This window comes from Kitasatospora sp. NBC_01300 (genome assembly GCF_041435235.1).
Taxonomy (GTDB): domain Bacteria; phylum Actinomycetota; class Actinomycetes; order Streptomycetales; family Streptomycetaceae; genus Kitasatospora.
Genome location: NZ_CP108408.1, coordinates 6,003,529 through 6,060,191, shown reverse-complemented (window position 1 = coordinate 6,060,191; position 56,663 = coordinate 6,003,529). Strand labels below are relative to the sequence as shown.

At 73.9% G+C, this 56,663-nt stretch carries 52 protein-coding genes and 1 pseudogene (2 of these 53 only partly in view); 29 read left to right on the top strand and 24 right to left on the bottom strand.

Annotated features, from left to right (window positions below):
* From OG556_RS26570 to OG556_RS26560, 3 genes are all read left to right on the top strand, one after another.
* Positions 1-892 carry the 3' portion of a M48 family metalloprotease gene (locus tag OG556_RS26570; RefSeq protein ID WP_371520175.1) on the top strand. Its footprint begins 341 nt before the window's first position, so the window shows 892 of its 1,233 coding nt (coding positions 342-1,233); its start codon lies off the left edge, out of view; its stop codon occupies positions 890-892.
* A 31-nt stretch (positions 893-923) separates the two neighbouring features.
* Positions 924-1,346 (top strand): MarR family winged helix-turn-helix transcriptional regulator, encoded by a 423-nt coding sequence (locus tag OG556_RS26565; RefSeq protein WP_371520172.1) that lies wholly within the window; start codon positions 924-926, stop codon positions 1,344-1,346.
* 95 nt (positions 1,347-1,441) lie between these two features.
* On the top strand, positions 1,442-2,626 hold the full coding sequence (locus tag OG556_RS26560; protein WP_371520169.1) for a PP2C family protein-serine/threonine phosphatase: 1,185 nt from the start codon (positions 1,442-1,444) through the stop codon (positions 2,624-2,626).
* A gap of 52 nt (positions 2,627-2,678) precedes the next feature.
* Here OG556_RS26560 and OG556_RS26555 read toward each other — a convergent pair whose 3' ends face one another.
* Both OG556_RS26555 and OG556_RS26550 read right to left on the bottom strand, forming a co-directional pair.
* Positions 2,679-3,467 (bottom strand): SDR family NAD(P)-dependent oxidoreductase, encoded by a 789-nt coding sequence (locus OG556_RS26555; RefSeq protein WP_371520166.1) that lies wholly within the window; start codon positions 3,465-3,467, stop codon positions 2,679-2,681.
* Between the two features lie 107 nt (positions 3,468-3,574).
* Complete coding sequence (locus OG556_RS26550) at positions 3,575-4,504, bottom strand: NADP-dependent oxidoreductase (protein ID WP_371520163.1); 930 nt, start codon at positions 4,502-4,504, stop codon at positions 3,575-3,577.
* 147 nt (positions 4,505-4,651) lie between these two features.
* On the opposite strand from OG556_RS26550, the gene OG556_RS26545 reads away from it, so the two are divergent.
* The 5 genes from OG556_RS26545 (at position 4,652) to OG556_RS26525 (ending at position 10,177) form a co-directional block, all read left to right on the top strand.
* On the top strand, positions 4,652-6,082 hold the full coding sequence (locus OG556_RS26545) for a LuxR C-terminal-related transcriptional regulator (RefSeq protein ID WP_371520161.1): 1,431 nt from the start codon (positions 4,652-4,654) through the stop codon (positions 6,080-6,082).
* Between the two features lie 13 nt (positions 6,083-6,095).
* Positions 6,096-6,578 carry a protein-tyrosine phosphatase family protein gene (locus OG556_RS26540; protein ID WP_371520159.1) on the top strand — a complete coding sequence of 161 codons (483 nt, stop codon included), beginning with the start codon at positions 6,096-6,098 and terminating at the stop codon, positions 6,576-6,578.
* A gap of 255 nt (positions 6,579-6,833) precedes the next feature.
* Complete coding sequence (locus tag OG556_RS26535) at positions 6,834-7,586, top strand: (5-formylfuran-3-yl)methyl phosphate synthase (protein WP_371522903.1); 753 nt, start codon at positions 6,834-6,836, stop codon at positions 7,584-7,586.
* A gap of 8 nt (positions 7,587-7,594) precedes the next feature.
* Positions 7,595-8,998 (top strand): aldehyde dehydrogenase family protein, encoded by a 1,404-nt coding sequence (locus OG556_RS26530; RefSeq protein ID WP_371520156.1) that lies wholly within the window; start codon positions 7,595-7,597, stop codon positions 8,996-8,998.
* Positions 8,999-9,019: 21 nt separating this feature from the next.
* A complete protein-coding gene (locus OG556_RS26525) occupies positions 9,020-10,177 on the top strand; it encodes an NAD(P)-dependent alcohol dehydrogenase (RefSeq protein WP_371520153.1) in 1,158 nt (385 codons plus the stop codon).
* 45 nt (positions 10,178-10,222) lie between these two features.
* On the opposite strand, the gene OG556_RS26520 is transcribed toward OG556_RS26525, so the two are convergent.
* The 10 genes from OG556_RS26520 to OG556_RS26475 all read right to left on the bottom strand — a co-directional run bounded on the left by OG556_RS26520 (position 10,223) and on the right by OG556_RS26475 (position 18,953).
* Positions 10,223-11,128 (bottom strand): class I SAM-dependent methyltransferase, encoded by a 906-nt coding sequence (locus OG556_RS26520; RefSeq protein ID WP_371520151.1) that lies wholly within the window; start codon positions 11,126-11,128, stop codon positions 10,223-10,225.
* Positions 11,129-11,290: 162 nt separating this feature from the next.
* Entirely contained in the window at positions 11,291-11,827 is a 537-nt protein-coding gene (locus OG556_RS26515) for a hypothetical protein (RefSeq protein ID WP_371520149.1), read from the bottom strand.
* Positions 11,828-12,133: 306 nt separating this feature from the next.
* Positions 12,134-13,108: an urease accessory protein UreD gene (locus tag OG556_RS26510; protein WP_363616436.1), complete on the bottom strand. Its 975-nt coding sequence runs from the start codon at positions 13,106-13,108 to the stop codon at positions 12,134-12,136.
* Positions 13,105-13,725 (bottom strand): urease accessory protein UreG, encoded by a 621-nt coding sequence (ureG, locus tag OG556_RS26505; protein ID WP_371520146.1) that lies wholly within the window; start codon positions 13,723-13,725, stop codon positions 13,105-13,107. The genes OG556_RS26510 and ureG overlap by 4 nt, the downstream gene beginning before the upstream one ends.
* Before the next feature lie 98 nt (positions 13,726-13,823).
* Positions 13,824-14,546: an urease accessory protein UreF gene (locus OG556_RS26500; protein ID WP_371520143.1), complete on the bottom strand. Its 723-nt coding sequence runs from the start codon at positions 14,544-14,546 to the stop codon at positions 13,824-13,826.
* The gene (ureC, locus tag OG556_RS26495; RefSeq protein ID WP_063349826.1) at positions 14,543-16,267 is read right to left on the bottom strand and encodes an urease subunit alpha; all 1,725 of its coding nucleotides are present in this window, start codon (positions 16,265-16,267) and stop codon (positions 14,543-14,545) included. Before ureC ends, OG556_RS26500 begins: the two co-directional genes overlap by 4 nt.
* A complete protein-coding gene (locus tag OG556_RS26490; RefSeq protein WP_350887002.1) occupies positions 16,267-16,665 on the bottom strand; it encodes an urease subunit beta in 399 nt (132 codons plus the stop codon). The genes ureC and OG556_RS26490 overlap by 1 nt, the downstream gene beginning before the upstream one ends.
* Before the next feature lie 38 nt (positions 16,666-16,703).
* Positions 16,704-17,582 (bottom strand): sirohydrochlorin chelatase, encoded by an 879-nt coding sequence (locus tag OG556_RS26485; RefSeq protein ID WP_371520140.1) that lies wholly within the window; start codon positions 17,580-17,582, stop codon positions 16,704-16,706.
* A gap of 3 nt (positions 17,583-17,585) precedes the next feature.
* Positions 17,586-17,891, bottom strand: a complete 306-nt coding sequence (locus OG556_RS26480) for an urease subunit gamma (protein ID WP_063349823.1) — start codon at positions 17,889-17,891, stop codon at positions 17,586-17,588.
* A 90-nt stretch (positions 17,892-17,981) separates the two neighbouring features.
* Entirely contained in the window at positions 17,982-18,953 is a 972-nt protein-coding gene (locus OG556_RS26475) for an urea transporter (RefSeq protein ID WP_371520137.1), read from the bottom strand.
* Between the two features lie 694 nt (positions 18,954-19,647).
* Between OG556_RS26475 and OG556_RS26470 the strand changes: the two genes are divergently transcribed.
* Both OG556_RS26470 and OG556_RS26465 read left to right on the top strand, forming a co-directional pair.
* Positions 19,648-21,396: an MFS transporter gene (locus OG556_RS26470; protein WP_371520134.1), complete on the top strand. Its 1,749-nt coding sequence runs from the start codon at positions 19,648-19,650 to the stop codon at positions 21,394-21,396.
* Positions 21,393-22,034, top strand: a complete 642-nt coding sequence (locus OG556_RS26465; RefSeq protein WP_371520131.1) for a MarR family winged helix-turn-helix transcriptional regulator — start codon at positions 21,393-21,395, stop codon at positions 22,032-22,034. The genes OG556_RS26470 and OG556_RS26465 overlap by 4 nt, the downstream gene beginning before the upstream one ends.
* A gap of 39 nt (positions 22,035-22,073) precedes the next feature.
* Here OG556_RS26465 and OG556_RS26460 read toward each other — a convergent pair whose 3' ends face one another.
* Entirely contained in the window at positions 22,074-22,835 is a 762-nt protein-coding gene (locus OG556_RS26460) for an alpha/beta fold hydrolase (RefSeq protein ID WP_371520128.1), read from the bottom strand.
* Positions 22,836-22,940: 105 nt separating this feature from the next.
* On the opposite strand from OG556_RS26460, the gene OG556_RS26455 reads away from it, so the two are divergent.
* The 3 genes and pseudogenes from OG556_RS26455 to OG556_RS26445 all read left to right on the top strand — a co-directional run.
* Positions 22,941-23,474 carry a SigE family RNA polymerase sigma factor gene (locus OG556_RS26455; RefSeq protein WP_363579599.1) on the top strand — a complete coding sequence of 178 codons (534 nt, stop codon included), beginning with the start codon at positions 22,941-22,943 and terminating at the stop codon, positions 23,472-23,474.
* A complete protein-coding gene (locus OG556_RS26450; protein WP_371520125.1) occupies positions 23,471-24,415 on the top strand; it encodes a hypothetical protein in 945 nt (314 codons plus the stop codon). The genes OG556_RS26455 and OG556_RS26450 overlap by 4 nt, the downstream gene beginning before the upstream one ends.
* A gap of 176 nt (positions 24,416-24,591) precedes the next feature.
* Positions 24,592-24,948 (top strand): annotated as a pseudogene (locus OG556_RS26445) (serine hydrolase domain-containing protein); the annotation flags it as partial.
* Positions 24,949-25,173: 225 nt separating this feature from the next.
* On the opposite strand, the gene OG556_RS26440 reads toward OG556_RS26445, so the two are convergent.
* The 3 genes from OG556_RS26440 to OG556_RS26430 all read right to left on the bottom strand — a co-directional run bounded on the left by OG556_RS26440 (position 25,174) and on the right by OG556_RS26430 (position 27,073).
* The gene (locus OG556_RS26440; protein WP_363579601.1) at positions 25,174-25,911 is read right to left on the bottom strand and encodes an SDR family oxidoreductase; all 738 of its coding nucleotides are present in this window, start codon (positions 25,909-25,911) and stop codon (positions 25,174-25,176) included.
* An 84-nt stretch (positions 25,912-25,995) separates the two neighbouring features.
* Positions 25,996-26,427, bottom strand: coding sequence for an Rrf2 family transcriptional regulator (locus OG556_RS26435; RefSeq protein ID WP_371520122.1), 432 nt, complete (start codon positions 26,425-26,427; stop codon positions 25,996-25,998).
* Between the two features lie 127 nt (positions 26,428-26,554).
* Positions 26,555-27,073 carry a DUF3592 domain-containing protein gene (locus OG556_RS26430; protein WP_371520119.1) on the bottom strand — a complete coding sequence of 173 codons (519 nt, stop codon included), beginning with the start codon at positions 27,071-27,073 and terminating at the stop codon, positions 26,555-26,557.
* Positions 27,074-27,310: 237 nt separating this feature from the next.
* Here OG556_RS26430 and OG556_RS26425 point away from each other — a divergent pair, with 237 nt between their 5' ends.
* On the top strand, positions 27,311-28,060 hold the full coding sequence (locus OG556_RS26425) for a glycine-rich domain-containing protein (protein ID WP_371520116.1): 750 nt from the start codon (positions 27,311-27,313) through the stop codon (positions 28,058-28,060).
* A gap of 344 nt (positions 28,061-28,404) precedes the next feature.
* On the opposite strand, the gene OG556_RS26420 is transcribed toward OG556_RS26425, so the two are convergent.
* Entirely contained in the window at positions 28,405-29,634 is a 1,230-nt protein-coding gene (locus OG556_RS26420; protein ID WP_371520114.1) for a hypothetical protein, read from the bottom strand.
* A 202-nt stretch (positions 29,635-29,836) separates the two neighbouring features.
* On the opposite strand from OG556_RS26420, the gene OG556_RS26415 reads away from it, so the two are divergent.
* The 8 genes from OG556_RS26415 (at position 29,837) to OG556_RS26380 (ending at position 35,705) form a co-directional block, all read left to right on the top strand.
* Positions 29,837-30,223, top strand: a complete 387-nt coding sequence (locus OG556_RS26415) for a nuclear transport factor 2 family protein (protein ID WP_371520111.1) — start codon at positions 29,837-29,839, stop codon at positions 30,221-30,223.
* 82 nt (positions 30,224-30,305) lie between these two features.
* Positions 30,306-30,743, top strand: coding sequence for a GNAT family N-acetyltransferase (locus OG556_RS26410; RefSeq protein ID WP_371520109.1), 438 nt, complete (start codon positions 30,306-30,308; stop codon positions 30,741-30,743).
* A 107-nt stretch (positions 30,744-30,850) separates the two neighbouring features.
* Complete coding sequence (locus OG556_RS26405; protein WP_371520108.1) at positions 30,851-31,438, top strand: TetR/AcrR family transcriptional regulator; 588 nt, start codon at positions 30,851-30,853, stop codon at positions 31,436-31,438.
* 29 nt (positions 31,439-31,467) lie between these two features.
* Positions 31,468-32,616: an epoxide hydrolase family protein gene (locus OG556_RS26400; RefSeq protein WP_371520106.1), complete on the top strand. Its 1,149-nt coding sequence runs from the start codon at positions 31,468-31,470 to the stop codon at positions 32,614-32,616.
* 462 nt (positions 32,617-33,078) lie between these two features.
* Positions 33,079-33,927, top strand: a complete 849-nt coding sequence (locus OG556_RS26395; protein WP_371520104.1) for a helix-turn-helix domain-containing protein — start codon at positions 33,079-33,081, stop codon at positions 33,925-33,927.
* A 130-nt stretch (positions 33,928-34,057) separates the two neighbouring features.
* On the top strand, positions 34,058-34,297 hold the full coding sequence (locus OG556_RS26390; protein ID WP_063349800.1) for a hypothetical protein: 240 nt from the start codon (positions 34,058-34,060) through the stop codon (positions 34,295-34,297).
* A 79-nt stretch (positions 34,298-34,376) separates the two neighbouring features.
* Positions 34,377-34,817, top strand: a complete 441-nt coding sequence (locus OG556_RS26385; RefSeq protein WP_371520101.1) for a hypothetical protein — start codon at positions 34,377-34,379, stop codon at positions 34,815-34,817.
* Between the two features lie 108 nt (positions 34,818-34,925).
* Positions 34,926-35,705 (top strand): VOC family protein, encoded by a 780-nt coding sequence (locus OG556_RS26380; RefSeq protein WP_371520098.1) that lies wholly within the window; start codon positions 34,926-34,928, stop codon positions 35,703-35,705.
* Between the two features lie 65 nt (positions 35,706-35,770).
* Here the strand turns inward: OG556_RS26380 and OG556_RS26375 are convergent, their stop codons facing one another.
* The gene (locus tag OG556_RS26375; protein ID WP_371520095.1) at positions 35,771-37,510 is read right to left on the bottom strand and encodes a 2-isopropylmalate synthase; all 1,740 of its coding nucleotides are present in this window, start codon (positions 37,508-37,510) and stop codon (positions 35,771-35,773) included.
* A gap of 181 nt (positions 37,511-37,691) precedes the next feature.
* Between OG556_RS26375 and OG556_RS26370 the strand changes: the two genes are divergently transcribed.
* The 6 genes from OG556_RS26370 (at position 37,692) to OG556_RS26345 (ending at position 44,479) form a co-directional block, all read left to right on the top strand.
* Positions 37,692-38,384 (top strand): FadR/GntR family transcriptional regulator, encoded by a 693-nt coding sequence (locus tag OG556_RS26370; RefSeq protein ID WP_371520092.1) that lies wholly within the window; start codon positions 37,692-37,694, stop codon positions 38,382-38,384.
* 316 nt (positions 38,385-38,700) lie between these two features.
* Complete coding sequence (locus OG556_RS26365) at positions 38,701-41,748, top strand: nitrate- and nitrite sensing domain-containing protein (protein WP_371520089.1); 3,048 nt, start codon at positions 38,701-38,703, stop codon at positions 41,746-41,748.
* A complete protein-coding gene (locus tag OG556_RS26360; protein ID WP_063349794.1) occupies positions 41,745-42,200 on the top strand; it encodes a roadblock/LC7 domain-containing protein in 456 nt (151 codons plus the stop codon). The genes OG556_RS26365 and OG556_RS26360 overlap by 4 nt, the downstream gene beginning before the upstream one ends.
* Positions 42,201-42,205: 5 nt before the next feature.
* Complete coding sequence (locus OG556_RS26355) at positions 42,206-42,670, top strand: DUF742 domain-containing protein (RefSeq protein WP_371520086.1); 465 nt, start codon at positions 42,206-42,208, stop codon at positions 42,668-42,670.
* Between the two features lie 3 nt (positions 42,671-42,673).
* The gene (locus OG556_RS26350; protein ID WP_363579619.1) at positions 42,674-43,276 is read left to right on the top strand and encodes an ATP/GTP-binding protein; all 603 of its coding nucleotides are present in this window, start codon (positions 42,674-42,676) and stop codon (positions 43,274-43,276) included.
* A 69-nt stretch (positions 43,277-43,345) separates the two neighbouring features.
* Positions 43,346-44,479 (top strand): FAD-dependent monooxygenase, encoded by a 1,134-nt coding sequence (locus OG556_RS26345; protein WP_371520083.1) that lies wholly within the window; start codon positions 43,346-43,348, stop codon positions 44,477-44,479.
* A 125-nt stretch (positions 44,480-44,604) separates the two neighbouring features.
* Here the strand turns inward: OG556_RS26345 and OG556_RS26340 are convergent, their stop codons facing one another.
* The 5 genes from OG556_RS26340 to OG556_RS26320 all read right to left on the bottom strand — a co-directional run bounded on the left by OG556_RS26340 (position 44,605) and on the right by OG556_RS26320 (position 53,010).
* Positions 44,605-45,366, bottom strand: a complete 762-nt coding sequence (locus OG556_RS26340) for a serine hydrolase (RefSeq protein ID WP_371520080.1) — start codon at positions 45,364-45,366, stop codon at positions 44,605-44,607.
* A gap of 83 nt (positions 45,367-45,449) precedes the next feature.
* Positions 45,450-47,021: an alpha/beta hydrolase gene (locus OG556_RS26335; protein WP_371520077.1), complete on the bottom strand. Its 1,572-nt coding sequence runs from the start codon at positions 47,019-47,021 to the stop codon at positions 45,450-45,452.
* A gap of 196 nt (positions 47,022-47,217) precedes the next feature.
* Positions 47,218-48,786 carry a hypothetical protein gene (locus OG556_RS26330; RefSeq protein WP_371520075.1) on the bottom strand — a complete coding sequence of 523 codons (1,569 nt, stop codon included), beginning with the start codon at positions 48,784-48,786 and terminating at the stop codon, positions 47,218-47,220.
* Positions 48,787-48,853: 67 nt separating this feature from the next.
* Positions 48,854-49,609 carry a leucyl/phenylalanyl-tRNA--protein transferase gene (locus tag OG556_RS26325; protein WP_371520072.1) on the bottom strand — a complete coding sequence of 252 codons (756 nt, stop codon included), beginning with the start codon at positions 49,607-49,609 and terminating at the stop codon, positions 48,854-48,856.
* Positions 49,606-53,010, bottom strand: coding sequence for an amino acid adenylation domain-containing protein (locus OG556_RS26320; protein WP_371522901.1), 3,405 nt, complete (start codon positions 53,008-53,010; stop codon positions 49,606-49,608). The genes OG556_RS26325 and OG556_RS26320 overlap by 4 nt, the downstream gene beginning before the upstream one ends.
* Positions 53,011-53,275: 265 nt before the next feature.
* Here OG556_RS26320 and OG556_RS26315 point away from each other — a divergent pair, with 265 nt between their 5' ends.
* Positions 53,276-56,545, top strand: a complete 3,270-nt coding sequence (locus OG556_RS26315) for an EAL domain-containing protein (protein ID WP_371520069.1) — start codon at positions 53,276-53,278, stop codon at positions 56,543-56,545.
* A gap of 76 nt (positions 56,546-56,621) precedes the next feature.
* Here the strand turns inward: OG556_RS26315 and OG556_RS26310 are convergent, their stop codons facing one another.
* On the bottom strand, positions 56,622-56,663 hold the 3' end of the coding sequence (locus tag OG556_RS26310; protein WP_363624420.1) for a helix-turn-helix transcriptional regulator. 918 nt of this gene lie beyond the right edge of the window; only the last 42 of its 960 coding nucleotides appear in the window; the start codon falls outside the window, past its right edge; it ends in the stop codon at positions 56,622-56,624.

Genomic DNA, 56,663 nt, shown 5'->3' with positions numbered 1-56,663 from the left:
GGGCTGGGCCGGCTGGGCGGTGGACGCGCTGCGCGGCCTGGGCCTGGCCCTCGTACTGGTCCTTCCGCTCGCGCTCGGGCTGTTCGCGCTGACCGCCTGGTCGCCGCGGCACTGGTGGCTGCCGGCGGCGGGCGCGGCGGCGGTGCTGACGGCGGCGCTGTCCTTCCTGCACCCGCTGCTGATCGAGCCGGTGTTCAACCGCTTCGCTCCGATGCCGCCGGGCCCGCTGCGCAGCGCCCTGCTGGCGCTGGCCGAGCGGGACGGCGTACGGGTGCGGGACGTCCTGGTGGCGGACGCCTCGCGGCGGACCACCGCGCTCAACGCGTACGTGTCGGGGCTGGGCGCGACCCGCCGGATCGTCGCGTACGACACGCTGCTGTCGACGGCCACCCCGCGCGAGGTGGAACTGGTGGTGGCGCACGAGCTGGGCCACGTGAAGCACCGGGACGTGCCGTTCGGCACCCTGCTGGGCGCGGTGGGCGCGGCCGTGGCGGTGGCCGTGCTGGGGGTGCTGGGCTCCTGGCAGCCGCTGCTGTCGGCGGCGGGGGCGACGGATGCGGCCGATCCGCGGGCGCTGCCGCTGCTGGCGGCGTGCGCGGCGCTGCTGGGGGCGCTGTCGGGGCCGGCCCAGTGCGCGGTGAGCCGCCGGATCGAGGCCAGGGCGGACCGGCACGCGCTCGAACTGACGTCGGACGCCGAGCAGTTCGTCGCGATGCAACGCAGACTGGCCTTGGCGAACGTCTCCGATGTCGACCCGCCGAGGGCGCTTGAGCTACTGTTCGCCACTCACCCGAGTGCGACCCGCCGGATTGCCGCCGCCCGCGCCTGGCAGGCCACTCAGGGACAGGGAGGCCCGGAGCGGCGCGCGGACCCGGGGGAATCCGTTGTATAGTGCAACAAATATCGAGGAGGTAGGAACGCCCGTGCCCGGCCGCCAGTCGTCCATCGACGCCATCCAGCGCGAGCTGACCGCCTTCGCCCGGCGCGCCCGGCACAAGGCCTCCCAGCTACACCCCGACCTCTCCCTGGTCACCTACAGCATCCTCGACCTGATCACCGAGCGCGGCGGCTGCCGGGCCGCCGACGTGGCCGCCCACTTCATGCTCGACAAGTCGACCGTCAGCCGCCAGGTCACCGCCCTGGAGAAGCTCGGCCTGCTACGGCGCGAGGCCGACCCGGACGACCAGCGCGGCCAGATCCTGCGCGCCACCGAGGCCGGGCTCGCCCTGCTGCAGGACGCCAACGAGCAGCGCCGACTGGCCTTCACCGCCCGCTTCACCGACTGGTCCGACGAGGACGTCGCCCGCTTCGCCGCCTACCTGGCCCGCTACGGCGAAGAGGTCTGAGACCCCCCTGTACGGGATGCGCCCGGGGGCCTCCGGGATGCACCCGAGGAGCGCCCGGGGTGCGCCCCACCGCCCCGACGGTGTACAGAGGAAAGGTGCCACTCCGGCAGCGTCCCCGTGACCCGCAACCCCGCGACCGCCCGCGCGACCGCCGCCGCCCCCGGCGGCCCGACCGCCGCGCGCTGACGGCGCTGTCGCTCGCGCTGATCGTCGTGATCACCGTCGTCGACATCCTCTCCCCCGCGCAGATCCACCTCGGCCCGCTGCTGATCGTCGCCCCCGCGCTCACCGCCTCCTACGCCGGCGCCCGGGCCACCGCCGGCGTCGCCCTGCTGGCCCTCGCCGCGCTCACCGTCATCGGCATCACCCGGGACGGCCTCACCAGCGCCAACATCGAGACCCAGCTGGGCGCGCAGGTCGTCGTCTCCGCCCTGATCATCGGACTGCGGGCGCTGCGCGAACGGTACGAGCGCGAGCTGGCCCAGGTCCGCTCGGTGTCCGAGGCCGCCCAGCGGGTCCTGCTGCGCCCGCTGCCGGACCGGATCGGGCCGCTGCACCTGGCCTCCGTCTACCTCGCCGCCGAGGCCGAGGCACAGGTCGGCGGCGACCTGTACGCGGCCGCCCGCACCGCCACCGGCACCCGGCTGCTGGTCGGCGACGTCCGCGGCAAGGGCCTGTCCTCGCTCGGCGACGCGGCCCTGCTGCTCGGCGCCTTCCGCGCCGCCGCCCACCTGCACGCCGACCTGCCCGGGCTCGCCGCCTACCTGGACGGCAGCGTCTGCTGGGACCTCGCCCAGCTCGGCGAACAGGCCCGCCGGCGCCGCCTGAGCGGCGAGGTCCCGGACGAGGCGGCCCCGCCGGAGGACAGCGGCGAGTCCTTCATCACCGCCGTCCTGCTCGACATCCCCGACGACGGCACGGCCGTCCGGCTGATCGACTGCGGCCACCCGCCCCCGCTGCTGCTGCGCCCCGACGGCATCACCACGCTCGCCGCCCGCCGCCCGGCGCCGCCGCTGGGCCTGGGCGAGCTCGCCCCGGTCCGGTACGAGGTGGAGACCTTCCCGTTCCACCCGGGCGACCGGCTGCTGATCTACACCGACGGCGTGATCGAGGCCCGCGACGCCGACCGGCGCTTCTACCCGCTCACCGACCGCGTCACCGCCTGGCAGGACGAACGCCCGACCGCCCTGCTCCACCACCTGCGCCGTGACCTGCTCGCCCACGTCGGCGGCCGGCTGGACGACGACGCGGCGATGGTCATCGTCGAGCGGCTTCCCTAGCTTCCCTAGCCCCCCTCCCGACTCCCCGGTCGGGAACGCCGAGGGCCGACGGCTACTGCGCGAGGTAGCCGCCGTCGACGGGCAGCACCGCGCCGGTGATGAAGGAGGCGTCGTCGGAGGCGAGGAACAGGACGGCCGCCGCGACCTCCGCCGGGGCCCCGAGGCGGCCCATGGGGTGGCGCTTCTCGATCGCGGCGAGGTACTCCGTCCCGCCGGGTTCGTCGTACAGGCGGGCGACGCGGTCGGTGGCGATGGTGCCGGGGGCGACGGCGTTGATCCGGATGCCGCGGTCGGCCCATTCGACGGCGAGGTGCCGGGTGAGGCCGGAGGCGACGAACTTGGCGGGCCCGTAGACCGCCTGGCCGCGCTGACCGGCCTCGCCGGAGATGGAGGAGACGCAGACGATCGCCCCACCGGGCCGCTCCTGGGCGGCCATCGCCTGGATGCCGTACTTGCAGGTGAGGAACATGCCGCGGCCGTCGACGGCCATGACCTGGTCCCACTCCTCGGCGGTGGCCTCGGTGACCTCCATGAGCGGGATCACCCCGGCGTTGGCCACCAGGACGTCGAGGCGGCCGTGCCGTTCGACGGCGGCGTCGACCATCCGGCGGGCGTCCTCGTCGCTGGCCACGTCGCCGACCACCGTGCTGACGGCGTGCGGGAACCGGTCGGCCAGCCGGCGCAGGCCCTCCGCGTCGATGTCGGTGCCGACCACCGACGCGCCCTCGCGCACGAAGCGTTCGGCGACGGCCCGGCCGATGCCGTTGGCCGCGCCCGTCACCACGCAGGACCGCCCGGCCAGGCGGCCCGCCGACTTCCCTGCTGCGTTCTCAGTCACCATGCCACCGGACTCTACCGATTCCGCGTCAGGAAGCCCGGTGCATCGACCAGTTGATCAACGCACCGGGCCGACCGCCCGGTCGCCGACGACCCCCGGCGCCGGCGGCCTCAGACCGTGAGCACGATCTTGCCGCGCAGGTGCCCGTGCTCGCTGACCCGGTGCGCCTCGGCCGCCTCCGCCAGCGGCAGCACCTGGTGCAACGGCAGCCGCAGGGCGCCCGCCTCGTGCAGCGCCAGCACGGCGGCGTAGGCGCGCTGGTGGTAGGGCTCGACGCCCTCCGCCCCACCGCTGAAGCGGACGCCGTACTCGGCCGAGCCGGCGAAGTCGACGATCGTCACCACCCGGTCCGCGGAGCCGGTCAGCTCGATGGAGAGCGGCAGCACCCCGCCCTTGCCCGCCGCGTCCAGCGCCCGGTCCACCCCGCCCGGGGCGGCGGCCCGCACCCGGTCCGCCAGGCCGTCGCCGTAGGCCACCGGGATCGCGCCCAGCTCGCGCAGGTAGTCGTGGTTGGCCTCGCCGGCGGTGCCGACCACGGTGATCCCGCGTGCCCGGGCCAGTTGCAGCAGCAGGGTGCCGACCCCGCCGGCCGCGCCGTGCACCAGCAGCGTCTCGCCGGCCCGCACGCCCAGGACGCCGAGCACCCGCTCGGCGGTCTCGGCCGCCACCGGGATCGCCGCGGCCTCCTCCCAGCTCAGCGAGACGGGCTTGCGGGCCAGCAGGTCGGCGTCCACGAGCGCCTGCTCGGCGTACGCGCCGCCCATGACGGCGCCGAACACCTCGTCGCCGGGCACCCACACGGTCACGTCCGGGCCGACGGCCTCCACCACGCCGGCCAGCTCGTAGCCGCCGACGTGCGGGAAGGAGACCGGGAAGGCCGCCACCATCGAGCCGCTGCGCACCTTGTGGTCCAGCGGGTTGACGCCCACCGTGCGGACCGCGACCCGCACCTGGCCGGGGCCCGGGGCGGGCAGCTCGACGTCGGTCGGGCGCAGCACGTCCGTGCCGCCGTACTCGGAGAAGGCGATCGCCTTGGTCATGGAATGTCCTTGCGGGTTCGGTGAGTTGTTTCTTCCGACGGCTCCATCCTGGATCGTCCGGGGTGAGCGCCAGGCCCGCCTTTCGGACGGTTCCACCTGTCCGAACGGCCAGGCCGCCACCGCGGCCCCCGGGCTAGGCTGGCCGGCATGGGCGACGGCACCGGCGCTGACAAGGGCGTGCGCGACGAGACGGGCGAGGACGTGGACGTGGACGGCGGGGACCTGGACTCCGGGAACGGGGACGGCGCGGACGAGCGGTGGCGGCAGCACTGGGGCCGCCCCGAGGAGGCGCTGGCGCGGGCCGTCGAGGTGCTGCGCACCCCCCGGCCGCACCTGATGGACCGGCTCTCCGAGGTGGTCGCCACCCTCGTCCCGCACGTCGCGATCGCCCAGCTCAGCGGCATCTGCACCTACTCCCCCACGCTCGCCTTCGGCCCGCCCGAGCTGACCGCCGCCGTCAGCGGCCTGGAGCTCGCCAAGCTGGCCGAGACGACCACCCCGGCGACGGCCGACGGCCGGGCCTGGCAGGGCGAGGCGCAGCTGGCCGGGCGGGCGAGGTCCGTCGTGGTGGTCACGGCGTCGGCGTCGGACGCCACCACCGCGGTGCTGGTGCTGGTCCGGGACGGCGGCGCCGACCCGGTGGCGGCCGGGGCGCTCGCCGTCCTCCAGCAGCTGTGGGACTTGGTCACCACCCACTCGCACCACCGCGCCACCGACGCCGGCCCCACCCACGCGGTGGCCTCCCGGGCCTCCGCCAACGCCCGGGCCCGGGCGATCGCCGAGTTCACCGGCTCCCACGGCGCGGCGCTCACCGCGATCCTCGCGCCGCTGCGCTCCGCCGCACTGGACGACGCCACCGCCCGCCGCGCCGCCACCGAACTGGCCGTGACGGCGCTGCTCGACCTGCGCCGGGGCGCCGACCTGGACCGGGCGCTCAGCGAGGAGCCCGCCGACGCCGCGTTCGCCCGGCTCGACCAGCAGTTGCGCCCGCTGCTGCGGCACACCCGGGTGCGGCTGGACGTGGCACCGCCGGCGGAGGCCGACCGGTCCGTGCCGGCGGACACCGCGCACGCCGCCCGGGACGCCGTCCGGGCGGCCGTCCTCGTGATGCTGGAGCAGGACGCCGTGACCAGGCTGCACGTGAGCTGGCGGTTCACCGGTGACACGCTGCGGGCGGTGGTCCGGGACGACGGCCCCGGCCTGCTGGCCGCCGACGCGCTGGCCGTCCACCGCACCGCCGACCGGATCGCCGCCCTCGGCGGGCGCTGCGCCATCGAGGCCGTCCCCGGCTGGGGCACCACGGTGAGCGTCGACCTGCCGCTCGGCCTGCCCGAACAACCGCTCGCCACCGACCCGTTGGACGGCCTCCAGCCGCGCGAGCTGGAAGTGCTCGACCAGCTGGCCCAGGGCCGGCGCAACCGGGACATCGCCGCGGCGCTGCACATCAGCGAGTCGACGGTGAAGTTCCACGTCGCCAACATCCTGGCCAAGCTCGGTGTCTCCTCGCGCGGCGAGGCGGCGGCCCTGGCCCACCGGGCCGGGATGCCGGGCACCCCTGCCCTGCACGTGGCGTCCTGAGGAGAACCGCGAGATGACCGAGACCCCCGAGACCACCGTGACCCCCGGGCCGACCGGGCCGACCGGGCCGACCGGGCCCTGGGACCCGGCCGCCCCCGGCGTGCTGCGCCTGCCCTCCGGCCGGCTGCTGCGCGGGCGCGGCCTCAGCCGCCCGCTGCTTCCCGGCCCGCACCCCTCCTTCGGGCTCTACCTGCTGGGCCGCCCGCCCAAGCCGTTCCCGTGGGAGGGCCGTTGGGTGCACTGGCCCGACTTCCGGCTCCCCGCCGACCGGGCGGACGCGGCCGACGCCTTCCGCGAGGTCTGGCGGCGGTCGGCGACCGAACGCGTCGAACTCGCCTGCGCCGGCGGCCACGGCCGCACCGGCACCGCCCTCGCCTGCGTCGCGATCCTGGACGGCGTCCCGGCCGCCGAGGCCGTCGCGTACGTCCGGGAGCACTACGACCGGCACGCGGTGGAGACGCCCTGGCAGCGCCGCTTCGTGGAGCGGTGGGCCTGAGGCCCGAGTGGCCGTCCCGGGCGGCCGGGAGCAGGCATCCCGACCCCGGCGGCCCGACCGCACTCGCGCGCGACGGGTTCGAACTGGCGTGTCCGGCGCGTCGGGTGGTGATCGCGCCACGGCAGTGATCCGTTCGGGCTCCGCGCGCCCTACCGGGGGCCACGGGCCGAAGGAATGATGAGCGGACCGCACGTGATCCAGACGACTCCGCACACCTGCCCCCGGCCGGTGGACCTGCGGTGGAAGGAGCCCACGTTGTTGCTGCTCATCTCCCCGGACAGCGTCGAGGAGGCCCTCGACTGTGCGAAGGCGGCGGAGCACCTCGACATCGTCGACGTCAAGAAGCCGGACGAGGGCTCGCTCGGCGCGAACTTCCCGTGGGTGATCAGGGAGATCCGTGACGCCGTCCCGGCGGACAAGCCGTTGTCCGCCACCGTGGGGGACGTCCCGTACAAGCCCGGCACGGTGGCCCAGGCCGCGCTCGGTGCGGCCGTCTCCGGCGCCACGTACATCAAGGTCGGCCTGTACGGGTGCACGACGCCCGAACAGGCCGTCGATGTCATGCGAGGGGTCGTCCGGGCCGTGAAGGACTACCGGCCGGACGCGTTCGTCGTCGCCTCCGGCTACGCCGACGCCCACCGGATCGGCTGCGTCAACCCGCTCGCACTGCCCGACATCGCCCGTCGCTCCGGCTCCGACGCGGCCATGCTCGACACCGCGATCAAGGACGGGACCAGGCTGTTCGACCACGTTCCGCCCGAGGTCTGCGCGGAGTTCGTCCGGCTGGCCCACGAAGCCGACCTGCTCGCCGCGCTCGCGGGCAGCGTCAGGGCGGCGGACCTCGGCACGCTGACCCGCATCGGCACGGACATCGTGGGGGTGCGCGGGGCCGTCTGCGAGGGCGGCGACCGCACCGCCGGAAGGATCCGGCCGCAGCTGGTGGCCGACTTCCGGGCGGAGATGGACCGGCACGCCCGGGAACACGCTGCCGTCACCGCCGCGAGTTGACCGCCGGCATGCCGACGAGCCGGCCCGGCCGCCCGCCCGGGCCCGACGTCGGGCGCTTCGCCGTCGTCGACCCGGCGACGGGCGAGGCCTTCGCCGAATCCCCCGACCAGCAGCCGGACGTGCTGGACGCCGTCGTCGGCCGGGCCCACGAGGCCTGGCGCGGCTGGCGTGCCGACGACGCCGCCCGCGCCGCCGCGTTGCGCGCGGCAGCCGACGCCGTGGAGGCGGCCGGAGCCGACCTCGCCCCGCTGCTCACCCGGGAACAGGGCAAACCCCTGGCCGAGTCGGCCGCCGAGGTCGCCCGGACGGCGGCCCGCCTGCGCTACTTCGCCGACCTGGCCCCCGCGCCCCAGCCGATCGCGGACGGCCGTCCGGTGCGCAGCGAGATCCGCTGGCGGCCGCTGGGGCCGGTCGCCGCGATCGTCCCGTGGAACTTCCCGCTCCAGCTCGCGGCGGCGAAGTTCGCGCCCGCGCTCGCCGCGGGCAACACGATGGTGCTCAAGCCCTCCCCGTTCACCCCCCTCGCCACCCGGCTGCTGGGGTCCGTCCTCGCCGCCGCCCTCCCCGAGGGCGTCCTGACGATCGTCACCGGCCGCGAACCCCTCGGCGCCCGGCTCGCCTCCCACCCGGGGATCCGCCACGTGACCTTCACCGGTTCGGTCCCCACCGGGCGGGCCGTCGCGGCGGGCGCGGCCGCCTCGCTCGCCCGGGTCACCCTGGAGCTGGGCGGCAACGACGCCGCCGTCCTGCTGGACGACGTGGACGTGGACCGGATCGCGGACCGGCTGTTCTGGGCGGCGTTCCGCAACTGCGGGCAGGTCTGCATGGCGGTCAAGCGCGTCTACGCCCCGGCCCGGCTCCACTCCCGCGTGGTCGAGGCCCTCGCGGAGCGGGCCAGGAGCGTCGTCGTCGGCGCCGGCCTCGACCCGCTCACCCAGCTGGGGCCGGTCAACAACGCCCCCCAGCTGGCCAGGGTCGAGCGCTACACGGCCCGGGCCCTGGCAGGCGGCGCCCGGGCCGCGGCCGGTGGCCACCGGCTGGACCGGCCGGGCTACTTCTTCGCCCCGACGGTCCTGGCCGACGTCCCCTGCGACAGTCCGGTGGTGACGGAGGAGCAGTTCGGCCCGGTCCTGCCGGTGCTGCCGTACCGGAGCGTCGACGAGGCCGTCGAGGCGGCCAACGACACCGGGTTCGGGCTGGGCGGCTCGGTGTGGGGGACGGACCTCGACCGGGCCGAGGCGGTGGCCGACCGGCTGGAGTGCGGGACGGCGTGGATCAACCACCACGCCGAACTGTCCCTCGCCCAGCCCTTCGCGGGCATCAAGGACAGCGGTGTCGGCGTCGCGGGCGGGCCGTGGGGGCTCTACGGGAACCTCAGGCCGTTCGTCGTGCACCGGCCCGAGGAGGCCTGACGATCCGGAGGAGGCGTGACGATGAGGTTCGACGCGGCGGTGCTGCGCTCGTACGAGGGCGGGTTCGCCGTCGAGGAGGTGGTCCTGAACGGGGGGCCAGCCGACGGCGAGGTCCTGGTGCGGATCGCGGGCTGCGGGATGTGCCGCACCGACCTCGCGGTCCGGCGTTCGGCGGGCCGCTCGCCGCTGCCGGCGGTGCTCGGGCACGAGGGGGCCGGGGTCGTGGTGGAGACCGGCGGCCCGCACACCGGGCTGAGCGTCGGCGACCACGTCGTGCTGAGCTTCGACTCGTGCGGACACTGCCGCAACTGCCTGGGCGCGGCCCCCGCCTACTGCGACTCCTTCGCCGCGCTCAACCTCTTCGGCGGGCGCAAGGAGGACGCGGCGCGGTTCACCGACGCGGCCGGGGGCGAGCTGGCCCCCCGGTGGTTCGGCCAGTCCTCGTTCGCCGAGTACGCGATGGTCCCGGCGCGCAACGCCGTCCGGGTCGACCGCTCGCTGCCCGTCGAGCTGCTCGGGCCCCTCGGCTGCGGCTTCCTGACCGGGGCCGGGGCGGTGTTCAACTCCTTCGGCGCCGGCCCCGGCGACACCGTCGTGGTGCTCGGCGCGGGGGCGGTGGGCCTGGCCGCGGTGATGGCCGCCACGGCCGCCGGGGCGGTGACCGTGGCCGTCGACCGGTACCCCGAACGGCTGGACCTCGCCGAGCGGTTCGGCGCGATCCCGCTGCGCGCCGGACCGGCCGACCGGGCCTGCGGGGCCGACCTGGCCTCCAGCTCCGGCCTCGTCCCCCGGCCCGGCCTGGCCGAGCGGATCCAGCGGCTGACCGACGGCGGCGCCCGGTACGCGCTGGACACCACGGCCTCCGCCCCGCTGATCAACGAGGCGCTCCGGGCCCTGCGCCCGACCGGCCACCTCGGGCTGGTGGCCCGGCTCCGCACCGCGCTGTCGCTCGATCCGGGAACACTGGACCGGGGCCGGCGGATCTCCCACATCTGCGAGGGGGACGCGGTGCCGGCGCTGCTGATCCCCCGGCTGACCCGGCTGTGGCAGGCCGGGCGGTTCCCCTTCGACCAGCTGATCCGCCGGTACCCGCTCGCCGCCATCAACGAGGCCGAACGCGACTGCGACGCGGGCCGGGTGGTCAAACCCGTCCTGGTCCCGGAGCAGAGCGCCCGCTGAGCGAGGCGCTCCGCCCTCCTGTGCCCGGATCCGGCCGGACAGGACCTACACCCGGGGCTTGTGCGCGAACACCCAGCGGTTGCCCTCCAGCGCGTCGTTCGGCTCGGGCAGGGGGCCGCGACCGTGCTGGTGGGTGAAGTCGAAGGGGGTGTGGACCGAGGTGATCCAGCCCTTGCCGGCCAGGGCGCCCGCGGAGTCGGGCCGCGGCTCTCCGTCGAACAGATCGAGCAGGTCGATGCCGATCTGGTGCTTCGTCGAGGTGTAGAGCGGGCTCTCGCGGTACTCCAGCAGGTTCTTCTCCAGCTTGACCTCGTACGCCATGGCACTGCCGCCCGCGCTCAACCGGTCGACCGTGTCGATGAGTTGCGTCTCGACACCGTTGGGCAGGTAGAAGAGCAACCCCTCCGCCAGCCAGACGCTCGGTACGGCCGCGTCGAAGCCGGCCCCGGTCAGCGCTGCGGCCCAGTCGTCGCACAGGTCGGCGACGACCGGTACGCGTGCCGCCTTCGGGGAGGCCGACAGCCCACCGAGCACCCCGTCCTTGAAGGCCAGTACGCCCTCCCGGTCGACCTCGAAGACCGTGCAGCCGGGAGGCCAGTCGAGCCGGAACGCCCGCGTGTCCAACCCTGCTCCGAGCAGGACCACCTGGCGGGCGCCCGCGTGCACCGACCGGAGCAGGAAGTCGTCGAGGACCCTCGTGCGCAGACCGAAGTAGCGCGCGAACCGCCCCCACAGCGGGTTCGCGTCCCCGTCCGGCACCTGGTGCATCCGGACCGGCCAGCCCGCGGACGCCGGCGCGGCGAGCACGAAGTGCTCCGCGTAGACGTCCTGCGCCAGGGTGTCGTGCCGGTGGGTCTCGATCGCGCGCGCCGCGGCGACCAGGAGGGCCGTCAGACCGACACCGCCCCCCACCCCCTCCACACCGGTGCTCCGGTGCGCCGTACCGACCATATGTCCTCCCCTTGAAGCGAGTTGAGACCGCGAACAGCGAGGAAAGCGACTGCCTCCTCACTATCCAGCCGCTCCGCGCCCGCCCGGGAGAGGTCCCACCGGATCCACCCGACCGGGTGAATCCCGCCGTCGCGGCGCCCGGACGCCCCCCGGGTGTGCTGCTCACCGGCCGCGCCGGGCCTGTTCGCGCACGTGCTCGGGGTACCAGCGGGTGATCCGGAACGCCAGCACCAGCAGGATCACCGGGATGACCCAGGTCAGCCAGTCCTTCGCCGAGCCGACGTGCAGGGCCGCCAGCCCCAGGAGCGCGGTGACCAGGAAGACCGTGCCCCAGAGCGCGGTCAGCAACCGGTTGGTGCGCCGGAACCGCGGCGTGCCCCAGACCTCCGGCGGCGTGGACTCCCGGGCGTACTGCTCGGTGAACGGGGTGAACGCCAGCGACCCCAGGGCCACCGCCGCGAGCACGCCGCTGGACAGCACCTGCGCGTAGGTCTCCAGCCAGATCAGGCTGTGCCGGTCGAGCACCAGGCCCAGCACGCAGAGCACGGCGAAGAAGACGACGCCGACGATGGTGAGCACCTTGGGCGCGTGGTGGCGCACGTCCGGCAGGGCGACGACGAGCGCGGCGACCAGCGCCGTCAGGGCCGCCGGCTTCCAGGTGCTCGGCCCGGCGATGACGTCGAACACGATCCACGGCACGAACGAGAGGAAGACCGAGCCGGACCGCAGATTTCCCCGGCCCCGGTGCTCCGACCCCGGGCCGGGGGCGGGATCGGCTGCCGGGCCGGATGCCGGGCCGCCGGGCGCGGGGGCACCGGACGCGGGGTCGGGCGGGGAAGGTCCGAACGTGGGTCGGCGCATGAGAACCTCCGGTTCCATGCTGCGACCAGGCCGGTCCGACTGCATCCGGGGCCGCCCCCTCCCCCCCTCGCGCCCCCTCCCCGAGGCGCCGGGGCGCTTCGGGGAGGTACGGGGAGGTCCGGGAAGGCAACCGGAGGAGCGGGGTCAGGTCTTGCGCAGGGCCGGAGCCGGGGCGCCGATGAGGAGCCGGCGGACGGCGTCCCAGGCGGTGCGCTGGGCGGCGGCGCAGGCGCGGGTGTCGGAGCCGAGCAGGCGAAGCCAGGCGCCGCTGTCGTGCGGGAGGACGCTGACGCCGTGGAGCAGGCCGCTGCCGGCCAGGGCCTCGTGCAGGGTGTCCGCGACCTGCGCGGCGGGGGCGAGCGGCGTGACGACGTAGAGGCTGGCCATGACGTCGTGGCCGGCCAGGACCGCCGGGCCGGTGACGCCGGCCTCCGGGGGCTCCAGCCGGACGGTGTCGAGGGCGATCAACTGACCGTCCGGGCGCCGCACTTCGAGGTCGGAGGCGAACACCTGGTAGGCGTTGCGCTCGCCCCGGGCGAGGCGGCCGGCGAGGACGGTCTCGCCCGCCAGCACGGTGGCGGTGGGGTCGACGGTGAGGACGGTGCGCTGGTAGAGCCGGGAGTCGACGAAGGGGATGACGGGCTCGGGCAGGTACTCGACGTAGGCGCGGGGGCCGGCGTCCAGGTTGACCAGCTGCGTCGCGTAGTCGAACTCCATCCGGTAGACCTTGGTGGCCGCCTGGGTGGTGAGGTGGGTCGCGGTGTCGGCGCCGCAGCGCAGGTCGGTGCGCAGCCGGTCGGCCTGGAGGATGCCGCCGCCGGTGGACATCAGGAAGGTGACGGCGAGGTCCGGGCGGGCCGGGTCGAAGTAGAGCGGGCGCATGATCTGCAGCGGCGACTTCTGGTAGTGGCCGGTGAGTTCGGTGCGTTCGCCGATCCGTTCGAAGGCCAGCTCCAGCAGGCCGACCTTGCCGGGGCGCCCGACACCCAGGGTGTCGGGCGTCCCGGCGTACCGGCGGACGGCGTACGGGACGCGGGCCGGCTCGTAGTGCCGCGGATCGAGCCGGGGCACGGCGGCCTCCCCCGCGGCCGCTTCCCCCGCGGCCACCGTGACGGTCATGCCGGGACCTTGCGGAAGGTCTCCAGGAAGGTGGCGATCTCGTCCAGCCCGTGCCCGGTGAGGCAGTTGGTGAGCACGACCGGCCCGCCCTCGCGGACGCGGTGGGCGTCGGACTCCATGATGCCGAGGTCCGCGCGGACGTACTGGGCGATGTCGATCTTGTTGATGACCAGCAGGTCGGACTCGGTGATGCCCGGGCCGCGCTTGCGGGGCATCTTCTCGCCCTCGGCGGTGTCCAGGACGAAGAGGAAGAGGTCCACCAGGACGGGGCTGAAGGTCAGCGTGAGGTTGTCGCCGCCGGACTCGAACAGCAGGGTGTCGACGTCGGGGAAGCGCTCCAGCATCTCGGCGCCGGCCGCGAGGTTCATCGTCGGGTCGTCCCGGACGGCGGTGTGCGGGCAGGCGCCGGTCTCGACGCCGACGACCCGCTCGGGGTCGAGGATGCCGGCCAGGGTGCGACGCACGTGCTGCGCGTCCTCCTGGGTGTAGATGTCGTTGGTGATGACCGCCGGGCGGTGGCCGTTGGCGATCAGCACCGGGACGAGGGCCTCGATGAGCGCCGTCTTGCCGGAGCCGACCGGCCCGCCGATGCCCACGCGGAGCACGTTCTCGGTCATTGCTGTCTCCTTCTGATGCGGTGTGACGTTGGTTCTTGCGTCCGGGAGGGACGGGAGCTGCGGCGATCCCGTGCCCGCCCGCACCTCCCGGACGCGGTTCAGCTGGCGAACAGCCGGGCCTCGGCCCGTTCGTGCCGCCCGGACATCGCGTCCGCGACCGGCACGCACCCGCCCAGGTCGTCCAACTCCCGGGTGAGGGCGGCCCGTACGGTCTCCTCGATCACCGGCGCCGCGGCCCGCAGCACCACCTGCGCCTTGCGGTGGTCGGTCAGCCGCAGCCGAAGGGCGGCGCCGACGAAGCTGGTGCAGAAGGCGAACAGGTCGCTGGCGACGGCCTGGTCGACGGGCACGGCGGCGGAGGCGTAGGCGACTCCGGCGGCCACCGGCTGGGAGCCGGGGGCCTGCTTGGCGGCGACCAGTCCGGCGTACCGGTCCAGCGGTTCGCCGCCGATCGACTCCCGGGCGATGTCGAGGAGTTGGCGCCCGGTCCGGGTGGAGGCCAGGCGCAGCTCGCGGTTGAGCTTGGTGGCGTGCAGCCGCTGGTCCACCTCGACCAGCAGGCCCCAGTCGCCGGCCCGGGCGGCGCCGTGGGCGAGGGCGAGCGCGGTGGCGTCGCCGGGGCCGACCGAGTGGCGCAGCAGGTCGGTGAGCAGGTCGGGCATGGTGTCCGGGGTGACGGCCTTGGCCTGCGCGTAGCCCTCCAGGCCGTGCGAGAGGGTGTAGAAGCCGCTGGGGAAGGCGGAGTCGGTCAGCTGGAGGCTGACCAGCAGGGCGTCCAGGCCTCCCGCGGGTCCTGCGACGGGCCCCGAAGCGCTGTTCACGCGAGGTAGAACAGGTGGTTGAGCGGGAGTTCGCGGGCGGGCTCGATGGTGGCCGGCTCGCCGTCCAGGGTGACCTTGTAGGTCTCCGGGTCGACGGCGATCTTCGGCAGCGCGTCGTTGCGGACCATGTGCTGCTTGCCGACCGAGCGGCAGCGCCGCACGGGCAGGACCCTGCTGTCCAGGCCGAGTTGGGCCGGGACGCCGAGGTCGATGGCGGCCTGCGACATGAAGGAGACCCGGGTGGCCTGCTTGGCCCGGCCGAGCGCGCCGTACATCGGGCGGTAGTAGACCGGCTGCGGGGTGGGCAGCGAGGCGTTCGGGTCGCCCATCAGCGCCCAGTTGATGACGCCGCCCTTGATGACCATCTTGGGCTTGGCGCCGAAGGAGTTGATCGGCCAGAGCACGATGTCGGCGAGCTTGCCGCTCTCCAGCGAGCCGATGTGGTCGGCGGTGCCGGAGGCGATGGCCGGGTTGATGGTGAGCTTGGCGAGGTAGCGCAGGACGCGGAAGTTGTCGTTGCGCTCGGTGTCGCCGTCGAGCTTGCCGCGCTGGTCCTTGCAGTGGTGGGCGGTCTGGAAGGCGCGGGTGAAGGACTCCCCGATCCGGCCCATCGCCTGCGAGTCCGAGGAGAAGATCGAGATGACGCCCTCGTCGTGCAGGACGGTCTCGGCGGCGATCGTCTCGGCGCGGACCCGGGAGTCGGCGAAGGAGACGTCCTCGGGGATGTCGTGGCTGAGGTGGTGGCAGACCATCACCATGTCCAGCAGCTCGTCGACCGAGTTGACGGTGTAGGGCAGCGTGGGGTTGGTGGAGGACGGCAGGACGTTGGGCTCGCCGGCGATCCGCATGATGTCGGGGGCGTGGCCGCCGCCCGCGCCCTCGGTGTGGAAGGTGTGGATGGTGCGGCCGTCGATGGCGGAGAGGGTGTCCTCGAAGAAGCCGCCCTCGTTGAGGGTGTCCGTGTGGATGGCCACCTGGACGTCGTACTCGTCGGCGACGCCGAGCGCGCTGTCGATGGCGGCGGGGGTGCTGCCCCAGTCCTCGTGCACCTTGAGGCCGCAGACGCCGGCCTCGACCTGCTCGCGCAGGGCGCCGGGCAGCGAGCCGTTGCCCTTGCCGAGGAGGCCGACGTTGACCGGGAGGTCCTCGACCGCCTGGTACATCCGGTGGATGTTCCACGGGCCGGGGGTGCAGGTGGTGCCGTTGGTGCCGTCGGAGGGGCCGGTGCCGCCGCCGATGAGGGTGGTGATGCCGTTGCTCAGCGCCTCCTGCACCTGCTGCGGGGCGATGAAGTGGATGTGGGTGTCGATGCCGCCGGCGGTGGCGATCAGGTGCTCGCCGGAGATCACCTCGGTGCCGGGGCCGATGACCAGCCGGGGGTGCACGCCGCTCTGGGTGTGCGGGTTGCCGGCCTTGCCGACGGCGGTGATGAAGCCGTCCTTGACGCCGATGTCGCCCTTGACCACGCCGAGGACGGCGTCCATCACGACGACGTTGGTGATCACCAGGTCCAGCGCGCCCTGGGCGGAGGTGGCGGCCGGGTCCTGGGCCATGCCGTCGCGGATGCCCTTGCCGCCGCCGTAGACGGCCTCGTCGCCGTAGTGGCCCTGGTTGAAGTCCTTCTCGATCTCGACGACGAGGTTGGTGTCGGCGAGGTGGAAGCGGTCGCCGACGGTGGGCCCGAAGAGATCGGTGTACTGCTTGCGGGACAGCGTGGCCATCAGCGGTCGCCTTCCTTGTGGTCGAGGTTGGTGCCCTTGAACCCGAGGGCGATCGCCCGGTCGATCGCCCGGGCGCGGGTGTCGGCCGACCTGATGCCGCCGTCGACGAGGTTGCTGAAGCCGATCAGGCGGCCGTGGCCGCCGAACTCGGCGAGCGTGACGTCCTTGGTGTCGCCCGGCTCGAAGCGGACGGCGGTGCCGGCCGGGATGTCCAGGTGCTTGCCGTAGGCGGCGTTGCGGTCGAAGTCGAGGGCGCGGTTGACCTCGAAGAAGTGGTAGTGCGAGCCGACCTGGATCGCCCGGTCGCCGGTGTTGCTGACCGTGATGGTGACCTGGGCGCGACCGGCGTTGATCTCCACCGGGTCGTCGCCGTACAGGTACGTGGCGCCACCAGACATGGCGGGCCCTTCCTCTCTGTCGGTTCAGTTCTTTCGGTTCAGTGGTGTGCGTGGCCGTGGGTGTGTCCGTCGGTGGCACCGTGGCCGTGGCCGTGGTCGTGGCCGTGCGAGTGGTCCCCGCCGGGGCCGTGGCTGTGGGCGTAGCCGTGCCCGTGCTCGGCGTCGAGGCCGGCCAGGATGCCGTCCTCGCCGTGGCCGAGCAGGTGCAGGGCCGCCGCGGTGCGGGCCGCGACGACGCCGGCGATCGCGGACGGCCGCAGCAGCGGCCCGCCGTCCCGCACCCCGGGCAGTTCGGTGCGCAGCACCGGCCCGAACGAGGCCGGTACGGCCGTCACTTCGCGGGCGCCGAGCAGCCGACAGCGTTCGGCGCCCTCGGCGAGGTCGGGGTCGCCGCCCGCGAAGGCCACCTCGACCCAGCGGTGGTGGCCGTACTGGCGGACCAGCCGGGCGATCCGGAACAGGTCCGCGTCCTCGAACGGTCCGGCCGCCGGGGCGGTGACCAGCACGGCGCCGTCGGGCCCGGGGGCGGCGGAGGCCGCGGCCCGCAGCCAGCCGACGAGGTGGTCCTTGCCGCCGAACGCCCCGGTCAGGGCGAGTCGTCCGCGCCCCTCCCCCGCTGCCAGCCAGCGCAGCGCCCGGGCGGTGTCGGCCACCAGCTTCGGGTCGCGGCCCAGCGTCATCGGGACGACGCACACCGGGCCGTCGGTGGCGGCCAGCGCCGAGCGGACGGCCTCGCCGAGCGCCCGACCGGCGGCGGCCGCGGCGTGGACGGCGGGCTCGCGCTCCACCAGGGCGGCCAGGTCCCGGCCGCCGTCGCTCTCGTGCCCGCCGGCCAGCACCACCGTGGCGGCGGGTGCCGGGGCCGAGGTCGGCGCCGGCGTCGGACCGGTCGCCGCTTCCGCCTGATGCACGGTCATGGCTCAGGCACCCACCGGGTCGTGGCAGGAGACCAGCTTGGTGCCGTCCAGGAACGCGGCCTCGACCTGGAGCAGCGGCAGCATCTCGCGGACGCCGGGCATGACGTCCTCGCCGCTGACGACCTGCTTGCCGATCTCCATGCACTCGGCGACGGTGCGCCCGTCCCGGGCGCCCTCCATGATCGCCTCGCTGATCAGCGCGCAGGCCTCGCTGTAGTTCAGTTTCACACCGCGGTCGCGGCGCTTGCGGGCCAGATCGGCCACGACGTAGATGTACAGCTTGTCCATCTCACGCGGGGCGAGATTCACGGGAATCACTCTTCCTTTCCGAGGGAACTCCGCAGGAACTCCGAATGAACACGCCTGTCACGAGCGGGAATTCGGGCTACCGAAACCCGGTCAGACTCTGCGCAGCCGGGGAATGGCCGGGACCGCCGCCAGGAACAGCATGGTGGTCAGGACGAACGGCCAGGTGAAGGCGTGGCCGCCGAACGGCGCGGTGGCGGCGGCCAGCGCCGGGGTCAGGACGGTCGCGGCGGCCGCGCCGAGGACGGCGTAGGCCGCGCTCCACCCCCCGGGGGCGACGAACACGCCGCACAGCGCCATCGCGACGAGCACCCCGCTGTACCCGAGCAGCCCCTGGCCGACGGCGTCGGCGGGCGCGCCGAGCGCCCAGGCGGTGAGCAGCCCGGTCGCGCTGCCCGCGCAGGCCAGCAGGCCGGCCGGGCGGCTGGCCGCGAAGATGCCGGCCAGGAACAGCAGGCCGACGTACCACTGGGGCATGAAGAAGATCTGGCCGATGTTGGCGAAGAACCCGTGCCACAACTGGTCCCAGGTCAGACCGGTCGGGCCGGCGGCCGGCCCGGCCAGGGCGGTCGGGGCGCCGCTGCCGTGCCACAGGTGGCGGAAGCCGGGCGCCGAGGCCGTCGTCGCGGTGGCGACCAGGCAGAACGGCGCGGTGAGCGCGGGCAGTTTCCAGGTGTCGAGCACCGCGCCGAGGCCCGCGGTCACCACCACGGCGACGACGGCGCCGAGGACGGCCGCCGCGACGGTGGCGGGGTGGTCGGGGCCGAGGAACACCGCGCACCCCAGCGCCACCAGGCAGCCGTTGTAACCGTGCAGCCCGGCCTCGACGGCGTCGCGCGCCAGCCGCAGGCCGTACGCGACGGCGGTGCCGACGGCGCTGCCGAGCAGACCGTAGACGCCGTAGCGCCAGCCGGCCGCGAAGAGTGCGGCCACGAAGAACAGGCCGCAGACGGCGGACGGCATGAAGTCCACCTGCGCGACGCCGCGCAGGACTTCGACGGCTAACTTGAGGGATATCGGGCGGGCGGCCTTCGAGGCCCCCGGCTCACCCTTTTTCTGACCCATACTTCGCACCAATTCCCGGTACGTCTTTTCACGGCATGGCGAATAGTCCCGCAAGGCTGCTCGACTTTACTCGCGAGCACGCCCGGCGATTCCTCCGGAACCGTACTCCTGCGGAATGCCGATCGGCGCGGACACGACCGGTTACACCCGTATGGCGAAGGGTGATCATCAGGCCTCTGAGCTGCAACAATATGTTGATTGCGCAGGTCAACCGCCCCCCTGCGGAGAGCCATTCTTTGCGAAGTTTTACTTGCGGCAGACGAAAATGAGAAGGTGGTCATGTCAAGGAATTCGACACGAAGCCGCCCCGGTCAGGCAATTCGGACATCCGGCGCCGCGGAAAGGCGGCGCAGCACCGCGGGAATGTGGCGGAAATGTGTATGTGCCGCGTCGGAAAGCAGGGGCTGCCGGACGCGGCGGGCCTGTGCGTACGAGCCGGCCGTCGGGCCCCGGCCGCGCGGGAGCGGGCCGCCGACGGCCGGTGGCCCATGGCCCATGGCGCGTGGCCGATCGCGGTCCCCCGGATGCCTGCGGGCTATCGGCGGCAGGATGGTCGGACTATCGTTAGTTAGCGAAAGCTATCGAAGTACTCTCCGACTGGCGGCCCCGGGCTGCCACTCACCTGGGGGCAGCGGTGGCGACGAAGATCCCGAACAACGGCAGGGGCAGGCGCGTCCGCACGGTCCACGGGGCCGTGGCGGCGGACCATCCGCGGTACAAGTGGGTCGCACTCTCCAACACCACGCTCGGCACCCTGATCGCCACCATCAACGCCTCGATCGTGCTGATCTCCCTCCCCGCGATCTTCAACGGCATCGGCCTGGACCCGCTCCAACCCGGCAACGTCAGCTACCTGTTGTGGATGCTGATGGGCTACATGCTGGTCACCGCCGTCCTGGTGGTCACCCTCGGCAGGCTGGGCGACATCCACGGCCGGGTGCGGATCTACAACGCCGGCTTCCTGATCTTCACCCTCACCTCGGTGGCCCTCTCCCTCGACCCGCTGCACGGCGGGCCGGGCGCGCTGTGGCTGATCGGCTGGCGGGTGGTGCAGGCGATCGGCGGCTCGATGCTGATGGCCAACTCGGCCGCGATCATCACCGACGCGTTCCCCGCCCACCGGCGCGGCATGGCGCTGGGGGTGAACATCGTCGCGGGCATCGCCGGCTCCTTCATCGGCCTGGTGCTGGGCGGGCTGCTGGCCGAGTGGAACTGGCGGTCGATCTTCTGGGTCAACGTGCCGATCGGCATCCTCGGCACGGTCTGGGCCTACCGGTCGCTGCGCGAGACCGGCGTACGGCGGCCCGCCCGGATCGACTGGTGGGGCAACGTCACCTTCGGCGTCGGCCTGACCGCCCTGCTCGCCGCGATCACCTACGGCATCCAGCCCTACGGCGGCCACACCATGGGCTGGACCAGCCCCTGGGTGCTGGGCGGGCTGTTCGGCGGCGTGGCGCTGCTGATCGCCTTCTGCCTGGTCGAGTCCAGGGTCGCCGAGCCGATGTTCCCCCTGGCGCTGTTCCGCGACCCGGTCTTCGCCGGCGGCAACGCGGCCACCCTGCTGGGCTCGATCGCCCGCGGCGGGCTCCAGTTCATGCTGATCATCTGGCTCCAGGGCATCTGGCTGCCGCTGCACGGCTACGACTACGCCGACACCCCGCTGTGGGCGGGCATCTACCTCGTCCCGCTGACCGTCGGCTTCCTGGCCGCCGGGCCGGTCTCGGGCTACCTCTCCGACCGGGCCGGGGCCCGGCTGTTCGCCTCCGGCGGGCTGGTGGTGATGGCCCTGTCCTTCGCCGGACTGCTGCTCCTGCCCACCGACTTCGGCTACCCGTGGTTCGCCGTCCTGGTGTTCCTCAACGGCCTGGGCGGCGGCCTGTTCGCGGCCCCCAACACCTCGCTGATCATGTCGAGCGTGCCCGCCGAGGCCCGCGGCGCCGCCTCCGGCATGCGGGCCACCTTCCAGAACGCCGGCATGGTGCTCTCGATCGGCGTCTTCTTCTCGCTGATGGTGGCCGGCCTGGCCGGCTCGCTGCCGCACACCCTCACCGCCGGACTGACGGCGCAGGGCGTGCCCGCCGCCGACGCGCACACCATCGCCTCGCTGCCACCGGTCGGCACGCTCTTCGCCGCGTTCCTCGGGTACAACCCGATCCAGCAGCTGCTGGGCCCGCACGTGCTCGGCATGCTTCCGGCGGCCAACGCCCGGACACTGACCGGCCGGGAGTTCTTCCCGCAACTGATCTCGGGCCCCTTCCACGACGGCCTGGTCGTGGTGTTCTGGCTGGCGATCGCCATGTCGCTGGTCGCCGCGGCGGCCTCGCTGGTGCGCGAGCGGACCGGGCCGCGCCGCCCCCGCCGCACCCGGACGGGCGCGGGCGAGGCCGCCGAACGGCCCGGCGCGGGTCGGCCCGCCGCGCACGGGAAGGCCCGCAGGCCATGACCGGGCGCGATGCCGTGACCGACGCCGACGCCATGACCGGCCCCGACGCCGTGACCGACCCCGATGCCGACGCCGAGGTCGGGAGCCACGGCGCAGCCGGGGCCGGCCTCTCCGCCGAGGCCCTCGTCCGACTGCGGCTGGCGATCGGCCGGCTCAACCGGCAGATGGCCCGCGCCTCCGGCGGCCAGGACCTCACCGTCGCCCAACTCTCCGCCCTGGCCCGGGTGGAGGTGCACGGCCCGCTACGGCTCGGCGAACTCGCCGCGCTGGAGGGGGTGGCCGTCCCGTCCGTGCTCCGGACGATCGCCCCGCTGATCGCCGACGGCCTGATCGCCAAGACCCCCGACCCGCTGGACGGCCGCTCCCAGTTGCTCGAACTCACCCCGGCCGGCCTGGCGGCGATCACCCGGATCCGCCGGGAGCGCTCCGCCCTGCTGGCCCGCCGCAGCACGCGGCTCACCCCGCAGCAGTGCCGCCAACTGGAGGCGGCCGTACCGCTGTTGGAGTTGCTGCTGGACGATCCCGACGCGGCCTGCCCCAGCCAGGCCTGTCCCGATCCCCCCTCCTCCGACCCGGCCTGCCCGGACCCGCGCCGCCCGGACCCGACCCGCCCCGGCCGGCGCGGCTCCGCCGACTGAGGCAGCGCTCCTCGGGGCGGAGCGGAGCGGGGCGGGCGCCTACGCCGTCTCGCGGAGGAATCCGGTGAGCAGCTCGAAGGTCTCCTCGGGCCGTTCCAGGCCGGGGAAGTGACCGGCCCAGGGCAGTTCGAGCCGGCGGGCGCCGGGGATCCGGGTCGCCACGGAGTCGGCGATCCGCCGGAAGTCGTCCAGGTCGTGGCCGCCGGTCACGACCAGGCAGGGCGCCGTGATCCGGGAGATGTCCGCCTCGTCGCCGGTGGGGCCGACCTCGGCGTCCGCCTGCACCTCGAAGGCGCGCCGCTGCATCCGGCGGACGAGTTCACGGGCCTCGTCGCCCGCCTCCGGGCCCAACCAGCTCTCGACGTTGAGCTCGACGGCGCCCTCGACGTCCCCGGTCGCGAGGAGTTCCCGCTCCCGCGCTGCGAAGGCCATCAGGGCGTCACCGGCGACGTGCCCGGACACCCCGGAGCAGAGCAGGGCCAGCGCGGTGACGGACCCGGGGCGCAGCGCCGCCACGTCCAGGGCGATCTTCCCCCCGTACGAGGCGCCGATCAGCGCGGTGCTCTCGACGCCCAGGTGGTCGAGGAGCGCCAGCACGTCCTGCGCGTCGCTGTACGGGGCGTCGGCCGGAGGCGTGTCGCCGAAGCCCCGGAAGTCCGCCCGGATCACCCGGTAGCCCGCGTCGACCAGCCCCCGCCACTGCGGGTCCCACATCCTCCGGTCGCATACGGACGAGTGCAGCAGCACCAGGGTCGGGCGGTTCCCCGGCACGTCATGAGATACGTCATGGGAGAGGATCATCTGCGGATCGTATCGACGCCCCTGGGGGACGCCAACCGGTTTGGTGATCGGCGGGAGTAAGCGCTTTGGGCCGCTTCCGGGCTCTAGGTGGGTGAGGAGGTGCTCATGGGAGGCACGAAGACCGACCGGGACGAGGAGTTCCAGGCGTTCATCGTCGGGGCCTGGCCACGGCTGCTGCGAACGGCGTACCTGTTGGCCGGGGAGCAGTACGCGGCCGAGGACCTGGTGCAGTCCGCGGCCGAGAAGGCCTGCGCGGCCTGGGCGAAGGTGCGACGGGCCGGCGATCCGCACAGCTACGTGCGGCGGATCCTGGTGAACGAACACGCCCGCCGCTGGCGCCGCCGCGCGCCGGAGCTGCTGGTGTACGCGGTGCCGGACGAGGCCGGAGCAGAGGACTGCTACGCCCGCTCCGACCAGCGCGGCGCGCTGATGACGGCACTGGCCGCCCTGCCGGCCCGCCAGCGCGAGGCCGTGGTGCTGCGGTACTGGGAGGACCTGAGCGACAGTCAGGCCGCCGAGGCGATGGGCTGCTCGGCCGGAGCCGTGCGCAGCCACGCGGCCAAGGGGATCGCGAGGCTGCGGGGGGCCGCAGCGCTGAAGGAAATCAAGGGCATGACGAGCATCGGAGGTGCGGTATGAGCGCGGGCGGCAACGGCGGGACGGTCGGTATGGGCGCGGCGGGCGACGACGGCGACGTGTGGGTCGGACTCGGCCTGGCGGAGGTGGCGTCCGGGGCCAGGGTCGGCCCGGCGCCGATGGCGGACATCATGGCGGGCGGCCGCCGGATCCGGCGCCGTCGCCGGTCTGTGGTCGGCGCGCTCGCGCTGGCCTCGGTGGTGGTGCTGGGCGGCGGGACGATGGCGGGTCTGCACAGCTCCCCCGCGAGCAGCGGCAGCCAGTCGCTCGTCCCGGCCAACGGCGGCCCTGGCGGCGGCACCGGGGGCGGTCCGGCCGCCCAGCCGTCCGGCTCGGCGACGGCCGAGCGGGACCCGCTCACCCCGGTCCGGGTGCCGATCGCCCAGGGCGAGACCCCCGACGGCAAGAAGTGGCAGCTCTTCACGGCGCTCTGGCCGGTCGCCCCGAAGGACAAGGCGTACGAGCAGGCGGTGGCCGTCTGGAAGGAGCGCCACGCCGTCGACTCCTCGCTCGACCAGCCGACGGAGGAGTACGTCCAGCACTACTGGCAGCCCAACGAGGACGTCGTGAACGACTACGTCACCCTGGACGGGGTGCGCCAGCCGTCCGACATCCAGAACAGCTACCCGGCGCCCGGGCACGTCCCCGAGGGGATGGCCGACACGTTCAGCGGCGCCCTGGTCGGCGCCCGGGACAAGGCCGGCACCCCGGGCCCGCTCCCGATCAAGCTCGCCGTGATGGCCCTCGGCCCGGACGTCGGCAAGGTCCTGGTGACCTGGTCGGACGGCTCGGTCATGGAGCCGTGGCTGAAGGCCGTCGGGGATTCCCCGTACCAGCGGCTGGTGGTCGCCGAGCAGCCGGGCAAGAAGGTGACGTCGTGGCAGTTCTTCGACAAGAAGGGCGCCGAGCTGCCGAACGCCGGCGAGAAGATGCTGACCGAGTAGCGGTCGGCGCGACCGGCTGAACACGGCCGACCGGACACGGCCAACTGAACACGAACGGCCGGCCACGACCGCCCGACCAGGCCCGCGGGGCCGGCCCGCACCCCCGTCGGGCCGGCCCCGCGTCGGCGTGCGGGCGGTCGGTGTGCGGGGCGCTCGGCGCGGTGGCCGCCGGCGTCATGACCGCAGGCACCGCCCTGGCGCCGTCCACGGCAGCCGCCGCCCCCCGCCCGGACGCCGTCCAGCAGGGGCTGAACGCACTGGTCCGCGGCGACGGCATCGACGGGTGCCACATCACGGTCCGCCAGCTCCTCCAGCACACCAGCGGGCTCCCGGACTACGAGGGCTACATCGACGAACCCTCCCTCCAGCACCGGTACTTCGAGCCGCGCGACCTGCTGGACATCGCCTTCCAGCACAAGGCCGACTTCGCCCCGGGGGCGAGCTTCAAGTACAGCAGCACCAATTACGTGCCGGCCGGCCTGGTCGTCCAGAAGGTCACCGGCCGCCCCCTAGCCGAACAGATCGACCAGCGCATCATCGAGACCCGGGGCGGGGCGACGGACGACGGCCGCGCCGTCAACATCGCGGTGACCACCGTCCCGCCGGACGCCGCCGGCTCGGAGCACGTCGAGAACGTCGTGGACACGGCCCTGTGCCGCTGGCCGAAGTCCGGTGAGGGAGTGGGAAGTCGGCTGGGCCGACTTCCCACTCCGCCTTCCCACCCCGCTCACGTTCTGTGCCGAGACGGGACAGAACACCTAGAGCTGCGTGAGGCCGCCGTCGACGAGCAGTTCCGCGCCGGTGGTGAAGGAGCTCTGGTCCCCGGCCAGGTAGAGGGCGGTGGCGGCGACCTCCTCGGGCCGGCCGACGCGGCCGAGCGGGGTCGTGGCGACGGCCTGATCGACCTGGGGGGACGCGGCCCGCAGCTCGTCGGCGCCGGGGGTCGTGACCGGGCCCGGGGTGAGGGCGTTGACCCGGATGCCGCGACCGGCGAGTTCGGTGGCCCAGGTGCGGGCGAGGCTGCGGATCGCGGCCTTGGTCGCGGCGTAGACGCCCAGGCCCGGGACGCCGCGCAGGGCCGCGCTGGACGAGAGCAGGATCACCGAGGCGCCGGCCGACAGCAGCGGGAGCGCCTTCTGCACGGTGAAGACCGTGCCCTTGAGGTTCACGGAGGTGGTGTGGTCGTACTCCTCCTCGGTGATCTCGCCGAGCGGGCCGAAGTCCCCGAGGCCCGCGTTGGCCACGACGATGTCGAGCCGTCCGCTGCGCTCGGTGATCTCGGCGAAGAGCCGGTCGAGGTCGTCGAGCTTCGACACGTCGCCCCGGACGCCGATGCCCCGGCTGCCGACCTGCTCGACGGCGGCCGCCAGCTCGGCTTCACGGCGGCCGGTGAGGTAGACGGTCGCCCCCTCGGCGGCGAAGCGGCGGGCGATGGCCAGGCCGATGCCGGTGGAGGCGCCGGTGACGAGGGCGGTCTTGTTGTCCAGCTGTCCCATGAGATTCTCCGAATCTTGACGTAACTATTCTTGTTACATTTTTGGGCGCAAAAACCGGCGCGGGAAGCACTGCCACGGCCGAGGCTAGGCGGCCTTCAGCACGTCGCGCAGCACATCCTCCAGCGTGGTCCCCGACAGCTCCCGGCGGAGGGTGGCCTCGACCCCGTCGTAGACGGCGGCCATCACCGGAGCGATGCCGTGGCCCACCACGCACTCGGGGTCGGGCGTGGCGGGGTGCAGGGCGAAGATCGGCCCCGGCTCCACCGTCTCGTAGACGTCGAGCAGGGTGATCGCCGACAGGTCCCGCGACAGCGTCCAGCCGGCCCCGGCACCCCTCCGCGAGTCGACCAGGCCCGCCTTGCGCAGCTGGGCCAGCAGGCGGCGGATCACCACGGGGTTGGTGTTGACGCTCGTCGCGATCTGCTCGGAGGTGGCGACCTCGTGGCCACGGCGCTGGTACAGCCCGATCCAGGTCAGGGCGTGCGCGGCGACGGTCAACCTACTGTTCGCGCTCATGCCGTCCATCACCCCTCTCCATGTCGTAACTGTATTAGTTACATCGTCCGGCGGCAAGCCTCGGCGGAGTCGAGCAGGAGGTACTGGCCGGGCGCAGCGAACTCGCCCGGTTCAGGAGCAGCCACTCTCAACGGCCCACCGCCTGAGGAGCGGTGGGCCGCCTGCGTGCCCGGGTGAGCCGGCGGTACGCGAGATGGACCGCGAGGCCCAGCAGGGTCATGACGACGGACGCCACCAGTGCGACCACATCGAGCGCGTTCCGGCCCAGTGAGTTCCAGAATCCGATGCTCGAAGCGAGGGCGGCGGTGTCCGGGTGCCGGGGGTCGTACACCACCGTCACGGTGTCGTGGGCCTTGACGGTGTCGGTGACGTAGGCGAGTCGGGTCTCGACGGGCGCCCCCTCGGAGGTCGTGAACCGCACCCGGCAATGGGAGTTGCCCGCCGGATTGTCCTGCGGCCCGCTCACCTCAGTGCAGTCGGTGACGACCGCCTGGGTGTGGACGCCGCGACTGCGGAGAGCCGACGTCACCCCCATGTCGTGCGGTATCAGGTAGACCAGGCTGAGGACGAACAGCAGGACCCCCAGGCCGATCATCGCGAGCGAACCGTTCCGCACGGTCCGGCCGTGGTCCGGCGCGTTCTCCATCGGTCCCCCCGGGTGTCGGCCCAACTGCCCACGTGCGCCCACGCTAGCCGCACCCACCGACACCGGCTTCCGAGCAGGGCAAGTCCCTGGTCGAGATCCACCGACGGCCCGGCCCCCCGGTCATCCGGCGTAACACCTGGTGCACGGCTCGCCCCGGGAGCGAAGGATGGTGCGTGGACTACCCACAGACCCACCCGCCCACGCCCGGCCAGGGCAGCGACACGGAGGAACACCTCGATGACATCCGCCCCGACCACGACGCGCCGTCGGCGGAGCAGTGCCGCGCTGGCCGCCTGCGCGACCGTGCTGGCCGTCTCCGCCACCACCCTCGCCGCCGGGACCGCCCCCGCCCACGCCACCACGGGCGTGCGCGAGTTCACCCGGACCGCCACCTTCACCGTCCCCGTCGGTGTCACCGGCCTGTTGATCGATGCCTGGGGCGCCGGTGGCGGAGGCGCCGGCGGCACCTCGACCGCGCCCGTGACCGGCGGTGGGGGCGGGGGTGGCGGCGGATACGTGCACGGTGCGATCACGGTGCTCCCCCTTGAGCAGGTCACCATCACCATCGGTGCCGGTGGCGCGGGCGGCGCGGTTGGCGCCGTGGGCTCCGGCGGCACCAGCACCACCATCGCGATCGGTTCGACGGTGCTGGCCACCGCCCAGGGCGGCGGCGGGGGCTTCACGGCGAGCGGGGGCTTCCCGGACTCGTACGCCGGCGGCGGCGCAGGGGGTGGCGGCACCGCACCCGCCGAAACCCCCTTGGGCGGCGGCTACGTACGGCCCGGCGCGGCCGGGGGCAGCACGGCCGGCGCGCTCTTCCCGAACATCGTCTCGCCGGGGGGAACGGGCGGCCAGCCCGCGAACACCGGGAGCGCCAACCCGGGAGACGCCGCGACCGGCGGGCCGGGTGGCGAGTCCGGTCCCGGCAGCGCCTCGCCCGGCGAGGCCGGAGCGCCGGGGTACGCGCTCATCCACTGGTCGTTCTGAGCACCCGACTTCACAAGGCCGAGCCGAGACGGCACCGAACAGGGGATCCGGTCGGTACCGCAGCAGCCCAATACCGGGAACCGTGTTTTCGCGCGTCACTACCGAACCACGGGACAAGACCGCGCTGGAGAGGAACCCGGCGCCAATGCGCTCGGCAACCGTGGCCCCCACTGCGCCGACTGCGACCGTCACGCGGGCTCCCTACCACTGACGACGACGCGTCGGCGCCCCCGTGGAGAGCCGGCTGCCGGACCCCCGACCCCACCGGGCGAGCCGGGGCGGCGTTCACACCGCCCCGGCCCACCCGTGGTCCACGCCCCGTCGCGAGGCGGCCGAGCGTCGGACTACCAGCTGATGATCACGTAGCCGGGCGTCCCCTGCGTGCCCCCGGTCGCGTCGGCGCCGGCTCCGCCCGGGCTGCCGGGGGTGTTGTCGTTGACGACGACGTCGTCACCGTTGCCGCCCTTTCCTCCCCCGCCGCCCCCGCTGCCGGCTCCGCCCGCACCTCCCGTGCCGGTTCCGACCGGCGGGGCGGGCGTGGTGGCCGGGAGCGTCGCGCCCGCACCGCCCACACCTCCGCCGGAGGAGCCGTAGCCGCCGTTTCCGCCGTAGCCGCCCCGCCCCTGGCCTCCGTCACTGCCTGCGCTACCGGAGTAGCCCGACCCACCGCCCGTCCCCTGCGCACCGTCCGCGCCGATGACGGCACCGGTCGCCTCCCCCTCACACACACTGTCGGAGCCCTGACCCTGCGCTCCCCCGGCACTGCCAGGCCCGCCCCGGCCTCCGGATCCGCCGCTTCCGGGGTGGCCGTTCGACCGCCCGGTGGTGCCTCCCCCGCCGCCACCGCCGCCCGGTCCGCCCGGTCCGCCGCCGCCGGGCCGACCGCCGGCCGCCGCGGCGAAGGGCTGCAGGACGAGTTCGCCGTCGGCATCCGGGAAGGGCAGTTCGAAGAACACGCCGCTGCTGAACCCCTCCACACCAACCCCGCCGGTGGCACCGGTGGAGCCCGACTCCCCGCTGCCGCCGTTCTCGGTGTCCGCACCGCCGCCACCTCCGCCCGAACCCGACCCCGCGGCCCCGCCTCCACCACCTCGTCCGACGCGCACTGCGACGGTTCCCGGCGGCTGCCCGTACGGGGGCAGTTGCTCCAGGAGGGACGTCTGGAGCCGGCAGGCGAGGTAGGAGCCGCTGCCACCGCCGACGCCACCGCCCCCTCCTGCTCCCCCGCCGCCACCACCACCGCCACCACCGCCGTACGACCCGAAGGTGGAGTCCTCGCCGCCGCCACCCCCTCCGGCACCCCCGCCCCCACCGCCTCCCCCACCGCCGCCACCGCCGCCGCCCCAGGCCTGGACGAGGACCTCGGTCACCCCGGCGGGCACCGTGAAGTAGGAGGTGCCGGCCTCCGAGAACACCTGCTGCCCATGGGCGGCGGCGGCCGTCACGACGGCCCTCAGGTCCACCGGCGCTACCTGCTGCGGCGCGGAGGCGGGGGCAGCGCCGAGCAGGCCACCGGTCACGGGGAGCGCGAGGAGCGCGAGACGCCGCCGACGGGCGGGCCGCGAGGGTCGCATGCGAAGAGTATCCATACGACCACCCTCCGGCACCGTTCGCTTGCGCCGCAACCTGGGCGCCGCGCCGCGCGACATCCCGGGTGGCGGACGCCACCGCCGAGGACCCGTCGCCCGGAAGGTGCGCCGGCCCGCTCTGTGGCAGCCTCAGTCGGATCTGTCAAACAGCGCACACCTGTTGTGAGCGGACTGGTACGTTCCGCGCATGGACTTCAACGCCATTGCCAACTCGTTCGTGGGCCACTACTACAACACCTTCGACTCCGGCAGCCAGGGACGCGGGAACCTCTCCAGCCTCTACCGACCCGAGTCGATGCTGACCTGGGAGAACACCCAGGTCCAGGGACAGCAGAACATCCTCGTGAAGCTGACGACGCCCGAACTGGCCACCGTCAAGCACAAGGTGAACACCACCGACGCGCAGCCCGCCCCGGGCAACGGCGTACTGGTCACCGTCACGGGCGGCCTCGTCATCGACAACGCCTTCGACAAGCCCCTGCAGTTCGCCGAGACGTTCAACCTGCAGCCGATCCCCGGCCAGCCCGGCGGCTTCTTCGTCTACAACCAGATCTTCCGCCTCATCTTCGCCTGAGCCGCCCAGGGTCCGGGGCTTCCCGCCGGCTTCCCGTTCGACAGGGCGAAGTCCCGGACCGGCGCCACGACTTGGAGGAAGGGTGCACCTGCGCGAGCTCCGGCCGGGCGACGCCCACGCCGTCCGCCGCATCTACAGCGGCAGGTCGGTCGCCGACCTGTGGTTCGGCCGGATGACCGCCGCCCAGGCCCACGACTACGTACGCGAAGCCCGGGAGGCCGACGCGCAACGGCCGCGCACCGCACGCGTCCTCGGCATCGACGTCCACGACGACCTGATCGGCATCGTCCGGCTCCGCATCACCGGCCACACGGGCAGCCTCAGCTACATCCTGCGCGAGGACGCCTGGGGCCACGGCTACGCCACCACAGCGGTGCGCCGGTTCCTCGCGCACCACCGCACCCCACGGGTCACCGCCGAGCACCGCGTCGGCAACCCCGCCTCGGGAAGGGTCCTGGCGAAGACCGGCTTCGTCGTGACCACCGTGACCGACGAGCTCGTCCGCTACGAACTGGGCTAGCGGCCGCCCTGCCACCTCCGACTCCCCGGGGCCCGCGCCGGGCGTGACGCGGACCTTTGCCGTGTGTTTATATTGAACAATGGTTCAACCAAAAACCGGACACCCCCGTGCCCCGCACGCCTGAGGCCTCGGCGGCCGTCCGCGAAGCGACCCGCGCCAAGATCCGGCGCGCCGCCGTCCTGCTCATGGCCGACCAGGGCTACCGCGCCACCACCCTGCGCCAAGTCGCCACCCGGGCCGGCGTCGCCGACGGACTGCCCTCCCGCTACTTCGGCAGCAAGGACGGCCTGTTGATCGACATCGCCGACGGCTGGCGCGAACGGACCCGCGCGGCGCTCGCCGCCCAGCCGGCCGACAGCCCCGCCGACACCCTGCGACTCCTGGTCCGCTCCGCCCTGCTCGGCCTGGACGCCGCACCCGAGGAGGTCGAGGAGAGCCGGGCCGTCTCCGCCCTGCTCGCCGACCCCGAAGCCCGTGCCGTCCTGGTCGCCGCAGGCGCCGACCTCGCCTCCGCCGACCTCTTCCAGGCCCTGGACGAAGCCCTGGCGGCCTGCCGCGTCCCCGACCCCGCGGCTGCCCGCCTGCTCCTCCTCGCCGGCATCCGCGGCGGCCTCACCCTCTCCGCCGAGGACCCGGCCTTCCCCTTGCGCGATCTGGAAGCGGCCCTGCTCGCCCACATCCTGCCGACGGCCTGACCCCTCCCCCGAACTTGAAAGGCCACGCCATGACCGCCGAAACCGACATCCGCCCCTACCGCATCGCCATCGAACAGCACCAGCTCGACGACCTGCGCGACCGCCTCTCCCGCACCCGCTGGCCCGACTCGCCGCCCGAAGCCGACTGGGACTACGGCGTCCCGCTCCACTACCTCCAGGACCTGGCCGAGTACTGGCGGACCGGCTACGACTGGCGCGCACACGAGGCCAGGCTCAACACCTTCCCGCAGTACACCACCACCATCGACGGCGCCAACGTGCACTTCCTGCACGTCCGTTCACCCGAACCCGACGCCACCCCGCTGATCATCACGCACGGCTGGCCCGGCTCGGTGGCCGAATTCCTGGACATCCTGGGCCCGCTCACCGACCCCCGCGCGCACGGCGGCGACCCGCGCGACGCCTTCCACGTGGTCGCGCCCTCCATCCCGGGGTACGGCTTCTCCGGGCCGACCGGCCAACTCGACTGGGACTACCGGCGGGTGGCACGTGCCTGGGCCGAACTGATGGACCGTCTCGGCTACCCTCACTACGGCGCCCAGGGCGGCGACTGGGGCTCCGGCATCTCCCGCGAACTCGGCCTCGCCGCCCCCACCCGGGTCATCGGCGTGCACGTCAACACCTCCCCCACCTTCCCCACCGGCGACCCGTCCGCCCTCGACGCCCTCGACCGCGAACGGCTCGACACCTGGGCCCGCCACCAGGCCGAAACCTCCGGCTACACCGCCGTCCAGGCCACCCGCCCGCACACCGTCGGCTACGCGCTCACCGACTCACCGGTCGGCCAACTCGCCTGGATCGTCGAGAAGTTCCGCGAATGGACGGACTGCGACAGCGGCCTCCCCGAAGACGCCGTGCCCCGGGACCACCTCCTCACCAACGTGATGCTGTACTGGCTCACCGCCACCGCCGGCTCCTCCGCACGGCTGTACAAGGAGTCGGCCCGCAACGGCTGGACCGAGGCCACCCCCTCCACCGTCCCCACCGGCATGGCCGTCTTCCCCCACGACATCACCCTCCCGGTCCGCGCCTTCGCCGAACGCATCGACAACATCGTGCACTGGACCGAGTTCGACCACGGCGGCCACTTCGCCGCCCTGGAACAGCCCGACCTGCTGGTCGCCGACATCCGGACCTTCTTCCGCTCCCTGGCCTGACGCCGGCCGTGGCCGGTCGGATGTCCTCAGCTCGTCAACTCGCCATCTCAGGCGCGAAGTAGTCACGCAGCCGAGCGATCTTCCCGACCCGGATGCGGAAGATCTGCCGCGGCGTTCGGGACACGACGGCCGCCATGGGCGATCGTCATGCAGCGCAGCCCAGGAGGGTGATCCGAACCGGTCGAGCCCCATGGAGAGGCGCTTGACCACCTGCCGTCGACCGACATCATCCGAGGAGTTGGGAGAATCGTGCAGCCTCACGCCGCACGCAAGAGGGTTCCACGTTCTCTGCAACCTGATGCAACTCACTCGACCGCAACGTCGGCGCCGAAGCTACTGTTTGCCGATGCGGCCCCCGGGTCGCACCGTCGTACGTCTGACCTTTGAAGCAGTCCAGGAATACAGAAATCCCGCACGGGAACTCCCACACAGCACCTCCGATAGAGCCCGATAGGCCAGATCATGCCCTCTTCTCCCGTCTCCAGCGCACAGGCCACACGTGCGGCGATAGCTGCTCAGCTGGACGCGATGAAGAAGGATGCGGGGCTCACTGGGGATCAGCTGGCCGCTCGTTGCGGGTGGCACAAGTCCAAATCATCGCGTATCTCGCGTGGCGTAACTTTGCCTTCGGATGCCGATATCCGCGCATGGTGCATCGCGTGTGGGGCCGAGGAGCAGTCAGCAGACCTTATTGCCGCCTTGCGTTCAGCCGACGCGATGTACATGCAGTGGCGACAGATCCACCGCGATGGCATGCGGCGAGTCCACGAGAAGACCGTTCCTCTTTATCAGCGCACTCGACATTTTCGCGTCTACGCATCCAATCTCGTACCAGGGATGCTGCAAACTGCCGAATATGCGACTGGGCTTCTGCGCTCCATCACGACCTTCCAGGGTACGCCTGATGACGTTGACCAGGCCGTCCGAGCCAGACTGGAGCGATCACGCGTCATCCAGAACGTCACCCGGCGGTTCGCTCTTCTGATTGAGGAATCTGTCCTCTATTACCGAGTGGCCGATGATGCTGCCATGGCCAGCCAGCTCACCCACCTCCTGTCGGTGATGGCACAGCCGAACGTATCCTTCGGAATCATCCCCTTCGGCGTGCGTCGTTCGGTTTGGCCACTTGAAGCGTTCTACGCCTTCGATGAAGACCTGGTCGCCGTGGAAACCTTGACGGCGGAAATCAACATCTCGACGCCGAGCGAAATCGGCACCTACCACAGGGCGTTCGCCGAGCTGGCGAAACTCGCCGATCGGGGTGCGGCAGCACGCGCGTGCATCACCAAGGCTGTCAACTCCCTCGGGTGAACCGGTGCAACCGAGTGCAACTTCGTGGACCGCGGCACTCATGGCTTCCTACTGTCGATCTGACGTCACCTCATCGGTCAATGCCGGTTGGGGGCCGCCTCCCTTCAGCATCGAACAGGAAGGCAGTGCAGTGAGCGACCTGTACGAGATCGAGATTCCGGCCGGACTCGCCGCCTACAAGGCGTGCGGCGGGAACCAGGGTGGGGGTGACGACGGGGAGTCGTGCGTGACCCTGCGGGAGGTGCCCGGGGTGGCCGGCGGGTTGTGGGTGATGGGTGACACCAAGGCTCCGGGGCGTGAACTGCGCTTCACCACGGTGGAGTTGAGCTCCGCCGGCATCGACCCGGACCGCTTCACCACCTCCGCCTGACGCGCCACCTCGCACCAGCGGGCCCCGTTCCCAACGCAACTGGGAACGGGGCCCGCCTCACACCCAGGGTAGGGCGCGCATGGATCACTGGAACAGACCCGGGCTCCACTGGCACTGCTACGCGTGGGCGGGCGGCAAGCGGCCCGACGACGCCGAACGGAGGCCGCCCGGACCGCAGAACCGCTTGCGGCCCGAATGGGGCAGCCCCGTACCGCCGTTGGAGGTCATGCACTGGCTCGCCAAGTCGGCGGCGCAGATCAGGCTCACCGCCAACGACCCGGCCGAGGTGCTCGACTGGCTGGGCAAGCAGCTCGCCGACTCCCCCGCCGCAGAGGGCGACCTCCCCTCGGCCACCCGGCTGGATCACGCCCTGGCGTTCCTCGACACGTTCCCGCACGACGTGGTGTGGACGTACTGGACACCCGGCCAGCAGCTCCGGTCGGTCGCCGCCGTGGCGTGCCCCCGGACGTTCGGCCCCACCTCCGAAACGCCCCCGCCCTGCCCGCTTCGACGGCGGTGAGCGGCGGTGAGTGGTGTCGCCCGATGGGGCGTGACAGCGTGTCGAGTGGCGGTGCACGGTCCGCGACGAGAGGGTGACCGACGCAGGACCTCACCTGAAGGAGCGAGAATGCCCGAAGTCACCACTCCGTACCCGACCGGCACTCCGTGCTGGGTCGATCTGATGGCGCAGGACCAGCAGGCGGCACTGGACTTCTACCGCGACCTGTTGGGCTGGCAGGGGCAGGTCGGCCCGGCCGAGTTCGGCGGGTACGCGGTCTGCGAGCTGAACGGGAAGGCGGCGGCCGGGATCGGACCGGCGATGGCGCCGGAGGGGATGCCCACTCCGCCGACCGTGTGGACCAGCTACCTGTCCACCACCGACGCGCAGGCCACCCAGGACGCGATCGTCGGCGCGGGCGGCACCCTGCTCGTCCCGGCGATGGACGTCGGCGAACTCGGCCGGATGCTGATCGCCGCCGACCCGCAGGGCGCGGTGTTCGGCGTCTGGCAGCCGGGCGAGTTCTCCGGTGCCCGGGTCGTCAACGAGAGCGGCGCACTGATCTGGAACGAGCTGCACACCAGTGACCTGCCCGGCGCCACCGCCTTCTACGGTGAGGCGTTCGGCATCGAGATCCAGCCGGCGCAGGGCGCCGAGCAGTACTGGGAGCTGCGGGTCGGTGGCCGGGCCGTCGGCGGGGTCTCGCTGCTCGCCAACGACCCGCCCGGCACGCCCGCGCACTGGCTGACGTACTTCGCGGTGGACGATGTCGACTCCACCGTGGACGCCCTGGTCAAGCACGGCGGCACCGTCCTCGCCCCGCCGTTCGACATGGTGGCGGGCCGGATGTCGGTGGTGGCCGACCCGCAGGGCGCGCCGTTCGCGATGATCGCACCGAAACCGATCTAGGCGGCGCGGCCCACCGCGCACGGTGTCGCGGTGGGCCGGCTCCGTCCGGATCCCGTCGGTACGGGTCACCCCCGCTGCGCGCGGCCGACGGCGCTGAGCACCGCCCGTACGCCCGCCGTGAGCACCGAGCCGTCCCGCCCGGCGCCCCACACCACCTGCCCGCCGACCCCGCCGACCCGGGCCTCGACGTAGGCGACGGCGTCGGTACCGGAGCCGGCACCCGCACCCGCACCCGCACCCGCACCAGCCCCGACGGCGTGCTCACTGAAGTGCAGGATGTCGACCCGCAGCGCGTCGGCCACCGCGTCGAGCGGCCCCGCGCCCTCGCCGCGCCGGCCGTCCACCTCCGCCCAGTCATCGCCGGCCCGCCACGGCCAGTCCGGCGCCGCGTCCAGGTACTCCGCGCGGAAGAGCCCGTACAGTTCCTCCGCCGTCACCTCCCGCCCGCTGTCGTCGGTGGCCTCCTGCACGACCCGGGAGAACTCGATCTGGAGCCGCCTCGGCAGTTCCAGCCCGTGCCCGGTCTGGAGCAGGTAGGCGATGCCGCCCTTGCCGGACTGGCTGTTGACCCGGATGACCGCCTCGTAGTCGCGACCGAGGTCGGCCGGGTCGATCGGCAGGTACGGCACCGACCAGGGCGCCTCGCGCGCCGGGACGCCGGACTCGGCCGCCACCTTGGCGTGGTGGGCGAAGCCCTTCTTGATGGCGTCCTGGTGGGTGCCGGAGAAGGCGGTGTGCACCAGGTCCCCCGCATAGGGGTGGCGCTCGTGCACGGGCAGCCGGTTGCAGTGCTCGACGGTGCGGCGGATCTCGTCGAGGTCGGAGAAGTCGAGCATCGGGTCGACGCCCTGGGTGTGCAGGTTGAGCGCCAGCGTCACCAGGTCGACGTTGCCCGTCCGCTCGCCGTTGCCGAACAGGCACCCCTCCACCCGCTGGGCGCCGGCCAGCACGGCCAGTTCGGCGCAGGCGACGCCCGTCCCCCGGTCGTTGTGCGGGTGGACGGAGAGGATCACCGACTCGCGGCGCTCCAGGTGCCGGTGCAGGTACTCGATCTGGTCGGCGTAGACGTTGGGGGTGGCGATCTCGACGGTGGCGGGCAGGTTGTGGACGACGGGCCGGTCGGGGCTGGCGTCCCACAGTTCGGTGAGGCCGTTGCAGACCTCCAGGACGTAGTCCGGTTCGGTCAGGTTGAACACCTCGGGCGAGAACTGGAAGCGCACCCCGGGCCGGCCGTCGGCCCGCCGTGCCAGGTGGGTGGCGGCCTCGGTGATCAGGGCCCGCAGTTCGTGCCGGTCGCGCCCGAGGACGACCTCGCGCCAGAGCGGGGCGGTGGCGGTGTAGAGGTGGACGACGACGCGGGGCAGGCCTTCGACGGCCTCGAAGGTGCGGTCGATCAGGTCGGCGCGCGCCGCCGTGAAGACGACGACGGTGACGTCCTCGGGCACCGCGCCGGGCACGGTGGCCAGTTGCCGGACGAAGTCGAAGTCGGTGCGGCTGGCGGAGGGGTAGCCGACCTCGATCTCCTTGAAGCCCATGGCCAGGAGCAGGTCGAACATCCGCTGTTTGCGTGCCGGGTCCATGGGTTCGGCCAGTGCCTGGTTGCCGTCGCGCAGGTCGACGGGGACCCACAGCGGGGCGTGGTTGATCCGTCGGCCGGGCCAGCGCCGCATCAGTGCGGGGACGTGCACGCGCTCGTGGGCGGGCCGGTAGCGGTGGGAGGGCATGGCACCCGGGCGCTGCGGGTTCCAGGCGGGGGCGGTGACCGGGACGGGGCCGGCGGGGGTACGCAGGGTCGGGAATCGCATGATGAGTCCTTACGGAGGTACCGGTGGACCGGCAGGACGGCGCCCCGCAGCGGGGTGCCGGTCCGGTCACGCCCCGCTGCGGCCACCAAGAAGAAGGCCACCCAGAGGGAGACTCCACGGCTGCATGCCGGGTAGACTAACCACGAACCAAGTCCTCAGACAAGCTGACAGGTGAACGCGCATGCCCCCGCTCGGCCCCCTCCACCGCTCCCCCCTGGTCGACCAGGCCACCCGCCGCCTGGAGGAGCAGATCACCGCCGGACACTGGCCGGTGGGCGGGAAGCTGCCGGGCGAGGTCGCCCTGGCGAAGGAGCTGGGCGTCGGCCGCTCGACCGTCCGGGAGGCGCTGCGCGCGCTGGCCGGCGCCGGGATGGTGCAGAGCCGGCAGGGGTCGGGCGTGTTCGTGACGGCGGACCGGCCCGCCCTGGACTGGCCGACCCGGCTGCGCCGGGCGGAGCTGGCGCACGTCTACGAGGTGCGCACCATGGTCGAGGTGCAGGCGGCCCGACTGGCGGCCGCGCGCCGCACGGAGACGGACCTCGCCGCCGTGGACGCGGCGCTGGCCACCCGACTGGCGGCGGGCGGCGCGGACGACGCGGCCTTCGTGGACGCCGACATCGCGCTGCACACCGCCGTGGTGGCGGCCGCGCACAACCCGGTGCTGGACGACCTGTTCGCCCAGTTCGCGCCGGTCCTGAGGGAGCACCTGGTGGACCTGGTGGGGGTGCTGGGGCTGCGCAGCGGGGACCCGAACCACGGCTACGCCTCGCACGCGGACCTCGTCGGGGCGCTGCACCGGGGCGATGCCGAGGAGGCCGGGCGGGTGCTGGCGGCCGAGCTGGAGGCCACCCGGTCGCGCCTGCTGGCCGACTGAGCGGGGCGGGCGGGGCGGGGCGACCACCGGGGCCGGGGCCGACGCCCCGGCCGCCGACCAACCGACCAACTGACCAACCGACCGACCGACCGGGCGGATATCCGGAGCGCGGGCACACAGTTTTCACACGGGGGCCACCCGGTCGCCCGCTCCGATCGCCGACGCCTCGTCAACCCGCTCCGAACTGGGATGCTTCGAGCACGCACGATCAACCGTCAGATGACATTGTGTCCGGAGCGTGTGTGACCACGGTCCAGGCGGCGAACGCACTTTCACTCCAATCACACGGTATGACTAGTATCGCCTCGTCAAGCCCGTGCCCCGGACGGCCGCCCCGCTCAGGCCGGCCGCCATCCCCAAGGAGACTGCTCTGCGCGCGCGTGCGAATCGGCGGCCCCCGACGCCGAAGGCCCCCCGCAGGCGTCCGCGCCTGTCACTGCGGACGGCGCTGCTCGTCCTCGCCGTCGTCCCCAGCATCGCCCTGGCCGCCCTGTGGGCGGTCACCAGCGGCGAGACCGTCTTCGACTTCCAGCGCCAGGCCGCCCAGGGCCTGCTCGCCCAGAAGGCCGGCCAGCCGTCCAACATCGTCTACTACAGCCTCCAGGAAGAACGCCGGCTCAGCGCCGAGGCGCTCGCCCGGCCCGGCGGCAACACCGACCAGCTGCGCCGCCAGCGCCAGCAGACCGACGACGCGGTCCGTCAGTTCCAGGTCCTCTCCGGCGAGACCGCCGACAGCGCCCCCGAAGAGGTCCGCACCGCCGTCACCGAGGCCCGCCAGGCGATGGGCAAGCTCGCCGAACAGCGCGCCGCCGTCGACCACGGCTCGATCGACCAGCAGACCCTGTACGCGTACTACACCGACCTGATCGCCGTCGACCTGCGGCTGTTCGCCGCGCTCAGCCACGTCGACACCGGCGAGGTCACCTGGATCTCCAAGACCCTGGTGAACGCCTTCTGGGCCAAGGAGATGCTCGCCCGCGAGGACGCCATCCTCGCCCGCGGCTGGCCCACCGGTCGGCTCACCGTCACCGACTACCAGCAGGTCCAGCAGTCCGTCGGGGCGCAGGAGCACCTCTTCACCGTCCAGGTCCTCCCGTACATCCCGGACGGCGAGGCCGCCGCCTGGCACGACCTGATGAACAGCCCCGCCTGGCAGGCCAAGGCCGCCGTCGAGCAGTCGCTCACCAAGCCCACCGCCGCCGAGGCCAACGGCACCGTCAAACTCCCCGCCGCCCAGGACCAGTGGCGCCAGGCCCTCGACCAGCTCAACCCGCAGCTGGTCAAGGCCATCGAGACCCGCACCAGCGGCATCGTCGACGTCGGCAAGGGCACCATCCTCTCCCTCCTCACCACGGTCGTCCTGACCACCGTCGTCGGCCTGATCACCGTCGTCGCGGTGATCATCGCCTCCTGGCGGCTCAGCCGCTCGCTGCGCCGTCGCATCAAGGAACTCCAGACCCAGGCCGAGGAGATGGAGCGCACCCTCCCCGAGGTCGTCGAACGCCTCGGCCGCGGCGAGCAGGTCGACGTCGAGACCGACAGCCGCACCATCACCGCCGGCCCGCACGGCAACGGCACCGACGAGCTCGCCCGCCTCGGCCAGGCCCTCAACCTGGCCCGCGCCTCCGCCGTCGAGGCCGCCGTCAAGCAGGCCGAACAGCACCGCGGCTTCGAGCGGCTGCTCCAGCGCATCGCCCGCCGCACCCAGCTGCTGATCGGCCGCCAGCTGCGCAAGCTCGACGAGCTGGAGCGCAAGCACGAGGACCCGGAGGTCCTGGAGGGCCTGTTCGACCTCGACCACCTCACCGCCCGCCTGCGCCGCTACGAGGAGAACCTCGTCATCATGGCCGGCGGCCAGCCGCAGCGGCGCTGGCGCAAGCCCGTCCCGCTGCTGGACGTGCTGCGCGCCGCGCAGGGCGAGGTGCAGGACTACCGCCGGATCATGATCGACGTCGAGGGCCACCCGTGGCTGTCCGAGCGGGCCGTCGGCCCGGTCGCGCACGTGCTCGCCGAGCTGATGGAGAACGCCACCACCTTCTCCAAGCCGCCCACCCCGGTCGAGGTCCGGGCCGCCATGGTCGGCCGCGGACTCGCCGTCGAGATCGAGGACCGCGGCCTCGGCATGGACCCCGAGCAGTACGACGCCGCCAACGAACTGATGAGCCGCCCGCCCCGCACCGACGTGCTCGCCCGGGCGGACGACGTCCGCCTCGGCTTCTACGTCGTCGCCCGGCTGGCCGCGCACAACGGACTCAAGATCGAGTTCCGGCCGTCGGCCTTCGGCGGCACCCGGGTCGTCGTGCTCGTCCCCGACGAGCTCGTCATCGACGGCGACGCCGGGCTGCCCGACGCCGCCCCCGTCGAACCGATCCCGCTCGTACGGCGCTCCCGCAAGGCGCTGCTCACCGCCTCCAACGAGGCCCCGGAGTCGGCGCCGGCGGGGCCGCCGGTCGCGCCCGTGGACTCCTTCCCGCCGGGAGAGTCCTTCGCGCCGACGGAGTCCCTCCCGCCGGTGGAGGCCTTCGCCGCGGCCGAGTCCTTCCAGCCGGTGGAGGTGTTCGAGCAGGTCCAGCACGTCGACCAGCCCGGCCAGGTGGAGCAGCCCGGGTACGTGGAACCGCTCGGACAGACCCCGCAGCCCGGGCAGACCCAGCAGCTCCCGTTCGACCCGCTGACCGCCCCCGTCCAGGCCTTCGGGCACGTCGAGTACGTCCGGCCCGAGGCCGCGCCCGCCGCCGAGCCCGCGCCGTTCCCCGCCCCGTACGCCGAGCAGCCGATCGAGCACAGCTCGCCGGCCCCCGACGCCCCGGTCGACCAGCTGCCCTCGCACGACGTGCCCGCCTACCCGGACATCGCCTACGCCCGGGTCACCGACGCCGAGGCCCCGTACGCCGACGAGCAGTACCGCCCGGCCGACCACTACCGGCTGGCCGAACGGCGCCAGCGCCGCGAGTACGCCTCCGCGGTGCCGCTCAGCCCCACCGAGACCGAGCAGCCCCCGCTGCCCCAGCGCGTCCGGCAGGCCAGCCTGGCCGCCGAACTGCGTGTCCCGCCGGCGCCCCGCCCGCAGTGGGCCGAGCCCGCCGCCGGGCCCCGCGCCGAATCCGCCGCCCCGGCCACCGAGCCCGCCGGCGGCCCCTTCCAGCGCCCGGCGAAGCGTTCCGGTGCGACGATCGGCGCCTTCCAGCGCCAGTCCCGTGCCGCCCGCGCCCAGGACAGCGGCGAGCACCCGCTGCCCGGGGCCGTGACCCCACCGGCTCCCCCCACCGCCCCCGCCGGCTCCCCGACGCCCGCGTCCGACCCCTCCCCCTGGGCCCTGCCGGCCGCGGACCCCCGAACCACACGAACGGATGACCAGTCATGAACCGAACGATCGCCACCCACCAGGACCTGGACTGGCTGCTGGACGGACTCGTCGACTCGGTGCCCGGGACCAGGAACGCCGTCCTGCTCTCCGACGACGGCCTGGTCGTCAGCCACTCCCGCACCATCGAACGGGCCGACGCCGAGCGCCTCGCCGCCGTCGCCACCGGCCAGCAGAGCCTGGCCCGCGGCGTCGGCCAGCTCTTCGACGGCGGGGCCGTCCACCAGGTGATCGTCGAACTCGCCGAGTGCTGGCTGTTCATCATCGCCGCCGCCCAGGGCACCCACCTGGCCGTCGTCGCCTCCCAGGAGGTCGACGCCGAGGTCATGTCGGTCGCCATGCACACCCTGGTGCAGCAGGTCGGCCAGAAGATGACCACCCCGGTGCGTGCCGAGGCCGGCGCCGCCTCCCCCGCCGGCTTCGACGCCTTCGCCGCCCGGAACCGGAGCTGACACCGGTGGGCCCGTACGGAAACGGGAGCGGGAGCGGGCAGCGCGGCGGGGTCCCGCACTGGAGCGAACTGCCGGACGAGGACGCCGAGGACGAGTCGGGCGCCATGGTGCGCCCGTACACCATCACCCGCGGCCGCACCGCGCCCGAGCGCGACGACCTCACCCTGATCACCGTGCTCACCACCGTCGAGGACGAGGCCGCCCGGGCCCTGGCGCGGGGCAGCCGCGCCGGTGCCCGCGGCCTCCAGCCCGAGCACCGGATGATCCTCGACCACTGCCGACGGCCCGCCGCCGTCGCCGAGGTGTCGGCCGGCCTGGACCTCCCGGTCTCGGTCACCAAGATCCTGCTGGGCGACCTGGTCGCCCAGGGCCTGCTGCGGGCCCGGGCGCCGCTCTCGGTGGCCCGGGCCGCCGGAGGCGTGGACCTCGGCCTGCTCACGGCCGTTCGCGAAGGACTCCGGAGACTCTGAACCATGGCAACACCCCACCCCAGCAGTGCCGCTGACGCCGGCGTCGCCACCGCGCCGGCCGCCGTCAAGATCCTCATCGCGGGCGGCTTCGGCGTCGGCAAGACCACCCTCGTCGGCTCCGTCAGCGAGGTCGCCCCGCTGCGCACCGAGGAGTACCTGACCCGGGCCAGCGTCGGCGTGGACGACCTGTCCGGCGTCGACCAGAAGGACACCACCACCGTCGCCCTCGACTTCGGCCGGATCACCGTCAACCCGGACCTCGTCGTCTACCTGTTCGGCACCCCCGGGCAGGAACGCTTCTGGTTCATGTGGAACGACCTCGTCAACGGCGCCCTCGGCGGCATCGTCATCGCCGACACCCGCAGGCTCGACACCAGCTTCGCCTCCATCGACTTCTTCGAGAGCCGGGGCATCCCCTTCGTCGTCGCCATCAACTGCTTCCACAGCCACAACACCCGTACCCCCGACGAGATCCGCGCCGCCCTCGACCTGGACCCGCAGGTGCCGATGCTCCTCGGCGACGTCCGCGAACGCGCCTTCGGACGCGACCTGCTGCTCGCCCTGGTCGACCACCTGATGGACCTCTCCGCCGCCCCCGTCGGCTGAAAGTCGGCTGAACGTCGGCCGGCTGAAAGTCGGTCGGCTGAACCACTTCCCTTCCCCAGGAGCCACCCCATGACCTCACCCCTGCGCGTCCTCGTCCACGGCGGCGGCATCGGCGGGCTCACCCTCGCCACCGCCCTCGCCGAGCGCGGCCACCACGTCGACGTCGCCGAACTGCGCGACCAGCTGGAAGCCCTCGGCGTCGGCATCATCCAGCCCTCCAACGCCCTCCACGTGATGCGCGAGATAGGCGTCCTCGACGACTGCCTCGCCGCCGGCTTCGAGTGGGACGTGCTGACCATCTGCGACCCGGCCGGCGCCACCCTCGCCAAGATCCCGCAGCCCCGGATGGGCGACGCCCCCTCCAACAACGGCATCCCCCGCCCCGCCCTCGCCCAGGTGCTCGCCACCGCCGCCACCCGGGCCGGCGCCACCCTGCGCTTCGGCACCACCATCGCCGACCTCACCGAGGACGCCGACGGCGTCGACGCCACCCTCACCGACGGGCACCGCGGCCGCTACGACCTCGTCGTCGGCTTCGACGGCATCGGCTCCCCGCTGCGCAAGCGCCTCTACGGGGAGAAGTACGCGCCCGAGTACACCGGCTTCGCCAACTGGCGCGTCACCCTGCCGCGTTCGCCCGAGGTCCAGGGCGTGGTGATGTCCACCGGCAACGTCAAGGCCAAGGCGCTGCTCACCCCGATCACCGACGACCTCATGTACCTGGGCTCGGTGTTCGCCGAGGCCGAGGACTTCCGGCCCGACCCCGGGCACGCCCACGAGCAGCTCGCCGAGCGCCTGGCCGGCTTCGGCGGCCCGATCGCCGAGGCCCTCGCCCAGGTCACCGACCCGTCCGCCGTGGTCTACTCGCGGATCTCCCAGGTCAGCGTCGAGGAGCCCTGGCACGTCGGCCGGATCGTGCTCGCCGGCGACGCCGCCCACGCCTCCACCCCGCACCTCGCCCAGGGCGCCGCGATGGCCGTCGAGGACGCCCTCGTCCTCGCCCAGAGCCTGGACGCCGCCGAGGCCGTCCCCGCCGCGCTCGCCGCCTGGGAGGAGCGCCGCCGGCCCCGCGCCATGTGGGTCCAGTCGCTCTCCCGGGCCGTCCTCAAGCAGGAGACCGGCACGCCCACCACCCCGGAGGAGGACGAGCTCCTCAAGGTCGGCATCCCCGGCGCCGCCCACGTCCTCGTCCAGCCGTACTGACCGCTGTCCCGCCTGCTGCGCGAAGCCGCGCAGCAGGCGGGCGGGCGGGCGGGCGGCGGGCCGGGTCGCGCGTCGGTCCACACGCCGGCTCACGCGCCGGCTCACGCGTCGGGTCACGCCTCGACTCACGCGCCGGCGAGCTCGTGCCGCCGCTGCCACACCGCCGCCGAGACCCGGGCCAGCAGCCGGGCCGCCGGGTCCGTGCGGTCCTCGCCGGAGGCCAGCGGGCCGGTGTAGCAGACCGCGATCAGGTAGGGCGGGCAGTCCGGCGGGTGGACCAGGCCCACGCTGTGCCGGGCGCCGGGCACCCAGCCGTTCTTGAAGGCGATCCGGGTGTCCGGCGGCAGGCCCGCCGCCAGGTCCACCCGGAACGCGTTGCGCTCCAGCAGCGCCAGCAACTCCGGCTCCCCGCCCAGGGAGTGCAGCAGCCGCACCAGGTCCCGCGCACTCACCAGGTTGTGCACCCCGGCGTCGCGCGCCGCGTAGTCCTCGATCCCGCGCGGGCTCGCGCTGCGCGTCGCCCCGGCCCGCCGCCACGCCTCGGCCACCGCCGCCCGGTCGACCCGGGCCAGGCACAGGTTGGTGGCCAGGTTGGAGGAGTGCGTGATCATCCGTTCGGCGAGCAGCCGCAGCGGCACGTGCGTGCCCAGCAGCTCCCACGGCAGCGGATCGCTGTCCCAGTCGGGATCGTTGCCGAACTCCCCGCCCACCACGGACTCGAACCGGTTGACCACCGGCACCTCGGCATCGAGATCCACCCCGCCACGGGCGAGCGCCGCCAACACCGCGACCTTCATCGTGCTCGCGGCATCGTGCAGTTCGTCCGGCGCCCGCACGAACACCGGCTCCGCCTCGCCCGCCCAGGGGGCCACCACCACAGAGAGCATGGCCGCAGCCTAGGGCAGCCTTCGGCTGGTCAGGAAGGGCTGCCCACGGCTGCTCGGCCCTGGTGAGGGCTGCTCAGGACTGCTCAGGACTGCTTGGCGCAGGTGCGGTCCTTGCCCGGCAGGCGGCCGGTGGCCAGGTAGGAGTTCACCGAGTCGTCGACGCAGGCGTTGCCGTAGACGCCGAAGCTGGTGTGCTGGAAGGCGCCTTCGAGGGTGACCAGCCGGGAGCCGGGCAGCATGCCGTGCAGCGCGACGGCGCCCCGGTACGGGGTGCGCGGGTCGTTGCTCGCGGCCACGATCAGCGCCGCGGCGTCGCGCCGGACCTTCGTCGGCTCCTCGCGCGGCGCGTCCCAGAACGCGCACGGGGTGATGTTGTCGGTCATCGGGCTGAACAGCGGGTGGGCGGCCCGGTCGCGCTCGATGTCGCGCCAGTACTCCTCGGGGTCGCGCGGGGCGGCCACGTCCCCGCACAGGATGGCGGTCTGCACGCTGCCGGTGACCGAACCCGCGCTGGTGAACGCCCCCCGCAGGAAGGCGGCGAAGCCGGGCGACACCCGGGTGGGCCGCCCGTCGGCGGCCGCGGCCAGCACGGACAACTCCTCGGCGAGGCCCACCCGCGCCGGGTCGAGGTCGCTCGCGATCCCGGCGAACACCACGGAGGGCACCTGGCTGCCGTCGAGCCGGAAGACGTCGGGGGCGGTGCCGACGGTGAGCGGCTCCCGCTCGGCCGCCGCGACGACGCGGTCGATCGTGGCGCGCACCTGCGCGCGGGTGTCGCCGAGGCCGTAGTCGGCGTGGTGCGCGGCCGCCCAGTCGGCCCAGCCGTCGAGCGCCCGCTCGTGCTCGTTCTCGGTGCCCCGCATCAGCCGGGGGTTGTAGGCGCGCGGGTCGATCCCGCCGTCGAGGACCACCCGGTCGTAGCGGCCGGGGAACATCTGGGTGTAGGCCGTGCCCAGGTAGGTGCCGTACGAGTAGCCCAGGTAGGAGATCTTCCGTTCGCCGAGCGCGGCCCGGACGACGTCCAGGTCGCGGGCCGTGTTGCGGGTCGTGATGTGCGGCAGCACCGAGCCGTTGGTGGCGCGGCACCGGTCGGCCACGTCCTTGGCCCATGCCGTCTGGCGGTCGAAGCCCGCCCGGTCGGGGGCCGAGGGCAGGACGGGGCCGTTGGACAGGCCGCAGTCCAGCGGGGTGCTGCGGCCGACGAAGCGCGGGTCCACGCCGATCACGTCGTAGCGGGCGCCGGTCTCCTTCATCGCCCCGCGCACCAGTACGGAGTTGGCGAGGCCCGGCCCGCCGGGGCCGCCGAAGTTGAGCAGGAGGGAGCCGATCCGGTGCCGGGTGTCGGTGGCCTTGAGCCGGGAGATCGCGACGGTGATCGTCCGCCCCCGGGGGTCGCTGTAGTCGAGCGGCACGGTCACGTCCGCGCAGCGCGCGCCCGCGCTCTCCAGGCCACGGCCCACCTCGTCGTCGGGCCCCAGAACGCAGCTGCGCCAGTCGAGGCGCTGGTGGTGGTACCGGTCGAGTCCGGCCCCGGCGCTCGCGGGGCCGCCGTCGCGCTCGGCGGCGGCGGCCGTGGCGGCGGGCGCCGTGGCGAGGCAGGCGGTCAGGGCTAGGCCCGCGGCCGCGACGCGGCGCAGGGCCTTGGGGGTGGTCATGCGGTCTCCTGACGATGACGGGTGCGGGTGCGCAGGAAGTCGGTCGGGCCGACTTCCTGCGCGCCAGCCTTCCAGCGCACCCGGCACCGGATCATCGCCCTGGGACACGAACTGTCGGTACGTCAGGAGCAGTAGCCCCGCTGCCCGGCGTACCGCCCGGGCAGTAACCGGGCCCCGGGACCGGGGCGTACCCGGGTCAGCTGCTCGGGCGCGGGGACGGCAGGGCCGCGGAGCCCGCCGCCAGGGGCCATTCGCGGTGGAACGGCGGCAGCGGGTACGTGCCCTCGATGACCGGGGTGCCGAAGACCTTGAGGTGGGCGAGCAGCGAGCCGGTCAGGTCGACGCCGCCGACCAGCGACCAACTGCCCTGGGCCTGCGGCGGGTTGCCGGAGGAGTCGACGGTCAGCGAGCCTTCGGCCCGGGCCCGCAGATAGGGGGCGACGGTGGTCTGGACGCCGACGGTGTCGTAGAGGCCGACGGAGACGTCGGCGCCGAGCGCGGCCCGCACCCCGGCCTTGCCGGTGAGGCGCACCCGGACCGGGGAGACCTTGGTGTCGGCGTCGGTGGTCGGGGTCCAGCCCTTGCCGCCGGTGTAGTCGGCGCGGACGGCCCAGGTGCCGGTGGCCTCCTGCTCGGCCTCCAGGTGGACCTGGCCGTCGGCGCCGACCTCCAGGTAGCAGGTGAGCTTCAGGTTGACCACGACGGGCAGTCCGGCGACGGTGAGCACCGGGCTGGCCTGCAACGTGGCGAAGGGCAGCCGGACGGGCGCGGCGCCGGTGCTGCGCGCGACGTCGCCGGTGACCTTCCACTGGGCGTGGGCGCCGAGGTCGAAGCCGATGGAGGCCGTGCGCGGGCTGCCGGCGGCGGCGCCGTGGTAGGCGAAGTGGACGGCGGGGTGCAGCTGGAGGGAGCCGGAGGCGTCCACGCTCGCGCCGTCGGGCAGCGGGACGGGGGCCTTGACGTCGACCTCCAGGGTGCCGGAGGCGTCGGCCTTCACACCGCCGCCGTCCGCACCGACGACGGCCTTGAGGTCCTTGACCAGCGGGGTGACGGTGATGCCGTGCGGGTCGACGGGCACCTGGCCGTCGGCCTCGGTGCCGCCGAGGAGTTCGGCGAGGGTGGCGGGGCGGGTGGTCAGGTTGAGGCTGGCGCCCACGCCGGGGCGGACGCCGGTGACGGCGACCAGTGCACCCTGGGGCGCGGCGGCGGTGGGCGGGCTGGCGATGAGCTGCCCGGGCTGAACGGCGGGGGCGGGCGCGGGGGTCGGCGTCGCGCCGGCGGTCGCGGTGGGCCCGGCGGACGCGGTGGGCCCGGCGGACGCGGTGGGCCCGGCGGCCGGCGGCGCCGAGAGGACGGCCGTGCCGCCTGCCGGGTCGTACGCGGTGAGCTGGAGGTTCTGCCCGGCAGGGGTGGCCGCGCCGCCGTCCTTGGCGGGGGCGGCCACGGCGGCCTGCCGGTCGCCGGCCGGGGCGGCGGTGACCGGCGCACCGGCCGGGGCGGCCGCACCGGTCGGCCGTGCGGTGGGGGCGGCGGTGGTCGGGGCGGCGGCGGCCCGGGCGCGGGGGGTGCCGGCGGCCGGGGCTGTCGGGGCCTGGCCGCCGACGGCGGACGCGGTCGTGGTCGTGCCGGTGGTGACGGCCGCTTCGGCGGTGCCGGCGGCGGCCTGCGGAGTGCCGGAGGTGGTCGGCCCGCAGGCGGCGACCCCGGCGAGGGCGAGGGTGAGGAGGGCGGGGCCGACGGCCCTGCCCATGGAGCTTTTGAACACGCGGCGTCATGTTACTGACGGGGAATAAGTTTGTCGAAGACAGGCCAAGCAGGGTAAAAGGCGCAGGTCAGACCAGCCGGGCCACGGGCAGTGGAGCTCCCGGCAGCGGGCCCACCGCGGCGTCCGCCGCCAGCTGGGCCAGGTACCGGGAGCGGGGCACCGGCTCGGCGCCGAGGCTGCGGATGTGCGGACTGTCCCACTGGGCGTCGAGCAGCCGCCCGCCGGCCGCGCCGAAGCGCGCCCCGAGGTCGGCGACGGCGACGCGGGCGGCGTCGGGGCGGCGGTGGAACATCGAGTCGAGGCTGAGGACGGGCCCGGCGGCGACGCCGAACACCCCGCCGATCAGCTCCTCGCCCTCCCACACCTCGCCGCTGTGGGCGGCCCCGAGCGCGTGCAGCCGCTCCAGCGCGGCCCGCAACTCGCCGGTCAGCCAGGCCGGTTGGCGGCCCTCGGCGCAGCGGGCCAGCACCTCGCCGAAGGCCCGGTCGGCGCTGGTCCACCACTGCGGCCGGTGGCGCAGCCGCCGGGCGAGGCGGCTGCCGAACCGGACGCCGTCGGGCGGCAGGACGGGCCGGGGGTCGGGCGACCACCAGGCCAGCGCGTACGGGTCGTCCCCGCCGGGCAGCAGTGCCACCTCGCCCGCCTCGACGGCCTGTTCGTAGCGCGCCTCGTTGTAGGCGCCGGCGTACTCGTCCGCCGCGGGCATCGGGAACAGGCCGCGGCGGTACGCCGCCAGCAGGTCCGACGCGCCGAGGCCGGCGCCGAACGCCACCGGCCCGTCGCCGGGCCCGCGTTGGACGTCCAGCCCGTCGAAGGGGCTCATGCCGGCGGCCCGAGGAAGCCCTCCGCCGCCAGCCGCCCCAGGTAGTGGTCGAGCAGCCCGGCGTCGACGGCGGGCAGGTCGATGCCGCTGCCGGCGAGCGCGGCGTCGGTGTTGGCACGGTCGAACAGCGGGAAGACGGGCCGGAAGTACAGCTCGCTGATCGACAGCGCCGACCCGGGGGCGCGGTCGACGAACAGCGGGACGAACGGCGTGATGGGGTGGGCGGGGTGCCCGGCCGCGAACCGGACCAGGCCCTGCACCCAGTCGCGGTAAGGGAGTTCGGCGATCGGGTGGCCCCGGGCCCGAAGCCGTTCGGCGAGGTCGGAGAGGTCGGCCGGGCGCGGCGAGGTGAGGTGGTAGACCTCGCCGTCGGCGGGGGCGTGGGCGGCGATGTGGGCGACGGCGCGCGCGAAGCGGTCGGCCGGGACGAAGTCGAGCGGCAGCAGCACGTCCGGGCAGGTGCCGCTGTCCGCCAGGTACGCGATGAGCGCGCAGATCTCGGTGCCGGTGTTCATCACGCCGGTCGCGAGGTCCCCGGTGACGTCGTTGGTGCGCAGCACGGTGACCGGGAGTCCGGCGGCGGCCGCCTCGTGCAGCAGCTGTTCGGCGACCCACTTGCTCTCGACGTAGCCGACGCCGAGCCGGTCGGGGTGGGCGAGCGGGGTCCGTTCGGTGACCTCGCGGACGCCGGCCGCGCCGAAGCCGGCCAGCACGGCGAGGGTGGACAGGTAGTGCACGGGTACGCCCCGGCTGTGCCCGGCGAGGCGGATGATCTCGCGGGTGCCGCCGACGTTGGGCGCGCGCAACTGGTGGTACGGGTAGAGGAAGTTGACCTGCCCGCCGAGGTGGTGGACGGCGTCCAGGCTCCCGGCCAGAGCGTCGAACTGGCGCTGCGTCAGCCCTAGCCGGGGTGCGGCGAGGTCGCCGACCAGCGGCACCACCCGGGTGTCGGTGAGGTCGTGGCGCAGGAAGCGCTGCTGGGCGGCGCGCAGGCGTTCCAGCGCGTGCTCCTCGTCGGGGGCGCGGACCAGGCAGTGGATCCGGGCCCCGGTGGTGGCGAGCAGGGCGTGCAGCAGGTGGGCGCCGCAGAAGCCGGTGGCGCCGGTGAGCAGGATCTCGGCGGGTTCGGCCCGGCTGGGCGCCGGGCTCCAGGACTGCTGGACGGGGTGGGCGAGCCGGGCTTCGGCGGCCCAGTCGACGGCGGCCTCGCCGGAACCGGGGCCGTCGGCGTGGGCGGTGCGGGCGGTGCGCCCGGCTCCGTCGGAGCGGGCGGCCTGGACGGCGGTCGCGAAGGCGCGCAGGGTGGCGTCGCGCAGCAGCGCGCGGGTGAGGGCGCGGACGCGGGTGACGTCGAGGCCGAGCATGATCCGGGCGCGGGCGAGCATCTCCATGGCCAGCAGGGAGTTGCCACCGAGGGCGAAGAAGTCGTCGGCGGGCCCGACCTCCTCGACGCCGAGCAGTTCGGCCCACAGCTGCCCGATGGCGTCCTCGACGGCTCCCCCGCCGCCCGCCGCCCCGGTGCCGCCCGGGCCGGCCCGGCCCGGGGTGCGGGGCTCGGCGTGCGGCAGCCGGCGGCGGTCGACCTTTCCGGCCGGGGTGAGCGGCATGCGGTCCAGCGCCACGAAGGCCGCCGGGAGCATGTACTCCGGCAGCCGTTCGGCCAGGAAGGCGCGGAGCCGGTCGCGGCGGACCCCGGCTTCCGCACCGGCGTCGGCGTGGTCGGCGAGCGTGTAGTAGGCGGTGAGCACGCGGCCCCCGTCGGGGTCGCCGCCGTCGGCGGCGACCCGGGCCTGCCGGACGTCGGGGTGGGCGGCGAGGGCGGCCTCGATCTCGGCGGGGTCGACGCGGTGGCCGAGCACCTTCACCTGGTCGTCGAAGCGGCCGAGGATCTCCAGCTGTCCGTCGGCCCGCCAGCGCCCGGCGTCGCCGGTGCGGTACATCCGCTCGCCGGGCACCGGCGCGTACGGGTCGGGGACGAAGGCCTCGGCGGTCGCCACGGGCGCGCGCCAGTAGCCCCGGGCGAGGCCGGGCCCGCCGAGGTGGATCTCGCCCCGCTCGCCGGGCCGCACGGGGGACAGCCGGGCGTCCAGGACGTGCACCCGCACGCCGGGCAGGGGGCGGCCGATCGGCACCGGCGCGGCCGGGCCGCCCGGGCCGGCGGCGTCCAGCAGGGCGGGGGTGACCTCGCAGAGCGTGGAGGTGACGGCGGCCTCGGTGACCCCGTAGGCGTTGACCAGCCGGACGCCGGGCAGCCGGTCCAGGCAGCTGCGGCAGTCGTCGGCGTGCACGACGTCCCCGCCGACGACGACCAGCCGCAGCCCTTCCGGGCCGGGCCCGCCGGGCGGGAGCAGCGTGAGCACGTGGTGCCAGTAGGCGGGGGTGAGGTCGGCGACGGCGAGGCCGAGTCCGCGCATCCGCTGGACGAGCTCGGTGGGCGCCCAGGTGCGGCCGCCGCCGAGGACGAGGGTGGCCCCGGCGAGCAGGGTCGCGAAGACCTGCTCCAGCGCGGTGTCGAAGCCGAGTGCGGCGAGTTGCAGGACGCGGTCGCCGGGGGCGAGGCCGTAGGCGTGCACGACCCGGTCGAGGGTGAACACCAGGGAGCGGTGGGTGACGGGGACGCCCTTGGGGGTGCCGGTGGTGCCGGAGGTGTAGATCAGGTAGGCGAGGTCGTCGGGCCCGGCCCCGTCGAACTCACCGGCACCGTCGGCCTCACCGGCGTCGCCGGGCCCACCTGCGTCGCCGGGCCCACCTGCACCCTCGGGCCCTCCGGCGCCGGCTAACCCAGTGAGGACCGGCTCGCCGCCGCCGTCCGGCCCGTCCTCGGCGTCCACCGGCACCGGCTCGACGCCCGGCAGCACACCGCCCTCGGTGACCGCCACCCGCGCCCCGCTGTCCTCGACCAGCCGGGCCAGGCGCCGCGCCGGGTACGCCGGGTCCAGCGGCAGCAGCGCCGCGCCCGCCTTCAGCACGCCGAGCCAGGCGACGACCAGGCCCGCGCCGCGTTCGAGGCAGACCGGCACCACCTGCTCGGGGCCGGCCCCGCGCGCCCGCAGCGCCCTGGCCAGGCGGTCGCTGCGCCGGTCCAGCTCGCGGTAGCTCAGCGTGGTGTCGTCGGCGACGACGGCGACCGCGTCCGGGTGCTGCGCGGCGCGGGAGCGCAGCAGTCCGGGCACGGTGCCGCCGTCGCCCTCGGCCCGCCCGCGGCCGCGCTCCCCGGGGGAGCCGAGCCCGGGGAAGCCGAGCCCGGGCGGGCGCCATTCGCGGGCCACGTGGGCCCGGCAGTCCTCGTGGCCGGCCGGCCCGTGGACCAGGTGCCAGCCGCCCGGCACGGTCAAGTCGCCGGGCCAGATCGCATACTGACCGCTGTCGTTTCGAACCACGGCGTGACGCCCGGAGTTCACATCCGTTCGTACGCCCTGTGCGCTGTCTGCTGCGTCGTCCACCGGCTTGACCTCGTGCTGTGGCGGCAGTTTCCTGGGAGGTGCGACATTTCCGACTATACGCACTCAGGGCACAGGACGAACGTCCGATCGCAACCCGACCGGACGCGACGCTGCCGTGTGCCCGTCAGCCCGGGACGAGACGACCCTGCGACCGCCAAGACCCGTCCTCGCCCGAACTCCCCCGTCCCACCGGCCGGGTGGCGTCGCGGAGGAGGTAGCCCCGTTGACACGTCGGCGACAACGCCTGATGGTCTGTTACCTGCTGTGGATGGTGCTGTTCACCGGCGTCTACTACGTCAACCCCTCGCAGCGGATCATCTGGTGGACGGGCATCGGACTCGGCAGCAGCGCGGCCATCGTGGCCGGCATCCGCCTCAACCGCCCCGCGCACGCGCTGTTCTGGTACGTGCTGGCGCTCGCCAACCTGAGCTTCACCGCGGGCGAGGTCGTCCAGGTCGTCCAGACCCAGTTCCTGCACCTGCACAACCCGTTCCCGTCCGTCGCCGACGGCTTCTACCTGGCCGAGTTCGTGCTGTACGCGGCCGGCGTGCTCGGCTTCATCCGCTGGCGCACGGCCCGTCAGGACCGCGCCGGCCTGCTCGACGCGCTGATCCTCACCATGGGCCTGGCGCTGCTCGCCTGGATCTACCTGATCCTCCCGTACGCCCGCAACCCCGACCTCTCCTGGTTCCAGAAGGCCGTCTCGATCGGCTACCCGCTCGGCGACGTGGTCGTCCTCGCCCTGCTGCTGCGGCTGCTGACCCCGCGCGGCGGCACCAGCCGGGCACTGCAACTGCTCACCGTCGGCACCGTCGGCATGCTGGTCGCGGACACCCTGTACGGGCTGATCCAGTTGCACGGCAACTGGCACATCGGCACCCCCGTCGACTTCGGCTGGGCCGCCTTCTACACCGCCTGGGGCGCGGCCGCGCTGCACCCGTCCATGGTCGAGCTGACCAGACCCGTCCCCACCCAGCAGCCCGACCTGAGCGCCGGCCGCCTCGCCCTGCTCACCCTGGCCTCGCTGATCGCCCCGGCGATCCTGATCATCGAGTCGCTGAACGGCAACACCAGCAACGCGGGCGTGATCGGCGCCTTCTCCGCCCTCCTGTACCTGCTGGTGCTGGCCCGGCTGGCGGTCGTCGTGGTCGCCCGCCGACAGGCGATCGCCCGCGAGCGGGCCCTGCGCGAGGCCGGCGCCAGGCTCACCGCGGCCGTCACCGTCGAGGAGGTCGCGGACGCCGTCCAGGCCACCGCCTCCACCCTGATGCCCACCGAGCCCGGGCACGTCGCCCTGCTCGCCGTCACCGAGGCCGGCGTCCTGCACGTGCGGCACGCCGAACGCGGCGCCGCCCAGCACCACCTCGGCCCCGTCACCGACTCCGACGAGGCGCTCGCCCTCGCCGCCTACCGGGAGACCCGGCTGCTGCCCGTCGAGGACATCGGCAGCGACCTCGCCGCCCGCCTCGACGGCATGCCCTCCGCCCTGCTGTGCCCGCTCACCCTCGACGAGCGCCCCTCCGGAGACCCGCTGATCGGCGCGCTCATCGTCACCGGCACCGCGCAGGAGCTCACCAGCCTGTGGAGCTCGCTGGAGATCCTGGCCGCGCAGGCCGCGCTGGCCGTCGAACGGGTCATGCTGAGCCAGGAGGTCAACCGCCGCAACAGCGAGCTGTACTCCCGCACCCTGGTGCAGAACGCCAGCGACGTCATCCTGATCCTGGACGCCGACGACGGCGTCCGCTACGCCTCCTCCTCCGCCGAACGGGTCCTCGGCTACCCCAGCCTGGACGGCACCCTGCTCACCGAGCTCGTCCCGCCCGAGGACAGCCGGGCCGTCGGCCGGGCGCTGGCCCGGATGCGCGGCCCGGTGGACGCCGCCCCGGCGCACGCGCCGGAGCACTCGCCACAGCACTCGCCGCAGCACTCGCCGAGACGCGAACCGCCGCACGATCCGCCTCACTCGCCACCGCACTCGCCGCACTCGCCGGCACGCGAACCGCTGCGCGAGCAGCCCCGTGAGCACTGGCGGCTGCTGCGGCAGGACCGGACCCCGATCGAGGCCGAGGTCCGCTTCAACGACCTGCGCGCCGACCCGACGGTCGGCGGTCTGGTGCTCACCCTGCGCGACGTGACCGAGCAGCGCCAGATGGAGCGCGAACTCACCCACCGGGCCTTCCACGACTCCCTCACCGGCCTCGCCAACCGGGTGCTGTTCCTGGACCGGGTCGGCCACGCGCTGTCCCGCGGCGAGCGCAGCGGCGCCGTCACCGGGGTGTTCTTCCTCGACCTCGACGACTTCAAGGTGGTCAACGACACCCAGGGGCACGCGGTCGGCGACGAACTGCTGATCGCCGTCTCGCTGCGGGTCTCCACCGCGCTGCGCAGCTCGGACACCGCCGCCCGGCTCGGCGGCGACGAGTTCGCCGTCCTGGTCGAGGACGCGCTGCGCCCGGCCGACGTGGACGCGATCGCGGACACCGTACTGGCCGTGTTCGCAGAACCGTTCAAGCTGAGCGCGGGGGCCGTCCGGGTGACGGCCAGCATCGGCGTCGCCACCACCGAGGACAGCGTCGACGCGGCCGAACTGCTCACCCACGCCGACCTCGCGCTCTACTCCGCCAAGTCGGCCGGCCGCCGCCAGTGGCGCCACTACCAACCCGCCCTCCAGACCGGGCTGGTGGAGCGGCACGAGCTGAACGAGAACCTGGACGCGGCGATCGCCGAATCCTCCTTCCAGCTGTACTACCAGCCGATCGTCGACCTGCGCACCGGCGGCCTGGTCGCCTTCGAGGCACTCGTCCGCTGGCCGCACCAGCGGCGCGGCATGGTGCTGCCCGACGAGTTCATCGCCCTCGCCGAGGAGAGCGGCCAGATCGTCCCCCTCGGCGCCTGGGTCCTGGAACGCGCCGCCCAGGAGGCCGCCGCCTGGCACGCCGCCAGCTCCGCCGACCGCGCCGCCGCCGGCCTCCCCCCGCTGCGGGTCAACGTCAACGTCTCCGCCCGCCAGTTCCGCGACGCCGGCTTCGTCGACGTCGTCCGCGGCGCCCTGCGCAGCTCCGGCATCGACCCGCACACCCTCGTCCTCGAACTCACCGAATCCGTCCTGATGCGCCGCGACGACCGCGTCCACGCCGACATGGCCGCCCTCGGCGACCTCGGCGTCGGCATCGCCATCGACGACTTCGGCACCGGCTACTCCTCGCTCTCCTACCTGCGCGAGTTCCCGATCTCCATCCTCAAGATCGACAAGTCCTTCATCGACGGCCTCGGCCTCTCCCCGCAGCAGTACGCCCTCGTCGAAGGCATCACCCGCATCGCCGACACCCTCGGCGTCCGGGTCATCGCCGAAGGCATCGAACACCCCGAACAGCGCGACCTCCTCGCCGCCATGGGCTGCCCGCTCGGCCAGGGCTACCTCTTCGCCCACCCCATGACGGCCCCGCAGGCCCGCGCCCTCGCCGGCGGCAGCACCGCACGCGAACCGGCCTGACCCCCGATCTCAGGGCCGCGCCCCAGGTCCGCGCATCAGGGCCGCGTCTCAGGTCCGGCGCCTCAGGTCCGGCGCCTCAGGTCCACGCCCAGCGGATGCCCGCGACCCCGGGCCCCAG

Coding starts and splice junctions, on each gene's coding strand:
- OG556_RS26555 (WP_371520166.1), bottom strand. CDS start 3,467: ATGGTGACTGAGAACGCAGCAGGGAAGTCGGCGGGCCGCCTGGCCGGG.
- OG556_RS26550 (WP_371520163.1), bottom strand. CDS start 4,504: ATGACCAAGGCGATCGCCTTCTCCGAGTACGGCGGCACGGACGTGCTG.
- OG556_RS26545 (WP_371520161.1), top strand. CDS start 4,652: ATGGGCGACGGCACCGGCGCTGACAAGGGCGTGCGCGACGAGACGGGC.
- OG556_RS26540 (WP_371520159.1), top strand. CDS start 6,096: ATGACCGAGACCCCCGAGACCACCGTGACCCCCGGGCCGACCGGGCCG.
- OG556_RS26530 (WP_371520156.1), top strand. CDS start 7,595: ATGCCGACGAGCCGGCCCGGCCGCCCGCCCGGGCCCGACGTCGGGCGC.
- OG556_RS26525 (WP_371520153.1), top strand. CDS start 9,020: ATGAGGTTCGACGCGGCGGTGCTGCGCTCGTACGAGGGCGGGTTCGCC.
- OG556_RS26520 (WP_371520151.1), bottom strand. CDS start 11,128: ATGGTCGGTACGGCGCACCGGAGCACCGGTGTGGAGGGGGTGGGGGGC.
- OG556_RS26510 (WP_363616436.1), bottom strand. CDS start 13,108: ATGACCGTCACGGTGGCCGCGGGGGAAGCGGCCGCGGGGGAGGCCGCC.
- ureG (WP_371520146.1), bottom strand. CDS start 13,725: ATGACCGAGAACGTGCTCCGCGTGGGCATCGGCGGGCCGGTCGGCTCC.
- ureC (WP_063349826.1), bottom strand. CDS start 16,267: ATGGCCACGCTGTCCCGCAAGCAGTACACCGATCTCTTCGGGCCCACC.
- OG556_RS26490 (WP_350887002.1), bottom strand. CDS start 16,665: ATGTCTGGTGGCGCCACGTACCTGTACGGCGACGACCCGGTGGAGATC.
- OG556_RS26485 (WP_371520140.1), bottom strand. CDS start 17,582: ATGACCGTGCATCAGGCGGAAGCGGCGACCGGTCCGACGCCGGCGCCG.
- OG556_RS26475 (WP_371520137.1), bottom strand. CDS start 18,953: ATGGGTCAGAAAAAGGGTGAGCCGGGGGCCTCGAAGGCCGCCCGCCCG.
- OG556_RS26465 (WP_371520131.1), top strand. CDS start 21,393: ATGACCGGGCGCGATGCCGTGACCGACGCCGACGCCATGACCGGCCCC.
- OG556_RS26460 (WP_371520128.1), bottom strand. CDS start 22,835: ATGATCCTCTCCCATGACGTATCTCATGACGTGCCGGGGAACCGCCCG.
- OG556_RS26455 (WP_363579599.1), top strand. CDS start 22,941: ATGGGAGGCACGAAGACCGACCGGGACGAGGAGTTCCAGGCGTTCATC.
- OG556_RS26450 (WP_371520125.1), top strand. CDS start 23,471: ATGAGCGCGGGCGGCAACGGCGGGACGGTCGGTATGGGCGCGGCGGGC.
- OG556_RS26440 (WP_363579601.1), bottom strand. CDS start 25,911: ATGGGACAGCTGGACAACAAGACCGCCCTCGTCACCGGCGCCTCCACC.
- OG556_RS26435 (WP_371520122.1), bottom strand. CDS start 26,427: ATGAGCGCGAACAGTAGGTTGACCGTCGCCGCGCACGCCCTGACCTGG.
- OG556_RS26430 (WP_371520119.1), bottom strand. CDS start 27,073: ATGGAGAACGCGCCGGACCACGGCCGGACCGTGCGGAACGGTTCGCTC.
- OG556_RS26425 (WP_371520116.1), top strand. CDS start 27,311: ATGACATCCGCCCCGACCACGACGCGCCGTCGGCGGAGCAGTGCCGCG.
- OG556_RS26420 (WP_371520114.1), bottom strand. CDS start 29,634: ATGCGACCCTCGCGGCCCGCCCGTCGGCGGCGTCTCGCGCTCCTCGCG.
- OG556_RS26415 (WP_371520111.1), top strand. CDS start 29,837: ATGGACTTCAACGCCATTGCCAACTCGTTCGTGGGCCACTACTACAAC.
- OG556_RS26400 (WP_371520106.1), top strand. CDS start 31,468: ATGACCGCCGAAACCGACATCCGCCCCTACCGCATCGCCATCGAACAG.
- OG556_RS26395 (WP_371520104.1), top strand. CDS start 33,079: ATGCCCTCTTCTCCCGTCTCCAGCGCACAGGCCACACGTGCGGCGATA.
- OG556_RS26385 (WP_371520101.1), top strand. CDS start 34,377: ATGGATCACTGGAACAGACCCGGGCTCCACTGGCACTGCTACGCGTGG.
- OG556_RS26380 (WP_371520098.1), top strand. CDS start 34,926: ATGCCCGAAGTCACCACTCCGTACCCGACCGGCACTCCGTGCTGGGTC.
- OG556_RS26375 (WP_371520095.1), bottom strand. CDS start 37,510: ATGCGATTCCCGACCCTGCGTACCCCCGCCGGCCCCGTCCCGGTCACC.
- OG556_RS26370 (WP_371520092.1), top strand. CDS start 37,692: ATGCCCCCGCTCGGCCCCCTCCACCGCTCCCCCCTGGTCGACCAGGCC.
- OG556_RS26360 (WP_063349794.1), top strand. CDS start 41,745: ATGAACCGAACGATCGCCACCCACCAGGACCTGGACTGGCTGCTGGAC.
- OG556_RS26350 (WP_363579619.1), top strand. CDS start 42,674: ATGGCAACACCCCACCCCAGCAGTGCCGCTGACGCCGGCGTCGCCACC.
- OG556_RS26345 (WP_371520083.1), top strand. CDS start 43,346: ATGACCTCACCCCTGCGCGTCCTCGTCCACGGCGGCGGCATCGGCGGG.
- OG556_RS26340 (WP_371520080.1), bottom strand. CDS start 45,366: ATGCTCTCTGTGGTGGTGGCCCCCTGGGCGGGCGAGGCGGAGCCGGTG.
- OG556_RS26335 (WP_371520077.1), bottom strand. CDS start 47,021: ATGACCACCCCCAAGGCCCTGCGCCGCGTCGCGGCCGCGGGCCTAGCC.
- OG556_RS26325 (WP_371520072.1), bottom strand. CDS start 49,609: ATGAGCCCCTTCGACGGGCTGGACGTCCAACGCGGGCCCGGCGACGGG.